Source organism: Chryseobacterium caseinilyticum, from assembly GCF_014837145.1.
GTDB lineage: Bacteria > Bacteroidota > Bacteroidia > Flavobacteriales > Weeksellaceae > Chryseobacterium > Chryseobacterium caseinilyticum.
In genome coordinates, this window is sequence record NZ_JACYFS010000001.1 from 1,095,332 (window position 1) to 1,153,002 (window position 57,671).

Below are 57,671 nucleotides of genomic sequence, written 5' to 3' on the forward strand. Positions count from 1 at the left end.
CTGAGCTTCATCCAGAATGACAAAGGCATCATCCAGTGTTCTCCCTCTCATAAAGGCAAGCGGTGCAACTTCTATAACTCTCTTTTCCATGAAACCTTCCAGCTTCTCGTGTGGAATCATATCACGGAGTGCGTCATAAAGTGGCTGCATGTATGGATCAAGCTTTTCTTTCAGGTCACCAGGCAAAAATCCAAGGCTTTCGCCAGCTTCCACTGCGGGTCTCGTTAAAATAATTCTTTTAACCTCCTTATTTCTCAACGCTCTAGCCGCCAATGCAACACTGGTGTAGGTTTTACCGGTTCCTGCAGGCCCGATAGCAAAAACCATATCTTTTTTATCAGTTTCCTTTACCAGTTTTTTTAGGTTGGTGGTTTTAGCCTTAATGATTTTACCATTGACGCCTTTTACAATGATATCCTGATCGAAAACAAGTTGTTTTTCGTTCTCATCTTTTAGATTAAGAATACTTTCAAGATCTTTCAGGCCGATAGAATTATTATTGGAAATAAATTTGACGATATCGTCCAGTTTTTGTTTAAATATATCTAAAGCTTCCTGATTTCCCATGGCAAAAACAGAATGGTCTCTGCCGGTAATTTTAAGAGTAGGAAAGCTTGATTTTATCAAATTGAAATATTGGTTATTCACCCCGTAGAAGATTTTCACATCGACATCTTCCAGATCATAGGTCAGTTCAAACATGCAAATAGTTTATTTTATAATTTTTAAAGTTAAATTATTTTTTCTAAAATTATCCAAATACTTTTCCACAATTTGGGCATCTGTTTTTTAATTTTTAAATATCTTTGCGTTTCGCATTTCTACACTTTTCTCATGTCTATTATTACGCTTACCTCAGATTTCGGAACTTTAGATTACAGGGTTGCAGCCATCAAAGGCAGCATTCTTTCGCTGAACCGTGAAGTAAATATTACAGACATTACGCACGGCATACAGGCATTTAATCTGGTGCAGACTTCGCATATTGTAAGAAATGCCTACAAATTTTTCCCGAAAGGCAGCATTCATATTATAGCTACTGACAGCTTTTATCACAAATCAAGAAGAAACATCCTTTATAAAGCTGATGGATCCTATTTTATCGCTGCAGACAACGGTGTTTTAAGCCTGATTTTTTTCGACATTAAACCGGAAGCGATCTACGAAATCACCCTCAACAACAGATTTGATGATGTGGTAAGCTTTACTTCCACTGATGTTTTCGTTCCTGTAGCTGTACATTTGGCGAACGGCGGACTTCCGGAAGTAATCGGCAGAAAAATAGATTCCGCAAAACAACTTTCATTTCCTAAGCCTGTTTATAATGAATCTGAAAAAATAATGGTCGGTGAAGTGACTTATATTGATAATTTCGGAAATATAATCTCAAATATCAACAGAGAATTTTTTGAAACAATAGGTCGCGGACAGGAGAATTTTACCATCAAATTCAGAAATCTGAGCCTCTCTAAAATATTTTCAACACATACCGAACTGGTTTCCGACTGGGAGCGCGAAACAGAGTACCACGGGCAGTCTGCAGCTATTTTCAATGACAGTGATCTGTTGGAACTTACCATTTACAAAGGCAGTAAAAAGAACGGTGCTAAAAGTCTCTTCGGATTGAATGTGGGAGAAAAAATATTCATTCAGTTTTCATAAAATTATACATTTCGTAAAAAAACCGATTTTTTTTATATATTTGTCAAAATCTAAAATTTAAAAATGGCAGAATACAAATTATTGCTTCCGTCGATGGGTGAAGGCGTTATGGAAGCTACAGTGATCACTTGGTTATTCAATGAAGGTGATCAGGTAAAGGAAGATGATTCGGTAGTAGAAATTGCAACAGATAAGGTAGATTCAGACGTTCCGACACCAGTTTCGGGGAAAATTGTAAAAATCCTGAAGCAGAAAGACGAAGTTGCAAAAGTAGGTGAAGCCATCGCTATTTTAGAAATTGAAGGAGAAGGCGGAAGTACCGCTTCTGAAGAAGCAAAAACCGAAACTCCTACTCCGGATGCAGAAACCATCAAAGCAATTGAAGAGCCGTTGAATCCTACAGCTACTTCTCACGTAGAATTCTCGGGAGATCTTTATCTTTCTCCGCTTGTAAAATCTATTGCTCAGGAAGAAAACATTTCTGAATCTGAACTGAAAACCATCAAAGGTAGCGGTCTGGAAGGAAGAATTACCAAAGAAGATATTTTAGCGCACGTTGCCAACAGAGGAAATCAGCCTGCTCAACAGGCAGCTCCACAACAGGCTGCTCCGGTTCAAGCTACATCTACCCCACCGGCAGCAACTTCAGCTCCGGCTTCAACAATTTCTGTGGGTGCAGGTGATGAAATCATTCCTATGGACAGAATGAGAAAGATCATCGCTGAAAACATGGTAAAAGCAAAACAGATTGCTCCTCACGTAACTTCTTTCATCGAAACCGACGTGACCAACGTTGTAAAATGGAGAGCGAAAAACAAAGATATGTTCGAGAAACGTGAAGGTGAAAAACTGACGTTCATGCCGATCTTCGTAAAAGCAATTGTAAAAGCGATTCAGGATTTCCCAATGATCAATGTTTCCATCAATGGTGACAACATTATCAAAAAGAAAAATATCAATATCGGTATGGCAACTGCTTTACCAGACGGAAATCTGATTGTTCCTGTCATCAAAAATGCAGATCAGTTATCGCTTTCAGGTTTGGCAAAAGCCATCAATGATTTGGCTTACAGAGCAAGAAATAAAAAATTAAGACCGGAAGATACTCAGGGTGCAACATATACGATTTCTAACGTAGGAAGCTTTGGAAATTTAATGGGAACACCTATTATTCCTCAGCCTCAGGTGGCGATTATGGCGATTGGAGCAATCGTTAAAAAACCTGCAGTTCTTGAAACTAAGGATGGTGATGTAATCGCAATCCGTCAGTTGATGTTCATGTCTCACTCTTACGATCACAGAGTGGTAGACGGTTCTTTGGGTGGAATGATGTTGAAGCACGTTCACGATTATCTTCAGAACTGGGATCTAAACACGGAAATATAAGTAATGAGTAATTGGTAATGAGTAATTCGCTCAGCACCGATTTCAGATACAAAACCTTCAGAATTTTTCCGGAGGTTTTTTTTATTATTCTGATTTTATTTGTGAATTTAAGTCATACTTTATCTCCGTATTTAGTTTGAATCGTTTATTCTCATCAATCAGATAAATACTTTTTAGACTATCATTTTTATCAATATCAATTACCATATCAAATTTATTTTTTTTGCTTGATTTTAAGATTTCATATAACTGATCCGGATCAAGATTGATTCTCATTTCTAAAATTCGATCATAAGCATAATCTACTGTTTCTTTTTTCGCTATATTCTTTTTGTGTAATGTAAGATTTAATTCATCCATCAGATTTGCTTCCAAAAGTTTACTTTTGTTTAAAAGATTTCCATTCACTAGTGAATCAGCATAATCATTTTTACGTCGGGAAAAATTATAGAAAGATACCGGTTCAGACGAAAGACCGGAAAATTCGGAATCACTTTTCAAATTTAAATAAGGAATTATTTTCTTATCACTACGGGCAAAAAACACCATTTTTTCTCTGGTGAAATAATTATTAAACCATGGTTTTAACACTTCTTTAGCTTTGAAATTTTGTATAATTTTTTCATTCATAATAAGCTGAAACATATTATGTTTTCCAAATTTTATTTCAATATTATTATCTTCACTTATGTTTTGTAGAAGAACCTCTGAAGGTAGATAACCATTAAATTCATAAAATTTATCATCTACATAATTAAACCATAGCAAATACAATTTTTCAGGAACAAATTCTTTTTTAATCGATTCATTATGTTGTATATCTGAAATAGATACAGAATCTTCTTTAATATAAAATCGATTCTCAAGTTTTGCAATTATAATATTATCACTTTGATTTAAACTTAGATCATAATCGAATTTTGAAATACGATTATAAGAAATCTCATTATAAATCATTCCTATAATCAGTCCAAAAGTGAAAAATGTTAATATACTGTTCCAAATTTTATTAACCATTGTTAAAAGCTTTAGCCATTCCTTTCAGCCACAATACAAAGAAAGTTAAGACGATCAAAAATATTATAAGAAAAATTAAAAATATTACATAAATAATTCTGACAATTTTATTGTCGGTAATCAGAACAGTCGTAAAAACCAAAGAAATGTTTGCTATAAGAAGAAACTTATAATCCTGAAAAGAAAGATCATCAAATAGTATAGAACGCTGTAAGAAGAATAAATGCGAGAATATAAAAACCATGGGAACCAGTATAGTGGTTGCAGATGTTTTTTGCAAAATTCCAAAAATCTTCTTATTGATTTCAGACATTTAAATAAAATTTTAAAATAGAAAACAAACATAAATAAAAAGCTGGATTAAACTTCATAATGATTTAAATTTTACTAAAAATTTAAGAAGTAGATTTTCTTTTTCATAATTTTTGACATAAATTTGAAGTATGCGTAAAATTTTCATTTATCTCCGCAGAAGCCTCAAAAAATCCTTTGACAACATCCGAAACGAACAACTGAAAAATAATCTTCTTCAGGCAATTCCGTTTTGGATAGGCTCGGTGATTACAGGTTTTTTTGCCGTGATGTATGCGAAAATATTTGCGTGGGGTGAAAATCTGCTGCATTTTATTCTCAACTGGCACGACTGGATGATTTTCCTCATCGCTCCGGTTGGTTTTGTGCTTTCGTGGTGGCTGGTAAAAGAATTTGCTCCCAATGCCAAAGGAAGTGGAATTCCGCAGGTGATGGCCGCTGTAGAACTGGCGAATCCGAAAGAGCATAAAAAAATACGAAGTCTTTTAAGTCTGAAAATTATTGTATTTAAAATTATCTCATCTGTCGTTTTGGTGATTGGAGGTGGTGCTGTAGGGCGTGAAGGTCCGACAATTCAGATTTCAGGGTCTGTCTTCAGGAAAGTAAACGAATATCTTCCGGAATGGTGGCCGAAAATTTCCAAGAAAAACATGATCATGACCGGAGCTGCAGCCGGACTGGCAGCGGCTTTTAATACACCTCTCGGCGGAATTGTATTTGCTGTTGAGGAACTTTCAAAAACACATATTAATTACTTTAAAACTGCTCTTTTTACGGCTGTTATTATAGCAGGTTTAACAGCGCAGACTTTGGCGGGTTCTTATTTATATTTAGGGTATCCCAAAACCGGTGATGTTTCATTGATGGTGATGTTTCCGATCATTTTAGTGGCTGGAACTGCAGGAATTCTGGCAAGTCAGCTTTCTGTCATCATGCTGAAAATGAGTGACTGGAAAAAAAGAAAACTCAAAACCGACAGAGCTAATGTGTTATTTCTTGTTGGCTGTGCTTTACTGATTGCCTGCATCTCATTTTTCATCAGCCGTGAGATTTTAGGTTCGGGTAAAGAAATCATGGAACGCGTACTTTTCACAAAAGATAAACACGAAGACTGGTACGTTCCCATCCTGAGAATGCTGGGTCCTGCCCTTTCTTTCACCTCGGGTGGCGCAGGCGGAATTTTTGCTCCGGCTTTAACAGCTGGTGCAAGTATCGGATCCGTGATTTCTGGTGTTATTCATTTAACTCCAAATGAAACCAACGTTGTCATTCTTGCCGGAATGGTTGCTTTTCTTACAGGAATTACAAGAGCTCCGTTTACCTCTGCTATTATTGTTCTGGAAATGACCGACAGACATTCTTTGATTTTCCACTTGATGCTTGCGGGAATGATTTCTTCCCTGTTCTCAATTTTGGTAAGCAGACATTCTTTATATGATGTTTTGAAAATGAATTTCCTGCATGAAATAAGAAGCGAAGATAAAAAGCAGGATTAATCTTTTTTTAGAATAATCTGCAGATCTTTCATAGCAACCAATACATCTTCCGCGGCCTGCCAGTCTGTGAATTTAATAACGAGTTTATCTACTTCTGAAGAAGATTTTTTAAATTTTTTGGTTACAATATTTAAATAAAAGACATCTTTTCGCGGAGAAAGTTCATGGAATTTTATCACGTTTTCAAAATCCCAGAAATCTCCTTCATCAACTGTTTTTCCTTTTTTGTTTACTGAGTTTATTTTTAAATTGTTGCCATCAAACTCAGCCTTTAGTTTTTGAAAATTATTGTAACGGTCAATTCCGAATTCATTAATTTTAGATACAATCAAAGCTTTCGCTTCATCGGCATTTGAAAATTTACCTAAAACATCGGATTTATCATTGCTGTAGACAATTTTATAGATATCTGATTTATCAATCGAATGCACGGGGCCATCAGGATTATCGCTCTTTTTGTAGGACACTTTCCATTTTGCAATCTCAATGATCTTGACTCCGATCTCATTCCCGTTTTTTTTGATGATTTTTTCCTGTGCAAAAGTGAATGTTGGTGAAAGAGTTAAACTGAAGAGTAATAAAATTTTCATTAGTTTTAGTTTTAATAATCACGAAAATACAAAAAACTGCAATTGAAAGGATAATATTTGCCTAACTGATAAATAATTTATATTTTTGCACCTCGAAATAATTAACAAATTCATTTAACATTATGAACAATTACGAAACTGTTTTCATTTTAACTCCCGTTCTATCTGAGTCTCAGGTGGAGGAAGCAGTGAACAAGTATGTAGATCTTTTGAAAGAAAAGAACTGTGAAATTGTCACTAGAGAAAATTGGGGATTAAAAAAATTAGCTTATCCGATTCAACTGAAGAAAAACGGATTCTACACTTTAATCGAATTTAAAGGTGAAGGTTCTGTAGTAGCTGATCTTGAATTGGCATTTAAGCGTGACGAGAGAGTAATCCGTTACCTTACTACTAAATTAGACAAGCACGCTGTAGAGTACGCTGTTACAAGAAGAGCAAAAGTAAAAGCAGCTAAAGCTTAATCATTAACCCAATTATTTAAAAAAGACAAGACATGGCAATAGACGATATGGCTAAACAAGCCTCAGCTGGTGGAGAATCTGAAGTAAAATTCCTTACACCACTTGATATCAATACTAAAACTGATAAAAAGTACTGTAGATTCAAAAAATTCGGAATTAAGCACGTTGATTACAAAGATGCTGATTTCTTATTACAGTTCGTAAACGAACAAGGTAAAATCTTACCAAGAAGATATACAGGTACTTCTTTGAAATACCAGAGAAAAGTTTCTTCTGCTATCAAAAGAGCAAGACACTTATCTTTACTACCTTACGTAGCTGACTTATTAAAATAAGACAAAAAAATTGCAATTAGCCATCAGCCCCGTGCTTTTGGCTTTTGTTGCTGAATTAATTTATAAATTCTAACGAAGTATAGAGAAATATGGAACATAAAGTTCTGCTCTAAACTCTAAAACGGACAACAACAATGGAAATTATCCTTAAAAAAGACGTAGAAAACTTAGGTCTTGAATTCGATACAGTAAATGTAAAACCAGGTTACGCAAGAAACTTCCTTTTACCTCAGGGTATCGCTCTTTTGGCTACGCCTAAAAACAAAGCTGCTTTGGAAGCTACTTTGGAATCTAGAAAAGAAGAAGAAGCTAAATTGATCGCTACTGCAAACGGTGTTGTAGATCAGTTGAAGAAAACTTCTGTTACAATCCCTGCAAAAGTAGGTTCTGGTGACAAATTATTCGGATCTATCAACAATGCAGATCTTGCTGCCGCCCTTGCTAAAGCAGGTGTACAGGTAGACAAGAAATACATCAAGATTCCTGGTAACACAATCAAGAGAACTGGTAAAGTAACTGCTAACATCAGACTACACAGAAACGTTGAATACAACTTCGAATTTGATATCGTATCAGACGCTCCGGTAGAAGCTCCTAAACCAGCTGCTCCTAAAGCTAAAGTTGAAGAAACTCCTTCTTCAGAAGAAGCATAAGCTCAAAGAGATTTTCTCAAATATACAAAACCACTTCGAAAGAGGTGGTTTTTTTGTGGATAACGGTTATTTAGATCATTCAGTTTAATGAGATGGTGAAAATAAAACATTAAATTGAGTACAAATAAAAAACCGGAAATGTATTCCGGTTTTGCGTTTATGATTTAGGTTTCCAGCTGTTGAAAAAATCCGTGACTTTTTTTAAACTGTAACCCTTCCCTTCTTCTAAAACTGCACTGTCCTGCGTATGAATCTGTTTCCCGTTCTTGTCTAAAACAATAAAAACAGGATAACCAAAATTCTCTCCCGGATTGCCATACTGTGCAAAAACCTTTTCATTTTTATTCTCCGGAGACCAGTTCAGGTGATAGTAAAGATAATTTTCATCAACCAGTTTCTTCAACTCTGGTGTAGTCTGAACGTACTGATTGAATCTAAGGCACCAAATACACCAGTTCCCACCAGCCTGAATCATGATATTCTTATTTTCTTTTTTAGCCTTCTCAATCAATGCCTGAATATCTTTTTCAGCATTTGCTTTAGCATAATAAGGTTTGGGAAGTTTTGCTTTTTCCTCAGCAGCAGCTTTCTTCTTCGCTTCCTCATCCAATCCTTTATGATCGGTTTTTACCAGTAATGATTTATCACTCTCACGGGTTTCTACCTTAACTTCCTTTTGGGCAAAAACAAGATTTCCTGCCAAAAGAAAAACTAGCGCCCCAATTATATTTACACTTCTTTTCATTTACATTAAATTAAAAAATATCAGCTAAGTTAAATATTTATGTTAATATTTTAATTTATTTAACATCGAATCTGATGAATTTTTCAAAACAAAATTCAGCAGGTACCATAAAAATTCAGATTAAATATCAGCAGTAAACTGCATTTCAAACGCCGAAAATCCATATTTTTCAGTTTACTTTCAGCAAATATAACGCCGTGATTTTTATAATCATTATATTTGTGTACGCTATGAATATTCTCATTAAAATACTCTATCTCATCTCAAGACTTCCACTGAAAGTACTATATGTTTTTTCAGATTTGTTTTTCTTCATCAACCATTATTTTATTGGCTACAGAAAAAAGGTAATCACAGAAAACCTTGTGAAATCTTTCCCTCAAAAAAGCATGCAGGAAATCGCGGCAATCAGAAAGAAATTTTACCGTAATTTCTTCGATTATCTTGCCGAGACAGTGAAATCTTTCACGATGTCTGAAACTGAAGCAAGAGTGAGAATGCAGCATATCAATCAACACCATTTTCACGATACCAAAGCCGAAGGTAAGAATGTAATTCTGATGGCAGGACACGTTTTCAACTGGGAATGGATGAACGCTCTGGCAAGTTTAACACCTCAAAGTCATACCCATCCTGTATACAGAAAAGTAAACAGCAACTTCTGGGAGAATGAGATGAAAAAAGTGAGAAACAATTTCGGAAACGAAGCCATTGAAGCCAAAGAAGTGATCATGAAAATCTTCAGAACACCAAACGATGGCGATTCTATATTTCTTTTTGTTGCAGATCAGACGCCGCATGTTGCTCATGTGAATTATGGATTGGAATTTCTGAACCAAAGAACGCCAGCTTTCATTGGTTATGATAAACTGGCTACACGTCTGGATATGGCAGTGATCTACTGCGAAATGAAGAAAGTAAAACGCGGATATTATCAGGTAAATTACTACAGAATTTATCCTGACGGAGAAAGATTTGTGGAAAATGAAGTAGTGAGAAAGTTCCATAAACATCTGGAAAATACCATCAATAAATACCCAGACAATTATCTCTGGTCCCACAGAAAATGGAAATATCAGTCCGCTATAAAAAATTTTGATGCTGTAAAAACCAATGTATGAAGTCGAAAATTGCAGTAATTATTCTCAACTGGAACGGAAAAAGCTGGCTTGAAAAATTTTTGCCGTCAGTTCTTAAATATTCAGATGATGCTGAAATCTACGTCATCGACAACGCTTCAACTGACGAATCTGTAGAGATTTTACAAAAGTATTTCCCATCAGTAAAGATTATTATTAACGATAAAAATTATGGCTTCGCTGGTGGTTATAATGAAGGATTAAAGCAGGTTGATGCTGAAATTTACTGTATTCTAAACTCTGATGTGGAAGTTACCGAAAACTGGATTCTTCCGGTTTTAAATTTATTTGAAACCAATCCCTCAATTGCCGCGATTCAGCCAAAAATTCTGTCTTACAACAATCGTGAATACTTTGAATTTGCCGGTGCTGCAGGTGGTTTAATCGACAATCTGGGCTATCCTTACTGCAGAGGCAGAATCTTCGATGATGTGGAAAAAGATCTGGGTCAGTACAACGACGAAACTGAGATTTTCTGGGCTTCAGGATGCTGTCTTTTTATACGCTCTGAAGATTTTTGGGAACAGAAAGGTTTTGATGAAAGATTCTTCGCCCACCAGGAAGAAATTGATTTGTGCTGGAGATTGATTAATACTGGAAAGAAGATTTATTATACCGGAAAATCTCACGTTTATCACGTTGGAGGAGGAACCTTAAATAAACAAAGTGCTCAAAAAACATTTTTAAATATCAGAAATAACCTTTCGATGATGCTTAAAAATTTACCTTTTCCAAAACTGATAGTGATTTTATTTTTGAGAATGTTGCTGGATGGAGTTGCATCATTTTATTTTGGAATAAAAAACGGATTTCCTCATTTTTGGGCTGTTGCAAGAGGTCATTATGGCTTTTATACTCAGATTCCGGGAACCCTGAAACGGCGGCAGAAATTTCAGAAGGAAAATTATTTTCAGACAAAATGGTTAATTTTTAAACATTTTTTAAAATAATGAATCTCGTTTTCGATACCTTTTACTTTGATGAAAATAGAGCCAATACGATTTGTTTAGCGTTTGAAAAATGGGATGCAAGTGCTCCAGATTTCGAATTTTCTGAGATCAAATCCGGTATTTCTGAATACATTCCAGGTGCATTTTACAAAAGAGAATTGCCCTGTATTCTGAGTCTTTTAGATCAAATTAAAACACAGATTAATGATATTTCCTGTATCATTATCGACGGTTTTGTGTTTTTAGATGATGAATATAAACCGGGTTTAGGTAAACATTTATTTGACAGCTTAAACAGAGAAATTCCTGTTATCGGAGTTGCTAAAACCAATTTTGCAACGGTTGGAAAACTCAAATCAGAATTATACAGAGGCAAAAGTAAAACTCCGTTATATATTTCAAGTGTAGGAATTGAGGTGGAAGACGCTTTAAATTTAATAAGAAACATGCACGGAAATTACAGAATCCCGACACTTCTTAAAAAAGTTGATACGATGACCAGACAATTTGAGATTTGAGATTTGAGATTTGAGCGTGAAGTGTGTTATACAAAAATTACAAACTGGAATCGTAATTTTGTAAACTTTAAACCTTAAACCCTTAATAAAAGAATGGATTTTTGTGCGATAGATTTTGAAACAGCAACCTTTGACCGAAGTTCAGCCTGTGAGGTTGGAATCTGTGTTGTTCAGAATTCTGAGGTTGTTGAAACAAAAACGTGGCTGATAAAACCGCCGAGTTACCCTTATTTCAGCCCTAGAAATATCGATGTACATGGAATTTATCCTGAAGATGTAAAAGATGCTCCTACGTTTGATGAAATCTGGTATGAGATGAATGATCTGATGTACGGAACGCTGATGATTGCTCATAATGCAGCTTTCGATGCCGGAGTTCTTCGCGGATGCCTCAATCATTACGGAATTTTTGCCCCAAATCTGAACTACCTTTGCAGCATACAGATCGCTAAAAAATCATGGAATTATCTTCCGAGATATGGCCTGAAACATTTGGCAGAGCATCACAATTTAAGTTTTAATCATCACAGAGCCGGCGATGACGCGGAAGTTTGTGCGAAAATATCTCTTCTGGCGTTTGAGAAGCTTTTCATTACAAGCAATGATGAAATTGCCGATGTAATGAAAGCTAAAATTAAAAAGCTGTAAACCGCTAATTCTTCAGAATTTCAGACAAAAGATTAAATTTCGGAATATCAATTTCAAAATTCTCTTCTGTATCAAGGTTTCTAACCAGGTATTTGCCACTCATATTTCCGACTCCTGATCTGAGCATAACATTTGAAAAATAAGTGAATGTTTCGCCTGACTGCAGCTCCGGAGTGAGACCAATGACCCCATCACCCACCACCTCAGTAAAACCAAATCCTACATCAAATATCAGCCATTTTCTTTTCATGATTTTCACCGGAAAATCGCTGCTGTTCTCAATCACGATGTTGTACTTAAAAACGTATCTGTTTTCAGACGGATACGAGTTTTTGCTATCGTATTCGGGGACGACGGAAACTTTTATGTTGGAAGTAATTTTAGAAAACATCGTAGTAATTTGATTTTTAAGATACAAAAACCCCGCCTTTTTTGAAGACGGGGTTCTGTAGATTTATTTAAATTTGATTTAATTAAAGCCCAAGACCTTTTCTTTCGTCTCCACCCAACAGAATTTCTACCGGATTGTCGATCCCTTCTTTTACCGCAACAAGGAAGCCTACAGACTCTTTACCGTCGATAATTCTGTGATCGTAAGACATCGCAACATACATCATTGGTCTGATTACTACCTGTCCGTCAACCGCAACCGGTCTCTGGATGATATTGTGCATTCCAAGGATAGCAGACTGAGGTGGGTTGATAATTGGTGTAGACAACATTGATCCGAAAGTACCGCCGTTTGTAATGGTGAAAGTACCGCCAGTCATTTCGTCAACAGTGATTTTACCGTCTCTTACTTTGATTGCCAAATCTTTGATGTTTCCTTCAACGTTCGCGAAAGACATATTCTCTGCATTTCTCAAAACAGGAACCATCAAACCTTTAGGACCTGAAACAGCGATTGAAATATCGCAGAAATCATAGTTTACTTTAAAATCTCCGTCGATTGACGCATTCACGTCAGGATACATCTGTAATGCTCTTGTAACCGCTTTCGTGAAGAAAGACATGAAACCAAGTCCTACTCCGTGCTTCTGCCCGAATTCTTCTTTATATTGTTTTCTTAATCTGAAAATTTCAGACATATCAACTTCGTTAAAAGTAGTCAACATCGCAGTTTCGTTCTTTACAGAAACCAGTCTCTGAGCGATTTTTCTTCTTAGAACTGAAAGTTTGGTCGTTGTAGTAGATCTTGCACCTGTAGCCGTTACAGAGCTTCCCCCCATTGCAGGTTTAGCAGCTAATTCAGCATCAGATTTAGAGATTCTTCCGTCTCTGCCAGATCCTGAAACCTGAGCAGCTTCAATTCCTTTTTCGTCAAGAATTTTCTTTGCAGCCGGAGATGGCGAACCCGTAGCGTAAGACTGTGCAGCAGGAGATGCTTTTGGAGCTTCCTGTTTTGGAGCTTCAGTCTTAGCAGGTTCAGCAGCTTTAGGCGCTTCTTCCTGTTTTGGTGCTTCGGCAGCAGGAGCAGCATCACCCACAGGTTTTGCAGCATCTCTATCAATTAAACAAACAACCTGACCAACCTGTACTACATCACCTTCCTCAGCTTTTAAAGTAATCACACCGCTCTCTTCTGCAGGTAATTCTAATGTTGCCTTGTCTGAATCTACTTCAGCGATTGGTTGATCTTTTTCTACATAATCACCATCTTTTACAAGCCAAGTTGCAATTTCAACTTCTGTAATTGATTCTCCCGGTGAAGGAACTTTCATTTCTAAAATTGACATATCGTATTTTTTATTTTTTTAATTGATATTAATTTAATTAAGCTGTAACAGGTCTTTTAACCGGAGCATCATCTCTGTCGAAAACCCTGTTGATTACAGCATTTTGGTTTTTCTCAAACATTTTGTGACTTCCCGGAGCCGGAGCACCACTCTGTACCGGAGAAACTACCTGAATTCCTGTATCTCTGAAATTTCTCAGGATGTAAGACCACGCACCCATGTTTTCTGGTTCTTCCTGTGCCCACACCAATGAAGTTCTGTTTGAATATTTTGCAAATACAGCTTCAATTGCATCAGTCTGAAGCGGATATAACTGCTCAAATCTTACCAAAGCAACATTTTCGCAATTCAATTCTTCTTTTTTAGCCAATAATTCGAAGTATAATTTACCTGAACAAAGAACTAATTTTTCGATTTTTGCCGGATCAGCAGTTGGATCATCAAGAATAGGCTGGAATCCTTTGTTTGAGAAATCTTCAAGCGGAGAAACCACTTTTGGATGTCTTAACAATGATTTTGGACTCATTACAATTAATGGTTTTCTGAATGACCATTTCAACTGTCTTCTTAACAAGTGGAAATAGTTTGCAGGAGAAGTAATATTCGCCACAACCATATTTTCGTTGGCACAAAGTGTCAAGAATCTCTCAAGTCTTGCTGAAGAGTGCTCTGCACCCTGACCTTCCGAACCGTGAGGCAGTAACATCACCAAACCGTCCTGAATTTTCCATTTCTCTTCTGCTGCAGCCAGATACTGGTCAACAATAATCTGAGCTCCGTTTACGAAGTCACCAAACTGTGCTTCCCAGATTGTTAAAGTATTTGGAGATGCCATTGCATAACCATAATCAAATCCTAAAACTCCGTACTCAGAAAGGTGAGAGTTGAATACATCAAATCTGCTCTCTGAAACTTCTTTTAAAGGAATGTATTCTTCTTCATTATCTTCAGTTTTTACTACAGCGTGTCTGTGAGAGAATGTTCCTCTTTCCACATCTTCACCGGAAATTCTGATGTTGTGACCTTCTACCAAAAGTGTAGCATAGGCCAGCCACTCTGCAAGCGCCCAGTCAAGATTGTTTCCTTCGATCGCTTTGATTCTGTTTTCGAAGAGTCTTGTAATTTTATTTAAAAACTTTTTATCAGCCGGAAGTGTTGACATTTTGATTGCCAATTCTTTCAGTTTTTCTAAATCATATTTTGTATCAACAGCTTCCTGAACAGCACCTCTTTTTCCGATTGGGAATTTAGTCCAGTCATCCGCCATGAAAATATCCATTACGTTTTTCTCGATCTCTTTGGACGCATCAAAATCTTTATCTAAAAGTTCTTTGAAATCTGCTTCCATTTTAGCAATCAAATCATTAGAAACCACATTTTCCTTCAGTAAAAGATCTTTATAGATTTCTCTAGGGTTTGGATGCTTTGAAATTTTCTTGTATAAATTAGGTTGTGTGAATCTTGGCTCATCCCCTTCGTTATGACCATATTTTCTATATCCTAATAAATCGATATAAACGTCTTTACCAAATTTAGCTCTGAAATCAGCAGCAAAATGAATCGCGTGAACCACCGCTTCTGCATCATCTGCATTCACGTGCATCACAGGAGATTCTGTTACTTTAGCAATATCTGTACAGTAAGTAGAAGATCTCGCATCCATGTAATTGGTAGTAAACGAAACCTGATTATTCACAACAATATGAACTGTACCACCCGTTCTGTAACCTTCCAAAGTCATCATCTGGGCAACTTCGTAAGCAATACCCTGACCTGCAAGAGCACCATCACCGTGAATGATGATTGGTAAAATTTTAGAATAATCCTTGTACTTGTCATCCACTTTTGCACGGCAGATACCTTCCACCAAAGCAGCAACAGTCTCAAGGTGAGACGGGTTTGGAGTTAAATTGATTGAAACTTCTTCTCCAGACGCAGTTTTAATTTTTTTAGAAGAACCTAAGTGATACTTCACGTCACCGGAAAATACATCTTCTTCAAACTCCTTTCCTTCAAATTCAGAGAAAATCTGCTTGTAAGATTTGCCGAAAATGTTCGTTAAAACATTCAGTCTTCCTCTGTGAGCCATACCCAAAACAACCTCATCAACTCCCAACTGCGAAGATCTTGAGATCAGCTGATCCAAAGCAGGAATTAAAGTTTCACCACCTTCCAGTGAGAATCTTTTTTGTCCTACGAATTTTGTGTGAAGATAATTTTCGAATGCAACAGCCTGATTTAATTTAAGTAAAATCTCAGTTTTTTCGTTGGCATTCAGAACAGGATGATTTTCGTTTACCTGAATCCACTGCTTGATAAAATCTTTTTCTTTCACATTATTGATGTGCATGTACTCGATTCCGATAGAATCACAGTAGATGTTTTCAAGGTGTGTGATGATTTCCTGTAGCGATGCAGGACCTTTCATTCCTGTTTCAACGGCACAGTTGAATTTTGTATTTAAATCTGACTTTTCAAGACCGAAATTTTCGATATCCAAAGTCGGAGAGTGATGTCTTCTTTCACGTACAGGATTGGTTTTTGTGAAAAGATGACCTCTCGTTCTGTACGCCTCGATAAGATTTACCACCTTAAATTCTTTCTTGATGTGCTCCGGAACTTCACCGTTTGAAGCTGCCTGTGAGATTTGCTGAACCGCAGGAGAAGAATTTCCTGAGTTTTTAATTTCGCGGATATCTTCCTCGTCAGAATAGTTCTCCAATGCAAAATCAAAGCCTTGAAAAAAGGCTTTCCATGATGGTTCTAAAGAGTCCGGGAATTTCAGGTATTGTTGGTATAAATCCTCAATTAACTGAGAATGAGCTGCGTTTAGGAATGAAAATCTGTCCATTAGTACAGTATATCTGTTATTAAAATTTATTTTTCGAATTAATCTTCAAATTTAACAAAAAAAAGTGAGGTAAAATGTTAGAAAAACATTAAAAAATGAAAAGAAGAATATGATTTTTGACATTTTATTTAAAAACTGTCAATGAAATCTTCACATTGATGTTCTGATTCTCAATCGGAGGTTCAATGAATGTATGAGAAACGTCACCATATCTGAATTCGTCTTTTTTAGCCTTCTGCATCAGCTGCTGAACAGCCTTTACAGAGCCTTCAAAACTTCCTCTGTAGTAGATGATGTATTTTTCTGCTGCATTTACGGTACGGAAGCTGAAATTATTGTCACTCACGCCTTCTTTTTTGCTCAATGGTATCCCGATGTAATACGAAATTTCTTTGTCTTTAAAATTATCAGGGTCGGCAATCATCATCGGGTAACCAAACTCGTCGTCTTTTTTACCCAAATCAATCGTCACAAAATTGTAAACTTTATTGTAGTTCATCAGTAAATTTCTGTACAGTGCATCTTTTTTGTTGGAAGCACTCACATTGATCCCTAAAAGCATCTGGCTGTCTTCTTTTTCAACCATGATGCTGTCATATTTTATGGCGGCAAGCTGATTGTCTTTTTCCACTTTGTTGCCTAAAACATTTTTAAGATTCACCATGCTTTTATTGATGTTCTCAGTAAAGCGGTCTTCGGTCCAGAAGTTTTGTACACGCGTCCACACGGGAAGTTTGGGAGTATGAACCACCCATTTTATCTGTGTTTTATTCTCTGAAACTTTTTTAAATTTAACTTCAATGACAGTCGGATTTTCATTGTCATCTTCAAAAAGCTGATACCTTAAACCCTTATCTTTACTCGCAAACCGAATAAACATTTCACCATCATTCTCTTTCACCGGATCTTTGTAACTGATGGAACTTCCCTCACCTTCATACGGCGAATAATAATCGATTTTAATGGTTTTTGAACTCGAAAAATAATTATTCCACCGGGTAAAACTCTGAAAGTTTTCAAATTGAGAATATACCTTTTCTAAAGGATAATCTATCTGCCTTTCGATGGTAAAATCTTTGTCTTCATCCACAAAAAAGTACATGGAAGCAGTGTAGGCTCCCAGCAAAAACAAAACTATAAGTGCTAAAAATTTCAGTAAACGCATTTCGCAAAAATAGGATAATTAAAAAGAGTGACCAATATGTTGATCACTCTGTTTTTTTGTCTTTGGGTGATGGATGTTGAGAGATCCATAGCAATTCAAAAATTAAATTTCTAAATCACTCATAACTCATTACCAATTACTCATCCTCCTACCCAATGTGCGTTCCGGAATGAAGCACAGCTCCTTTTTTTACCACTACAATTCCGTCCTGAACTGAGTGTGTGCCGTAGTCTCCATCAGGAATATGTCTTCCACCGATAATCCTTACATTGTCACCGATGTAACAGTTTTTATCAATAATAGTTCTTTCGATGTAGCAATACTTTCCGATTCCCATATTTGGGTAACCGTTTTTATCATTTTCTACGATTTCTGCTGTATTCTGATAAAAATCTGAACCCATTACATAAGAATTTACGATCGTACTTCCTTTATCGATTCTCGTACGGTTCCCGATAAGGGAATTCTCTATTTTATCTGCCATAATGATACATCCGTCACCAAAAACGGCTTTGCTTACGTAAGAACCATTTATTTTTGACGGTGGAAGCATTCTCGCTCTTGTAAAAATTGGCGAACTGGAAAAAAGATTGAACTGAGGGAAATCCTGACACAAATCTAAATTGGCCTCGTAGAAAGATTCGATGGTTCCGATATCTGTCCAGTAACCTTCGTACTGATAGCTTAATGTCGTATACTTTCCTATGGCGTTCGGGATAATATCTTTTCCGAAATCATCTCCTGCACCGTCTTCGAACATTTTTTTAAGCATCGATTTGGTGAAAATATAAATACCCATTGAGGCCAGATATTCTTTCCCTTTACTTTTATTGTCTTCAGAAACTTCAGACTGTAAACCATTGAGCATATCGTAGCTTGGTTTTTCAACGAAAGAAGTGATGTTTCCGTCATCATCAGAACTCAGAATTCCAAAGCCTGTAGCATCTTTCGCATTTACCGGAATCGTAGCAATGGTTACGTCACCACCTTTTTCAATATGAAAATCAAGCATTTCCTGAAAATCCATCTGATAAAGCTGATCTCCTGACAAAATGAGAATATATTCGTAATCATATTTCTCAAGGTGCTTCATAGACTGTCTTACTGCATCTGCAGTTCCCTGATACCAGTTTTCGTTTTCCACATTCTGTTCAGCAGCCAGAATATCTACAAAACCTTTGCTGAAGATATCAAAATGAAAAGAATTTTTAATGTGTGAGTTGAGCGATGCTGAATTAAACTGGGTTAAGACAAGAATCTTGTTCATCCCCGAATTCAGACAGTTTGAAATCGGAATATCTACCAATCTGTATTTCCCTGCGATAGGAACAGCCGGCTTTGATCTTGAATAAGTAAGTGGAAACAATCTTGTTCCTCTGCCACCTCCTAAAACAATCGATATTACATTTTGATTCATAAATTAGTTGTGATTTTTTATATTATATTATTTTTACAGTTCGTTTTCTGATATCGACTTCCGCTTTAAAGCATATCTTATCCTGATTTTGAGGATCAAAAATGTCTACGTTATAAATTTCTGAACTTCCTCTTTGTCTAACAGTTTTTACAATTTCATCAATCGGAAATTTACACTTTCCCAATTGTTGCCTGAAAACTTCAGATGAAATTAAGATATCCATTATATCAATTTCTTTCTGCTGAAAATTTCGTAAGTCTTCTTCATATCTGTTTTTCCAATCCTTACCATATTGTTGTTCAAGCGCAAGTTCAGTTTTATTATTTTCGGTTCTGACGCTATCTATCAATTCTTCTGTGACAACACATCCTGCGACAGCAATTCTTCTTATATTCCACTTTTCATCTACACTTTCTACAATATGCCTATTACTGATGTCAGGTAATCCATACGATAAAAATACGAACCCGCTATTTTTTGACGGACTTACCTTTTTATCTTTTTTACCGCAGGAAAACAGTATAAAGAACAACAGTAGGATTGAAAATATTTTCAAAGTTTATTGATTATATAAAGCTATGTATTTCTCAGCAGATTTTTCCCAGGCAAAATCGAAACTCATATTAGCCTTGATCAGACCCTGCATTATATCTTTTTTGTAGTACATGCTCACCGCTCTGTTTATCGCATGAAGTATATCATCAACTCCGGGATAAGTAAAATTAATCCCCGCACCTCCTGTAGAAATATCCTTTACAGTATCACGCAATCCACCTGTATAACTTACCACCGGAATTGTTCCGTAACGCATCGCATACATCTGATTAAGCCCGCAAGGCTCTACTCTGGATGGCATCAACAAAAAATCTGCCGAAGCATATATTTTATGGGAAAGATATTCCTTATAACCAAGATCCAGTGCGAAATTGCTGAACGAGTAGCTCAGTTCTGAAAGCCTGTCTTCAAGATATGTATTTCCTGAACCCAAAATAATAATGTTGAGACCGCCATAGTTTTGCTGAATGCTTCGCCAAACGGTATCTGGAAGCAGATCTGCTCCTTTTTCTGTGGCAAATCTTCCGATAAAGCCAAAAAGTGGCAAATCCGGATTCAAGCCATATTCTTTGCAGAGCTTTTCCTTGCTCATTTTTTTCTTTTTAAATACATCTTTTTTGGTGAAATTGAAATCCAACATCGGGTCAGTTGCCGGGTTCCAGACTTCTGTATCAATACCGTTGATGATGCCGTGGGCTTTGTAGTGTTCGTCTCTTACCAAAGTTTCAAGCCCTTTGAAACTTTCAAACAGCTCCTGCAGATAACCTTCTGAAACCGTTGTAAAAGCATGGGCACATTTAATCATTGATGCCAAAGGATTGATCATCCCATTCCAATCCAAAAGTCCCCATTTGTATTGATCAAAGGCAGGAAAGTAATTCGCCATTCCCCAACTCATCCAGCCTTGGTATTCTCCGTTGTGAATCGTTGCAATTGTTTTCACCCCTTTCAGAAATCCGAATTCCGGACAGTTTTCTATCATAAACGGAACCAACCCAGTATGATAATCATGACAGTGAAGCACATCCGGACGAATCTGCATCGCAGTCATCCAGTGAAGCAATCCATGTTGAAAAGCCAAAAACTGGAAGCTTTCATCCTGATAGCCATAAGGATTATCACGGTCTAAAAGCCCCGGAATTCTCACCATATATAATTCAAACCCCAAGACATCTGTTTTTTCTTTTAAAACCTGTACCTGAAGCATATTTCCGCCCTGATGAATCCAGCCGTCAAAAACAATTTCAAAATCGTGGTCAAAAACAAATGGCTTATTGTAAAAAGGCATCACCACTTTGGCGCTAATCCCCTTTATTTTATTCTGATATTTTGGCAATGCACCGACGACATCGGCAAGTCCGCCCACTTTGGCAACAGGATAACATTCTGTACTGAGGTGATAAATATTCATTTATTATTTTTTGTTTTTTAGTTTAGATTTAGCTTTTTTCGGAACAATTATTTTAGATTGTCTCAAAACCACTCCCGAAAGTGCTGGAAGATTGATGCTTATTGTGTTTGTTTTATTTTTCCATTCTTCCTGATCTTCACTGAAGATGTTGGCGATCACACCACTGCCTCCATATTTTTCATCGTCAGAATTAAAAATAACTTCCCATTTGGAATTTTCATCCACTCCGATTTTATAATCGATCACCCTTGGTGTAAGATTGAGAACCGTCATTAAAATGTCATCCTCATTTTTACCTTTCCTTAAATAAATAAGAACAGAATTATCAGTATCATCGGCTTCCACCCATTCAAAACCATAAGGATTAAATTGATTTTTATAAAGTGCCGTTTCATTTTTGTAAAGATGATTTAAATCTTTAACTGCTTCCTTCAAACCGGCATGTACAGGATATTGCAGAAGATGCCAGTCTAAACTCTGTTTAAAATTCCACTCGCTGGTTTGCCCGAATTCATCGCCCATGAAGAGTAATTTTGCTCCTGGATGTGTAAACATGTAAACATACAGGGCTCTGAGATTGGCAAATTTCTGCCATTCATCGCCAAACATTTTATAAATAAGACTGGCTTTTCCGTGCACCACCTCGTCGTGGGACAGAGGCATCATATAATTTTCGTTGTACATGTACATCGAAGCAAAAGTCAGTTTGTGATGTAAATGTTTCCGGTTGATAGGATCTTCTTTAAAATATTTCAGCGTGTCGTGCATCCAGCCCATCATCCATTTCATTCCAAAACCTACTCCACCATCGTGTACAGGCTTCGTCAGCATCGGAAAATCTGAACTTTCTTCAGCAATGGTTATGATTGAATCACCAAATTCTTTATAAACAGCAGTATTGAACTCCTGCAGGAAAGTTTTAGCTTCAAGATTTACATTGGTACCGAAAATATTGGGTTCCCACTCGCCTTCATTTCTTGAATAATCGAGATGAAGCATCGATGTTACGGCATCTACACGCAAACCGTCGGCGTGATAACGGTCGAGCCAAAACATGGCATTGGAAATCAGAAAAGATTTAACTTCATTTCGGCCGTAATTAAAAATATAGGATTTCCAGTCGGGATGAAAGCCCTTTCTCGGATCTTCGTGTTCATACAAGTAAGAGCCGTCGAATTTGTGCAAACCATTAGCATCGCCGGGAAAATGGGACGGAACCCAATCGAGGATGACACCAATATTATTTTTGTGAAGTTCATTGATTAAAAACATCAGATCCTGCGGAGAGCCAAAACGCGATGTCGCAGCAAAAAATCCTGTAATCTGATAGCCCCAGCTTGGATCATAAGGATATTCCATCACGGGCATAAATTCTACATGAGTAAAACCCATTTCAAGGATATATGGAACTAATTTTTGGGCAATATCCCTGTAGTTTAAAAACTGTTTTGGATTTTCTCCATCGCGAAACCACGAACCGATGTGCATTTCGTAGACGGAAAGAGGAGCATTAAGGCTGTTGTTTTTCCAGCGGTTCTGCATCCAGTCTGTATCATCCCAATCGTAATAGGTTGTAGAAATAAGCGATGCAGCCTGAAGATTCTGTTCCCAGCTGAGTGCGTAAGGATCACTTTTCTCCAAAATCTCTCCTTCTTTAGTTTCAATGGCATATTTATAAAGAGTACCCCACGGCAAATCAGGAATAAACCCTTCCCAAATACCGGATTCATCCCATCTTGGCGAAAGGACGGCCTGAGCGGGATTCCAGTTATTAAAATTACCAATTACTGAAACTTTGGCAGCAAAAGGAGCCCATACTGAAAAATAAACGCCTTCCACGCCATCTTTAGATACTGAATGAGCGCCGAATTTATCGTACAGTTTATAGTGTTTACCTTCTTTAAAAAGATAAATATCATGCTCGGTAAAAAGTGAATAGTTTTGTACAGACTTCATCGTTTATGTTTTTCTCCTGAACTGAGTTGTAAAACTCTATTGCAAGAGTTATACCCCATATCAACTAATTTTTGGGATTTACGTAAATATATAAAATTTTATTATGCAAAACACAGTTGTAACAAAATTTTAATATTGATTTTAATTAATTTTTAATTTAAATAAGGCTGAAAAATGTTTAATCTCCGTTAAAAGAAACGGTTGCGATTTTTAATATTGAAAATACGCTGAACATAATTTAGTTTAAAAAAAGTTTTTATAAATTTAAACAAACAAAAAATATTTCAGAACGTACATGATATTTAATTTAAAGACACAGGAAAATGATGACAGACCGATTTACATTACTGGTAACTTCAACAGCTGGAATCCTAAAGATCCAAAATTCAGGCTTTGGAAAAAAGAGCCACAGCATTCAACAATAGAGATTAACGACAGTCTTTTACCCGACATTATAGAATACAAATTTACAAAAGGCGGATGGGAAAATGTGGAATTGGACGAATACGCCAATATTACCCCAAACCGAAGAATTGAAAAAAGCAGACAAAACAGTGAAGACGTGGTAACCAAGTGGCGTTACAACTGGGGACCTTTTAAAAAAGAACTTTATCCCATTGCCGAAATCATCTCCGAAGAATTTTATATCCCACAGCTCGACAGACACCGAAAAGTCTGGGCTTTGCTCCCGCACGACTATTATTCTACAGAAAAAAGCTACCCTGTACTCTACCTTCAGGATGCCCAGAATCTTTTCAACGAAGGGAGTGCCTACGGAAACTGGGAAATCGACAAAAAACTTTCGGTACTCTCAGAATACGGCAGAGGCGATGTGATTGTTGTTGCCATTGAACATGGCAGTGAAGACCGCATCAAAGAATATATTTTTGATAATGACAGTGTTGCCAATGGCTCGGAAGGAAAAAAATACATCCGGTTTATAACCGATACCTTAAAACCTTACGTCGATGCTCATTACCGTACAAAAAAAGACCGTGACAATACAGGAATCGGCGGAAGTTCACTGGGCGGACTCATCAGTATTTATAGCGGATTTCTTTATCCTGAAGTTTACTCCAAACTTTTGATATTTTCTCCAAGTCTTTGGATTGAACCTAATAATAATTTTCCGATGATGAATTTCAGGGTTCCTTTTAAAACTAAAATTTATCTGTACGGCGGCGAAAAAGAAGGTTCAAAAATGGTCAACAGAATCAATGTTTTTGAACAGTATCTGAAACTTTGGGAAAAGAAAAATCTTTTTGATTTCGAATTTAAAACCAACATCAATCCGGACGGCGAGCACAAAGAATTTTACTGGTCGCAGGAATTTCCGCGTGCCATAGAATGGTTATTTTACAACAATACAGAAAATCCGGTGGAAGTAACTCCGCATCAGGATTAAAAATCTAATAAAATGAAACTGATTAACAAAAAAAATAAAAAATACGCACAGATTCTTCAGCTATTTAATGAAGACCAGTGGCAGGAAAGCTCAAAAAATTTTAATAAAAATATCAGTCTGCTGTTTTCAGGGAAAAAGAATGAAGTTCACATTCAGACTGATGATGAGAGCATTACTTTTTTTATCGGTTTGGGTAAGACGGATTCAGCCAATTTTGAATTCCAACAGGTCGGACAGAAATTTTCTCAGACTCAAAAAGAGAAAATACAGCCTGTTCCCACACAGATCATTTGCGAAAGTATCACTGAAAAACAATTTGAAGAATTTTTCAAAGGGCTTTACTTAGGTACGTACACCTATAATTTCGACAAATCTCACACGTTTTGGAATGAAAGCACTGAGATTCATTTTGAAAACTTCAGTCAGAAGAAACTCGATCATATCAAAAACAATACAAATGCCCTTTGCGAAGGCCAGTTCGCCTGTATGGAATGGCTGAATAAACCAGCCAATCATAAAAAAACAGATGTTTTAAGTACTTCTTTAAAAGATCTTTCTAAAAAATATGATTTTAAATACACCGTTTTTAACCGAAAAAAATGCGAAGAGCTTGGTCTGGGAGCATATCTGGCAGTCAACCAAGGAAGTGAGCAGGATGCAGCATTTACCATTTTAGAATATAAAACTAAGGTAAAAAATGCCAAAACCATCGGTCTTGTCGGCAAATGTGTAACCTTTGATACGGGCGGAATTTCAATCAAAGCTTCAGATAACATGCATTATATGAAATCTGATATGGGCGGCGCTACAGCCGTTATCGGAGCATTGATTTACGCCGCAGAAAAAGAAATTCCTGTCAACATCATTGCTGTTTTGCCAATCACGGATAACGCTGTATCTAAAAATGCTTATTTACCAAGTGACGTCATCAAAGCCTACAACGGAAAAACAATCGAAGTTCTCAATACAGATGCGGAAGGAAGGATGATTCTGGCAGATGCACTCTCCTACCTCGCAAAAAATTATAAAACTGATGTGATGATTGACCTTGCGACGCTTACCGGAAGCAGCGTGAGAATGTTTGGAGATACCTGTGGAGCGATGTTTTCAAACAATGACAGATTAAAGGATTTACTTCTGAAAACCGGTGATCAGACCAACCAAAGGCTTTGGAATTTACCACTTTGGGACGTCTGGAAAGATGATTTCAAATCTGATGTTGCTGATGTGAAAAACATTTCAATGAAACCCATCGGAGACTGTATAGTTGCCGCAAAATTTCTGGAAGAATTTATTGAAGGTCATCCCAATTGGGCTCATCTCGATATTGCCGGCGTAGCATTTGGAAATACGGGATATTCAAAAGAAAAGGCAGCAACTGGATATGGCGTTCAGTTATTAGCCCAATTAATTGAAAATTATCACTAAAAATTAGTTTTTTAAAAAATTTATCCCTATACTTGATAAGAAATTTACAAAATCATATCAGTTGGGGATTTTTATTAAAACATCCTGAATAATTATTTGGTTTTGCTTTTAATAATTAACCTAAAACTCAAAAACACTATATGGAGCAGAAAACTATTGTTTGTATTTCCTGTTATTACAAAGGCTATGATTTTATGGAGGAGATGCAGAATCTTGGCAACAGGGTCATTCTCATTACCTCAGAAAATCTCAAAGAAAAAAACTGGCCCTGGCATGCGATAAACGAAGTTTTCTATATGCCCGAAATTAAGCCTTCGGTCTGGGATCTCGAGCATTTGGTACAGGGATTTTCTCATCTCATGAAAACCCGAAAAGTAGACGCAGTAATTGCTCTCGATGATTACGATGTTGAAAAAGCTGCCTTGGTACGTGAAACCTTCAGAATTCCCGGAATGGGACAGACCACGCACCGCTATTTTCGAGATAAACTTGCGATGAGACAGAAGGCAAAAAATTCAGGGATCAATGTTCCCGAGTTCACTGCTGTTTTCAATGATGCTGAAGTCGCTGAATTTGCCAAAAATGTTCCCGCACCCTGGGTTTTAAAACCAAGATCTGAAGCTTCAGCAAGTGGAATAAAAAAATTGAAATCTGAAGAAGAACTTTGGCAGGCTCTCGAAAATTTAGGTGACGAGAGACATCTTTTCCTTTTGGAAAGCTTCAAGCCTGGCGACGTTTATCACGTAGACAGTCTTACCTTCAATGCTAAAACGATTTTTACATCATCATCCAAATATCTGGCTCCACCAATGCAGGTTTCTCACGAAGGCGGAGTCTTCAGAACGCGTACTTTAGGACGGTCTACCGCAGAGTTTAAAGCTCTGGAGAAAGCCAATGTACAGGTTCTTTCCAATTTCGGACTTCAAAACGGGGCGACCCATACAGAATTTATCCGTGGAAAAGAGGATGGAAAGTGGTATTTTCTTGAAACCTCATCACGCGTTGGCGGAGCACACATTCCTGATCTAGTGGAAGCTTCCAGCGGAATCAATATCTGGAGAGAATGGGCAAAGATTGAAGATGCACTTTTGAAAGATTTAGATTATTCCATTTCAAAACCTACGGGTTATTACGCCGGCCTCATCATCGCATTAATTAAAGAAAAACATCCGGATTACCAATATTTCGAGTCGGAAGAAACCGTGAAATTTTTACCAATAGATTATCACATCGGTATCGTTTACAAGTCTTCAAAATCTGATCTTGTACAGACGAGGCTGGACGAAACGGCAGTGAAGATTCACGAAGATATGCTGAGTATTATTCCGCCAAAAGACAAACCGACTTCTTAGATTTTATTTAATTTTCAAACATTAAAACTTATGCCGCAAATCACGCATACAGATTACTATTCACATATATTAGGAACAAGCCTTAAAGTAGAAATTACAGGACATTTTGGTTACCCAATTATTATGTTTCCCACTTCACAGGGGCAATACACTCAAAACCATGATTTCCATCTTAACGGAAGTATCAACTGGTTTTTAGAACAGGGTAAAGTAAAACTTTATAACATTCAGACTATAGACGGGTGGAGTTTTTATGACAACAACATTTCGCCACGCCAGAGAATCAAAAATTACGAATTGTATGTACAGTTTCTTTTAAAAGAATTTGTGCCTTATGTTCAGAAAATTCATCAGACACACCGTGTCGCCGTTGCAGGAGCAAGTTTTGGAGGTTATCACGCCGCTAATTTTGCTTTCAGATTCCCGGATTTGGTTTCGCATCTTTTCTGTTTGTCAGGAGCGTTCAGCATCAGAAACTTTATGGACGGATACAGTGATGACCTCGTTTTCTACAACTGTCCGAGAGAATTTGTCCGCACCGATGAAGCATGGAAATACAAACACATGCACATTGTTTTAAGCACTTCAGACGAAGACATCTGCAAAGACAAAAACATCGAAATGGCAGAAATACTAAGTTCAAAAGGCATTGATTTCTGGTATGATGAAAGAAAATGGATCAATCACGACTGGCCGCTTTGGCGAATGGTTTTCCCGACATTTATAGGGCGTTTTTTTTCTTAAAATTTAATTTAAATCTAAACAATAAACACTCATTAAAACTATTATTATGGCAAAAAAAGTAGGAATTCTTTTTGGTATGGAAGACACATTTCCGTGGGCATTCATCGATAAGGTAAACGAATTGGGAAAAGGAGACATCGTTGCAGAACCCGTAATGATCGATAAGCTTGAGCAGGGCGTCGATTACGGATACGCTGTTATCATCGACAGAATTTCTCAGGATGTTCCCTTCTACAGAGCTTATCTGAAAAACGCAGCTTTAAACGGAACGTATGTAATGAACAATCCTTTCTGGTGGAGCGCTGACGAAAAGTTTTTCAACAATGCACTGATGTCAAAATTGGGTATTCCGCTACCTAAAACGGTTTTGCTTCCTTCTCATCAGAGACCGAGCAACACTTCCGAAACTTCATTCAGAAACCTGAAATTCCCCCATGACTGGGATTATATTTTCGACTATGTAGGATTTCCTGCCTATATGAAACCTCACGACGGTGGCGGTTGGAAAAGCGTGTACAGAGTTGAAAGTCCGGAAGATCTTTGGGATAAATTATCAGAAACTGAGCAGTTGGTGATGATGGTACAGGAAGAAATTGTATTTGATGATTACTACAGAGTATACTGTCTTGGTAAAAAGCACGTACACATCATGCCTTACGAGCCAAGAAATGAGCATCATTTAAGATATGCGACCACACATAAGACTTCAGGGGCAAAACTTAAAAAGCTTTTAAAAACGATTCACGATTATACTATTAAAATGAATGAAGCTTTAGGTTACGATTTCAATACTGTAGAATTTGCAGTGAGAGACGGAATTCCTTACGCTATTGATTTCTGTAATCCTGCGCCGGATGCTGATAAAAATTCTGTTGGAGAAGAAAACTTCAAATGGATTGTGGAGAATGCAGCAAAATTTGCGATTGAAAAAGCCAAAGAATATGTTCCTGGAAAAGCAAATATTTCATGGGGAACTTTTGTGAAGGACTCTGCGAAATAACTAACCTGAAAAAACACAAAGTATGCACACATTCACCATAGGAATTGAAGAGGAATATCAAATCATAGACGTAGAAAGCAGAGATCTTATTTCTCACGTTTCCAAAATTATTGAGGGCGGCAAGGCAGTTTTAAGTGAAAATTTAAAACATGAAATGCACGAATCCATGATTGAAATGGAGACGGGAATCTGCCAGAATATACAGCAGGCGAGAGAAGAGCTCACGAGCCTCCGTAAACACCTTATTGCAACAGCCCACGAGCAGGGACTCCGTGTCTCAGGAGGAGGAACACATCCTTTTTCAAACTGGGAGCACAACACCATCACCAATGGCGAGCGTTACAATAAGATCGTTGACGATATGGGCGACGTGGCAAGAGGAAACCTCATCTTTGGTCTGCACGTACACATCGGCATTCCCAACCGTGAGGAAGGCGTAAGAATACAGAATGTAATGCGTTATTTTCTGCCCCACGTTTATGCTTTATCCACCAATTCACCTTTCTGGATTGGGAGAAATACCGGATTTAAATCTTACAGACAGGAAATTTTCGTGAAGTTTCCGAGAACTGGAATTCCAAGTTATTTTAATTCACTTTCTGAATTTGACAGCTACGTTGATCTTCTGGTAAAAACCGGAACGATTGACAATGCCAAAAAAATATGGTGGGATCTCCGTGTGCATCCTTTTTATCCGACTATTGAGTTCAGAATCTGCGATATGCCGATGAGAATAGACGAAACAGTCTGTCTTGCTGCAATTATGCAGTGTCTGGTAGCAAAAATCTACAAACTTCATCAGCAGAATTTAAGTTTCAGAAGCTACAGAAGATTACTTTTAAATGAAAACAAATGGCGTGCTTCCAAAGACGGAATCGATGCCCATTTAATTGATTTTGGAAAAGAGGAATCTGTTCCTTACCGTGATCTTTTGAAAGAACTTCTGGAGTTTATCGACGATGTTGTGGATGAATTAGGCTGCAGAAAAGAAGTAGAATATGCATGGCAGATTATTGAAAACGGAACCGGTGCAGACCGCCAATTGAAAGTACTTCAGGAAACGGGAGATTTGAAGAAAGTAGTTGATTATATGATCTCTGAAACAGAATTTGGTATTACCCACAGCGAGGCTGCTTTATAAAAATTTTATAACTTTGTTCAAATTATGAAGTTATGAAAGAGATAAGAATTGCGCTGTTGGATATGAATAACAACAAGAAAAATCAGGGTTTTAAGAACATCCGTGAGATTTCTGAAAGTTTTAAAGCAAATTCTGAAGAACAAATAAGCATTACCACTTTTGATATAAGACATCTGAACGAGATGCCAAAACTGGAAGATTTCGATATTTTCATTTCTTCCGGAGGTCCCGGAAATCCGCACAGAGAAGGTCATGAATGGGAAGGAAAATTCGCTGATCTTTTAGATGGGGTTTTTAATCACAATCAAAATTCAGCAGATAAAAAGTATATGTTTTTAATCTGTCATTCGTTTCAGATTGCCAGCATTCATTGGGAACTCGGGAATATTTGTGAGAGAAAATCATATTCATTTGGTGTAATGCCAGTTCACAAATCTGAGGAAGGAGAGCATGATTTTTTACTTAAAAATCTACCGGATCCTTTCTATGCCGTGGACTCCAGAGCATATCAGTTTATTGAACCGAATCAACAGCGGTTTGATGAACTTGGAATGAAAATCATGGCACTGGAAAAGTTCCGTCCGCACATCAATCTGGAAAGAGCTGTAATGGCAATTCGTTTTTCAGAGGAGATTTTCGGGACGCAGTTTCATCCTGAAGCCAATCCTGAAGGAATGCTTGAAAATCTGAAAGATGAAGAGAACAAACTGGCGATGATTGAAAATTACGGCATCGAAAAGTATCTTGAAACGCTGGACAGAATGGACGATGAGGATAAAATAAAACTGACTCAGGCACAAATTCTACCAAGGTTTCTGGAAGATGCAAAACAAAAAATTCTACAGCCGGAAACTGTTTAGAAATACAGCATAAATCGGGCAAAACGCCCGATTTTTTAATTTAAAAAAACATCAGGGATGATTCCAAAATACAGACAAAAATTTAATTCAGAATTCTCTGAGGAGAAGTATTTAAAAATAAATTCCATCTTAGCAGAAAAAAGCGGAATTAAAACAGGATTTAAACTTTCTGAAAGTCCGATTTTTCTGACTGCAGACTTCAAAACAAAACTTACAGACGCCAGCGAAAGCATTTTAGACCAAATCATCGCCATGTCTCCGGAAGCTCTGCAAAAAGCTATTCCGGAAAACTGTAAAGTTCCGAACGATACTTTAAAACCTCATTTTTTCACCATCGATTTCGGAATCTGTAAAAATTCAGATGGTGAAGTTGAACCTCAGCTGATCGAGCTTCAGGCATTTCCCTCTTTGTATGCTTTTCAAAAGGTGTACGAGGAAGCATTCTGTGAAGTCTACCCTTTTCTCAATGATCTGAAAAGTAAGATGAGCGATGAAGAATTTTTGTCGCAGATGAAAAATCTGATTGTAGGAAACGAAAATCCTGAAAATGTAATTTTGCTCGAAATTTATCCCGAAAGACAGAAAACAGAAGTTGATTTTAGGCTGACAGAAAATTTTCTGGGAATAAAAACAGTTTGTCTGACCAAAATTAAAAAGGAAGGCAAAAAACTTTTTTATGATAACGACGGTCAGTTGACAGAAATCAAAAGAATTTACAACCGCGTCATTTTTGACGAACTCGACAGAATTCCGGATCTGAAAACTGAATTTGATTTCAGAGAAGAGGTTGATGTAACCTGGGTCACGCATCCCAACTGGTTTTTTAAGATTTCAAAATATCTTTTGCCTTTATTAAAACATGAATTTGTTCCTAAAAGTTATTTTTTAAATGATTTTCCTGAGGATGAAAATCTGAATGATTTTGTTTTGAAACCACTTTTCTCCTTTGCAGGAAGCGGTGTCAATCTTTATCCAACACCAGAAATTACAGATAAAATCGAAGATAAGGAAAATTATATTTTACAGAGAAAAGTAGAATATGCTCCGGTTTTTGAAGATATCAACGGAGATTTTTCACGTGCTGAAATACGGCTTTTGTACGTATGGCAGGAAGATGATGAGCGTCCGGTTTTGGTTCAGTATCTTGTAAGAATGACCAAAGCAGAAATGGTGAATGTAGATTTCAATAAAAAAGACGCCATCTGGATTGGCAGTTCACATGCCTTTTTTGGCGAGGAATAAATAAAAATCGGGTGAACCACTGGCTCACCCGATTTTTTTATAAACTTTAATCTAAATTAAAGTCCTTTATTTTCTTCAAGCAATTCTCTCGCCTGATATTCCTGTACAAGATCAATTGCATTAGAAATAACGTCGCTCAAAGCTGTGATGAATGTGCCGTCTTCAGCCATTCCCATCGCATGTTTCAACGCTTCAATCTCTTTCGGGATTGTTTCATAACTCACATCTCTGCCTGATTCCTGCATTCCTTCGATGATTAAATTGTTGATTTCCTCTTCAGTTCGGCCTCGCAGATGTTTTTCGTTGCGGATGATGATGTGGTCAAACATTCTGCCGGCAATTTTCCCGCAAAGCTTGATGTCTGCATCTCTCCTGTCGCCAACTCCCGAAATAATTCCTATTTTCTTGGTAGCTTCCACATTTTTAAGGTAATCTTCAATCGCTTCGTAACCCGCAGGATTGTGTGCAAAGTCGATTAAGACCTTAAAGTTTTTAAAATTAAATACATTCAGTCTTCCTGGCGTAAGCTGAGCACTTGGAATAAAAGTTCTGAGTGAATTGGAAATATCTTCGATCGCAAATCCGTAGAGATAGCACGCCAAACTCGCAGCCAAAACGTTTTCAATCATAAATTTAGCTTTACCTTCCATCGTAATCGGGAAATCTTTGGCTTTACCAATTCTGATTTTCCAGTCGCCTTTTTTGATGGTTACAAAACCTTCTTCATAGACACAGGTCGTTTTTCCTTCCTTCGCATATTTTTTAATGAACGGATTGTTTTCGTCCATACTGAAAAGCGCAATATTACTGTCAAGATCGTTGATGATTCTCATAGAATATTCGTCGTCGGCATTCATTACGCTCCAACCATTCTTCTTTACACTGTCGAGAATCACACGTTTTACTTTCGTAAGATCTTTAAGATTATGAATATCGTTGATGCCTAAATGATCTTCCTTAATGTTGGTTAAAACCCCGATATCACAGTTGGAGAAGCCTAAACCTGATCTTAAAATTCCTCCTCTGGCAGTTTCCAGAACGGCAAATTCTACCGTTGGATCTTTTAAGATAAATTCTGCGGAAATCGGACCCGTTGTATCGCCTTTCGTCAGCATCGTATTTTGAATATAAATACCGTCCGATGTGGTAAATCCTACTCTGTAACCGTTGTTTTTTACAATATGAGAAATTAATCTGGTAGTTGTAGTTTTCCCGTTGGTTCCTGTTACGGCAATAATTGGAATGGTAAATGGTTTTCCTGGAGGATAAAGCATATCAACCACTGGCGCAGCAACGTTTCTAGGCAATCCCTCGCTCGGTGCAAGGTGCATTCTGAAGCCCGGAGCAGCGTTTACTTCAATGATAGCAGCACCACTTTCCTTTAAAGGTTGGGTCAGGTTTTCAGCCATAATATCAATTCCGCAAACATCAAGACCTATGATTTTCGAAATTCTTTCAGCCATGGTAATATTTTCCGGATGCACCATATCGGTAACATCAATAGAGGTTCCGCCGGTTGAAAGATTGGCAGTTGATTTAAGGTAAACCACTTCACCTTTTTGAGGAACTGTATCTAAAGTATAATTGAGTTTATCTAAAAGCTCGGTCGTATCTTTGTCTATCGTAATTTCAGTCAGTACATTTTCGTGACCGTAGCCTCTTCTCGGATCCTCATTTTCCTTATCTATCAGTTGCTGAAGATTTAACTCTCCGTCACCAATCACGTGAGCGGGAACTCTTCTTGCCGCGGCAATCATTTTATTATTGATTACCAAAACTCTGAAATCATATCCGGTAATATATTTTTCAACAATTACTTTTTTTGAATAGGTCTGGGCGTGTTCCAAACCGATTTTGGCAGCTTCCCAATCATTGACATTGATTGAAGAGCCTTTACCGTGATTTCCGTCTAAAGGTTTGATTACGATAGGATAACCTATCTTTCTTACGACCTCATCCAATCCTTCTTCATCAACGATCAGTTCGCCGATCGGCACCGGAATTGCGGCGTCGTGAAGCATTCGCTTGGTTAGATCTTTATTACAGGCAATGTCTACACCAATACAGCTTGTATTTCCGGTAATCGTTGCCTGAAATCGCTGCTGATTAACACCATAACCCAACTGAACCAAAGAATTGGTACCAAGTCTGATCCATGGAATTTTTCTTGAAACAGCTTCTTCTACAATACTTCCTGTTGAAGGACCTAGACGCACCTTTTCACGGATTTCCTTCAGTTTCTGAATGCATCCGGCAATATCATACTCTCTTCCTTCAACGAGTGCTTCCACGATTTTTACAGACTCTTCTGCTGCAAAAATTCCTGCGTTCTCTTCGAGATAATTAAAAACTACATTGTAAACTCCGGGCGTTCTGGTTTCTCTGGTTCTTCCAAAGCCAACATCCATACCTGCTAAAGTTTGAATTTCGAGTGCGATATGTTCGATAACGTGGCCAAGCCAGGTTCCTTCCTGTACTCTGTGAAAAAAACCGCCTTCTACGCCTTCAGAACACCGGTGAGATAAAAGTGAAGGCAGCAATTTCTCAATACGCTCTCTGAATCCATCAATCTTGTTGGTAGGATAATTTTCCATTTCCTGAAGATCCAATCTCATCTGGATAAGCTTTTTTCTTCTTATGCTCCAAATGTTTGGACCTCTTAGCGCCTGTATTTTTTCAATGTTCATATAATGATGTAGAATTAATTGTCAATTTTTCGTTTTACACTCAAAGATAATGCAAAACATTAAAAGAATGCAAAATCAAATTAAATATTTCTTAATGTCTTTTTAAAATCGGTGAGCAATCTCCAATGGAAATCAATTCGTTAAATGTAGGTTTACATTTTATTAACCCACCAAATTTTTTTAATTTTGCAAACTATGAAACCTGTGGGAAAACTAATTATTATCGGAGGAGCTGTAAATAAAGGCAGTTTCGCAGAAACGGAGTACGACCAGAATGTTGAAAAAAACCTTAATTTTTTTGAAAGAGGAATTTTAAGAAAAATCATTACAGAATCCAAACACAAGGAAAACTCTGTGATCGAAGTCATTACGACCGCTTCACAGATTCCAAAAATCGTAGGTGCAGAATACAAAAAAGCCTTCGAATATCTTGGTGCAAAAAATGTAAATATTTTAGACATTCATAACCGTGAAGAAGCAAATTCGGATGCATTGGTAGCCAGAGCAAACGCCGCCGACGTGGTAATGTTTACAGGTGGAGATCAGCTGAGACTGACTTCTATTCTTGGCGGAACAAGATTTCATGATACTATTTTACTGAAATATCAGGAGCAGGATTTTATCTATTCCGGAACTTCAGCAGGTGCTGCGGCGGCTTCTGAAAACATGATTTATCAGGGAAGCAGTTCTGAAGCTTTGCTGAAAGGTGAAATTAAAACAACTCAAGGCTTAGGGTTAATCGACAACGTAATTGTTGACACTCATTTTGTTCAGAGAGGCAGGATCGGGCGGCTTTTTCAGGCCGTAGTGAACAATCCGAGAACTTTGGGGATCGGTTTGGGTGAAGATACTGGACTTTTTATTCACAACGACGTGATGACAGCTGTGGGATCCGGACTTGTTATTTTGGTAGACGGAAGATTTATAAAAGACACCAATCTAACCAACATCAACCTTGGCGAACCTATTTCAATCGAAAATCTGACGGTTCACGTAATGTCGATGAATGATCATTATAATCTTACCACAAAGGAAATGACGATTGAGAATTCTCAGTTTAATCCTATTCCGCAAACGTAAGTTATAATTGATAATTGATCATAGACGAATGATTTTTACTTTAGTAATTTTCACAGACAATTTTATCAATGAAATTTTCAGATTATAACCGTACAAAAGCTTAATTAAGTTTAAGCCAAATTATTACTATTTAATAAATATCTTTTGCAAAACTTCTAATAATATCTTTAATGAAACTTACAGAAGACGAAACAATAATTTTGTTAATGAATTTCTTAATAGAAAATAATTGGGAAATAGAAAGTCATTGTTTAGGTCAAAATAGAGGCTGTGATATCATTGCTTGTAAAGAAAATGAAAAACTATTTATTGAGGTAAAAGGTGCGCGCGCAGGAGAAAATTCACCAACAAAAAGGAGAGACTTTTTTGACAGTGGACAAATCAAAACTCATTTTGGAAAAGCTATTGTTAAAATTTTAGATGACAAATTTAAAAATCCCACTTCTACTTTTGCAATAGCACATCCTAATGATATTGGAATTAAAAAAGCAATTGGAAATTTAACGCCTTACTTAAAAAGTTTAGAAATAAGACACTTTTGGGTTTCAGAGAATGGAAATGTTGAAGAAGATTAAAATAAAAACATCACGAATACAAATAAAAAATTATGAAAATCATCATTCACGGAGGTTTTTTCTCTGAAAGCGACCAAAGTAACGAAGTAAAAGCTGCAAAACAGAATTCCTTAAAAAGCATTGCTGAAAAGGCTTATCAATATTTACTTACAAATTCGGCGGTGGACACTGTGGCTTACGCAGTTTCTCTTCTCGAAGATGACGAACTTTTTAACGCCGGAATTGGCTCTCAAATTCAGAGTGACGGAATCATCAGAATGAGTGCTGCCCTGATGGATGGCGAAACTCAGAAAATGAGCGGTGTCATCAATATTCAGGATGTGAAAAACCCGATTTTCGTTGCGAAAGAACTGATGAAAGAAGACGACAGAGTTTTAGGCGGAAGTGGTGCGAAAAACTATGCCAATGAACATGGATTTGAAGATTTTTCGACTGAAATTCCACAAAGAATAAGGGAATACGAGGCTAAACTTGCAAACGGAGGAAAAGGAACTGTAGGCTGCGTTGCCATAGACAAAAATGGAAAACTCGCTGTGGCCACTTCAACCGGAGGAAAAGGCTTTGAAATCCCGGGAAGAATTTCAGATTCTGCCACTGTTGCCGGAAATTATGCCAATGAATTTTGCGCTGTCAGCTGTACCGGAGTGGGCGAGGATATTGTAAGCAATGCCACATCCGCGAAGATTGTGACTAGAGTTACAGACGGGATGACATTGCAGGAAGCTTTCAACAAAACCTTTACTGAACTGAAAACAATTGACGGTTTTGCCGGAGCCATTGCAATTGATAGAGACGGAAATATTTTTCATCAGGATTCTTATCCTAAAATGGTTTTTGCGAGTTTTGACGGAGAAAGTTTTGAGGTTTTTGAATAGTATGTACCATAACTTTTTTTTGATTGTCTGCAATTTTTAATAATTTAAGACAAAGAGTATAAAAGATCTGCGTTTTAAAATCTGTGCAAATCTGCGGGAAATACAGCTGCCGGCAATCCGATGCGCTTCAACATAATAAAATCATAGAAAAATTTTAACAAAACTTTAATTGTCTTAAAAATTCTTTGGCATAGATTTTACATATTTCATCATATCAATTAATTACAAATTAAAAAATAGAAATTATGGGAAATAAGACAAAAGGATTATTGGCATTGGTAGGTTTAGGTGCATTGGCATATTGGAGATACAATAAAGCAACACCTGAAGAAAAACAGGCAGTAAAAGATAAGATCAACAACGCCAAAGATAATATCAACAAATGGGGAAATGATCTGAAGGATAAAGCAAATGATCTTAAAGAAAAAGCAAACGATGTTGCATCGCAGGCTCAGGGTAAATTTGACGAAGCAAAGTCAACAGTTGAGCAGAAAGTAACTCAAAACTAGTAATTAGTTAACATTCATATATACGGGAGAAAAGGTAAGTTTTTAACAGCTTACCTTTTCTTTGCTTTTATGGCATAGACTAACGGAATTTTATTCCCAAACTTTGTGATCCGCCACTTCCCTTTTTCAAATTCTTCCACGTGTCTGAAACACGCGTACGGCGACCAGTCAAATTCCCTGAAATTTTCCAGGATTAAATCTTTATCCATCAAATCTTGTAGCACATCAGACAAAGGATGATTCCATGAAACATAATCCTGAACGATGTTGGCGGACTGATCGGCGTATGTTCCCTCCGAAGTTTCAACAATCGGTTTTTCATTAAAATAATTGTAGGCTACACCTTCAAAATCATCATCGTACATCCAGACTATAGGATGAAATTCTGCCATAACAAAATCTCCGTCCGGTTTCAAAAAATGACTGACTACATTTGCCCATTTATTTAAATCCGGCAGCCAGCCAATGGTTCCGTAACTAGTAAAAACGATGTCGAATTTTTCATTTAAAACATTGGGTAAATTGTAAACGTCGGTACAGATAAACTTTGTATCAGTTCCGCATTTTCCAGCTAATTCTCTCGCGGCATCAATGGCTTTATCCGATAAATCAATTCCGGTAACTTGTGCACCCATTCTGGATAGCGAAATAGAATCCTGCCCAAAATGACACTGCAAATGCAGAATACTTTTCCCTATTACATCTCCCAGCAAATCCAATTCAATTGAATTAAGAGAATTTCTTCCTTTTAAAAACTCATCTACGAAATAAAAATCTGATTCTAAGTGTGGCTCTACCCTTGCGTTCCACGAGTTTTTGTTGATGTCTAAATAATTTTCCATCGTTTATATTTTCTGTAAATATAATTTTTTTGAGGAATTTGTGTGATTTGCTGAACGAAAAATTTCGACTTTATTAAAGTAAGTTTATCGAAATATTAATTTCAGGAATAATTAAATAATTCTTTCGCATTTTTCCCTCTCATTTGATAAAAAAAATTATATTTATAAATATTTAATTCTCAAAAATATCTGATGAAATTAAATTTAAAATGATACTTAATACTTACAGATAAATATGATTAATTTACAGAAAGGTCAGAAAATTGACATTGGACTCAGCAAAATGACAATCGGTTTAGGATGGGATCCGAGTGAAGGAACAGCTCATGATTTCGATCTGGATGCTTCAGCTTTTATGATTGATGAGAGAAGACAGATCCCGAGCGAACCGTTTTTTATTTTTTATGGAAATACAGATTCTCCAGACGGTGCTCTGAGACATACAGGCGACGACCCAACCGGTGGAAACAGTGCCGATGGAGACGATGAAAGCATCGAAGTTGATTTATCTAAAGTAGACCCCAGAATCAATGAAATTCTGATCGTTGTAACCATTCATGATGCCATCGACCGCAAACAGAATTACGGACAGGTAAGAAATTCATACATCAGAATCGTAGATGACAGCAACGGTCAGGAAGTGGCAAAATATGAGTTGGGAGAAGATTTCTCTATTGAAACTGCGGTAGAATTCGGAAGACTTTACAAAAGAAACGATCAGTGGAAATTTGAGGCATCTGGAATCGGTTATCGTGAAGATTTAGCGTTTTTCCTTTCAAAATATTACAGCGGACAAATTATCAAATAATAAATATGGCAATCAATTTACAAAAAGGTCAAACCATCGATTTAAGAAAAAATGACCGTGGAGAAAGTGTTTACGATTTATCACAGGTTACCATTGGTTTGGGATGGGACGTCCGTCAGAAACAAAGTGGCTTTTTCGGAAAAATATTTGGCGGAAAAGAAGAAGAATATGATCTGGATGCTGTAGCTTTTCTTCTCGACAGTAACGGAAAAGTGGCTGACCTCGGGAGAACAGCAGCTGTTGGCGGCAGAAATGTAGCTTTGTATGGAGGCGACGTTATTTATTTCAACTCCATGAGACATCCAAGCGGAAACATTTGGTTGACAGGTGATAACAGAACCGGTGCAGGAGACGGAGATGACGAACAGATCATTGTACAGCTGGATAAACTGGATCAGAAATATCAGAAAATATTATTTGTAGTCACCATTTATCAGGGAAGACAGAACAACCAGCACTTTGGAATGGTAGATAATGCCTTCATCAGAGCTGTTGATGCCCGTGGAAAGGAAATTACAAAATACAGTCTTTCTGGTGATGCCTCAATGAACGGAATGTGTTCCATGGTTTTCGCTGAAGCGTACAGACATAACGGCGACTGGAAATTCCGAGCTCTTGGTGAGCCTGGACAAACCGATAATTTCGTAGATATATTAGCAAAATACGCCTACAAATAATTTATAATGAGAAGATTACCCGTTTATTTATTATTAGACACTTCAGGTTCAATGACCGGGGAACCGATTGAAGCTGTAAAAAATGGAGTTCAGATGATGCTGCATTCACTTCGTCAGAACCCTCAGGCTATTGAAACTGCCTATGTCAGCATCATTACATTTGACAGCGAGGCCAAGCAAATTGTACCTCTTACCGATTTGGCTTCATTCCAAATGGTGGACATCAAAGCTTCCGGTACCACTTCACTGGGTGCAGCTTTAGGACTTTTAGCCGATAAATTAAGCACTGAAATTACCAAAACCACCCTCGAACAAAAAGGTGACTGGAAACCGATGACTTTCATCATGACCGACGGCATCCCAACAGATGATTGGCAGAGTGGATTTTCTAAATTAAAAGCTGTAAACAAAGGTTTAATCGTAGGTTGCGCAGTAGGAAGCGGTGCGGATGATAAAATTGTGAAACAAATTACCGAGTCTGTCATCAGACTGGACAATGCGGATTCTGCAAGTATCAGCAAATTTTTCCAGTGGGTGACAGATTCTATTTCTACAACTTCTACCAAAGTGGAAGAATCCGGAAAAGAAGTTACAGGATTAGATCAGCTTCCTCCTCCACCGTCTGAGTTGGTAATTGTTGCATAATTATGAACAGACGATTATTAGCCTATTTTTTATTAGACACTTCCGGATCGATGCGGGGTGAGCCCATCGCTGCTTTAAACAACGGTTTCAATGGTTTGGTGAGCATGCTCAGGTCAGATCCGCAGGCTATGGATTCTTTGCACATCAGCGTGATTACGTATGATCGCGAGGTAACCAATCTGATTCCGCTTGTTGATCTGGCAAGTTTTCATCCTGTAGAAATTACCTGTCCGGAAAGCGGGCCTACCCACACTGGACAGGCTTTGGAAATGGTATATCACCTGGTGAAAAAAGAAGTTATAAAAGGATCAGCTGACCGAAAGGGCGACTGGAAACCTCTGCTTTTTATTTTTACAGATGGTAAACCTTCAGATTTGCAGAAATATAAAGAGATGACGCCGTTGATCAAAAGTCTTGATTTTGGAGTCATTGTAGGCTGTGCAGCAGGCCCAAAAGCAGAAGTTAGCTTTCTTCAGGAACTTACAGATAACGTTGTGAAGCTGGATACCACAGATTCCAGCACGCTAACCAACTTTTTCCAATGGGTAAGTTCATCGATTGAAATGGGAAGCAAAACGCAGGGAACCGGAGAAAGCATGACTTTGCCACCACCACCAAGTGAATTGAATATTATAGTTTAAAGACCAAATTATGAGAAGATTACCAATTTATTTCCTGATCGATGTATCAGAATCGATGGTGGGAGAACCTATTGAGCAAGTTCAGGAAGGAATTGCATCCATCATCAAAGAATTAAAAACAGATCCTTACGCACTGGAAACCGTTTGGGTTTCGATTATTGGTTTTGCAGGGAAAAGCAAGGTCATCACACCTTTGCAGGACGTCATCACATTTTATCCTCCGAAAATACCTATCGGAAGCGGAACTTCTCTTTCAAAAGGGCTGGAAGAACTGATGAATTCCATCGACAGAGACGTTGTAAAAACCACTTACGAACGAAAAGGAGACTGGAAACCTGTCATATTCTTATTCACCGACGGAATTCCAACTGATGATACTTCAAGAGCGATTGAAAAATGGAATACCGATTACCGCACGAAATCAAATTTAATTATCGTTTCGATTGGCGATAATACGAATGTAAATCTGTTAGGAAAATTATCTGAACAGGTTTTGATGTTTAACAATACAGACAGCAATTCCTATAAAGAATTTTTCAAATGGGTGACTGCGTCAATCAGAGCAACGAGTGAAAATATCAACAACAATAATTCGGATGGAATTAATTTAAGCAAATCCAATCCTGAGATTATTGAGAAGATAGATTTAAGTAAAAACTATTCTGTACCCGACAATAATTTTGTTGTTTTGAATGGAAAATGTTCCACAAATGACAGAATTTATTTATTAAAATTTAAAAAATCACTTCAGGAATCACGCGTTCCAGGCTTTGATACTCGTTTTTATAAAATTGAAGGTGCTTACAAAATTGATGAAAATTCTTACAGAGAATACTCGGAAGGAGGTTCCAACACCAACAAAATTTCAAGTGAGGAAATCTATGGAAATCCGAGTTGCCCGTCTTGTGGAAACAGTTTTGCACTGGCAACCTGTGTTTGTGGAGGTATTCACTGCATCGAAGGTGACGGTGTTGCAAAATGCCCATGGTGCGGAAACGCCGGTCAGTACGGTGCTGCAGAAGGAGGATTTGATATCAACAGAACTTTAGGTTAAAATGAAGAGTTTACTGCAGGAAGTCCTAAAGGAGAATCAGATTGAAAGCAATAAAATAGTGAACAGCACTGTTGAAAAGCTTACCGATAACGCAAAAATTTATGAATTATCAAAATCAATCAAAAACCTGAAGTCACAAATATTACAAATTTTCACGATGCACAGAGACAGAGAAGAATTTAGGGAAAGCTATATTACAATTCCGAATGCAAATGTAAAAAAGGAATACAATTTCACATTTGACCTTTCAAAATATCCTTCTATTTTTATTAAAGAAATTAAAAATATTGAAACTGTAGGTTTGCAGTTTGATACAGAAAAAAGCTGTATTCACGGTATTCCGACACAGGCAAATACAATTCAAATTGAAATTGTTTTCTTTAATAAAAATGATGAAAATTTACAGGAAGATATTAAAATAATTCCCTTTATTGTAAACGCCGATCCAAAGGATTTATGGCTTAACAAGCCCAGCCCTAAAGACAGCAGATTTGCGAAAGAAGATCAAGCGACTTTCAAATCTACATTTTTAGACAAAAAAATTGTGGTGGCTTCTAAAAGAGGAAGATCACATGCACACGAGGGGACTTTCAGAGATGATGATTTTTTGGTTAAAAATTTACCCGGTGATTGGGCGGTTGTTGCTGTGGCAGACGGCGCAGGCTCGGCAAGATTTGCGCGTGCAGGATCTCAGTTTGCAACAGAATTTATTGTTAAAAGTTTTGACGATGAATCTCTTTTAAATAAATTATCAGATGCTGTTGCTGTTTATTTTTCTAAAGAAAAAGAAAAAAATCTGGTTCAGGAATCTGACATAATTATCGAAGATCCAAATGATTCTGAGAATTCATCAACTTCAAATTCGTCAAGCGATGAGAAAATAAAAAGCAAAAGTCTTATCATCAATTCTCTTTATCACAATGTAAAAAACCTTCACAGTGGGCTTTCCCAACTGGCAACTGAAGAGGGTGCATTGATAAAAGATTTTCATACCACTTTGATTTTCACTTTGGTGAAAAAGTTCAATTTTGGATATGTTATTTTAAGTTTTGGAGTTGGTGACTGCCCTATCAATGTTTTGGACAAGGAAAATTCCAGTGTAAAACTTCTGAATTTTCTGGATGTCGGAGAAAGCAGCGGTGCAACGCGATTTATTACAATGCCCGATATTTTCAGCAAACCTGATATGGTTGAACGATTTAAAATCAACTGTTTTAATGATTTTTCTAAATTATTTCTGATGACAGACGGTATTTACGATCCAAAATTTGTAGTTGAAAGTAAACTGGAAAATCTGGAGACGTGGAAGAACTTTTTAAGAGATTTAAATGGCGAAAATGAAGACCAGACACAAGTTGATTTCGTGGATGATTCGGATATTGAAAACCAGCTGTCAGCCTGGATGGATTTTTGGAGTAAAGGCAATCACGACGACAGGACTTTAGCCGTAATTTATTAAGAATATGAGTGTAGTAAAGGTAAAATCAATTATAGATTCCTCAAAAACATATGAATATGTTGACGATGGAAATCCGAAAAAAGGCGGCGTAAAAGATGTTTATTTTTCACCAGACAGAAAGTATGTGGTGGCATTTTTCAGAGATCCTCTGGACTTTAATCAGAAAGACAGAATCAAAAGAATCGTTTCTCTTTACCTCGAAAATATAAAGAAAGGCAACAGTGCAGAGTATTTTTTAGATGAAATTTTCAGGTGGCCTTACGATGCGGTAGAGCTCAACGGCAAAACCGGCGTGATTGTCCCCATTTACAATGCTAAGTTTTTCTTTAAAAAAGGATATAAATCTAACGAACTGATAAAAGGTGGCGAAAAAGTTGGGAAATGGTTTACCACACCATCTTTCCGAGACAGTCAATATCCTTTATCCTTAGACAAAACCGAACTTGGGGATTGGCTCAGTTATTTTCAGATTGCCATTAATATTTCCAGGGGTGTGAAAAAAATGCATCAGATGGGTTTGGCTCATTCTGATTTATCCTACAACAATGTTCTGGTAGATCCGGTGACAAAATCTGCTGCAATTATAGACATCGACGGCTTGGTTGTGCCAGGTTTATTTCCTCCTGAAGTGATTGGTACTGCCGATTTTATCGCTCCTGAAGTTTTAAAAACAAAACATCTAAAATTACAGGATCCCGGCAGAATTCTGCCTAACCAAAAAACAGATTTACATGCTTTAGCCATTCTTATTTACATGTATTTGCTGAGAAGACATCCCCTTCGTGGCGGAAAAATCTGGGATTTGGAATCTGAAAAAGACGAAGTTTTGTCAATGGGTGAAAAAGCCTTGTTTGTGGAACATCCCACAGATCCTACCAACCGGGTGAAAGCAGATCATCTGAAAGTCTGGAATAAGTTTTGGGGTGATCCATCCAAAATTCCCTACACTGTAACCGGTCCGTACCTGAGTGAATTGTTTAAAAAAGCCTTTATTGACGGTCTGCACAATCCTATACTCCGACCGATTGCCAATGAGTGGGAAACGGCTCTGCTGAAAACAGTTGATTTAATTCAGCCGTGCAGCAACCCGAACTGTGATGAAAAATGGTACGTTTTCGACAATACTTCCAAACCAAAATGCCCTTTCTGCGGAACACCTCACAAAGGAACTTTGCCCGTCGTTGATCTGTACTATAAATTTAAAGATAATGTCTGGAAACCTGAAAATCACAGATTAATGGTGTATCATAACCAATATCTATTCAAATGGCATGTGTCGAAAAAAGTGATGAGAAACGAAAGTCTGACTGCAATTGATAAAAAACCGGTTGGATATTTTACTTTTTACCAAAATAAATGGGTGCTTGTAAACCAAAGTCTTCAGGCAATGAAGGATATCACTGAAGATAAAATAATTCCCGTGAACACAATGGTAGAGCTTACTGACGGTAAGAAAATCATGCTTTCTGATGAGGAAGGTGGGAGGTTGATGTACGTCACTTTGACTAACAAATAAATTTAAAGCACGCTTCAATGTTTTATAATAATGTTTATCTTAAATGGTAAGCATTTTTTGTCCTAAACCATAAATGATATCAACTAAAACATCAATTATTTTCTAAAACTTCCCACTTGATTCTATATTTTATAAAGAAATTTCAAAAAAAACTCAAAATATGGTATCACGTAAAAATCTTTCACTTAATTTAATTAATTTGCAGCACGAACATAATTCAATTATCAAATGATTATAAACAGTAATAATGTAAATATTTAACTTACAATTAAGATTTATAGATTTATTTTTACTTATTTTTGAAAAACCAAAATTACTTAGTATTAATATAAATATTTAAAAAAAACAAACACCATTATCAGATTGAAAGAGTGTATAAATTGATTTGATAACCCTGATAACCACAACTCTATGACTCCACTTTTACTTAAAAATGAGACCGTTGATCTGTCTCAGCATTTTGAAACTCCGTTGAAACAATTTTCAATCGCAGTAGACTGGGCATCTATTAGTATGTTTGGACGGAATTTTTTAGGCTTTAAAACAAAGAGAGAAACGGATCAAATTGATCTAGGCCTTACCTGTGTAATGTTTGACAAACAAAATCAAATGATAGATTTGGTCTGTTCATCAAAGTTTAACAGCTGGCTTATCAAAAACAGTTTTCCTTTGGGAAAAAGCATCTCCAAGGATAAGGCATTTCGCCACTTTGACCACGGGTCTATTGTAGACAGTCTTTACAAACAAATGACGACAGTAGATCTGCAAAAAGTCGACAGTGAAATTGATCACGTATTTTTTTATCTGTGTTTTGATCACAGGAAAATAAAATCTCCTGATTTTTCATCTGTAGAATTATTAAAAATGATGTCATTCGGTTCCACTTCTCCCGACCAGCTGATCTCCGAATATACCATACCCACACAAAACTGCTGTAAAAAAAACGAAGGCATTCTGATTCTTGCCAAGCTTTACCGCGAAGATGAAAAATGGAAATTTACATCCCTGGGAAAAGCCATTACAGAAAGTACTTTCATCGGATTTACCAAAGGAATTCAGTAAAAAGGTTACCAAAATTTGTACAAATCTTAAAGTCTTCAATATGGAATGATTATATTTTCCTAAAGAAAACTACAATAACTTTAAGAAAAATATCCAAACTACGTCATCACGTAAAATATTTTCAAAAAGCCTTCATACCTTTGCAAGCGACGATTACCATGGGAATCTGAAAACACAATAACACATATATCTTTTAGGTGTAAAAACACAGATGATGAAAAAAAAATTCCGACTCACCTAGTCGGAATTTTTATGTTTTAATGATATGAAAAATATACTTTTAGTATCCTTTGCAGTAATCTTAAATCTTACTGGTTCAACAATTAAAAAATCTGATGTTTACCTTTGCGACAGTCCTGGCGGAAAGAAATACCATTATGACAAGAGCTGCCGTGGATTATCCAACTGCAAACATGAGATTATTAAGGTGAGTCTCAAAAAAGCGCAGACTTTAGGGAAAACGCTTTGTGGATTTGAAGATTAATTTATCCTAAAAACTCCTCCATAGAAACTGTTTTCTGTTCACCAGCTTCCAGATTTTTAAAGGTCACCGTTCCATTCTTAATTTCTTCTTCGCCCAAAAAGACAAGATTCCTGATTCCTTTCTTTTCCGCGTAAGTAAACTGTTTGTTGATTTTTGCACTTTCAGGATACAGTTCGGCAGAAATTCCCTTTTCTGTTAACTGAATAATTAATTTTAAAGCTTCGATGGTTTCTTCACCTCCAAAATTAGCGAAGAGATATTCTACGTTGGACGTAGCATCTTCAGGGAAAATATTCAACTCTTCCATCACTAAATATATTCTGTCCAGACCAAAAGAAATTCCGATTCCTGGGATATTTTTCACGCCAAAAACTTCGGTTAGGTTATCATAGCGACCGCCTCCGCCGATAGAACCCATTTGTGCTTCATCAGCTTTCACTTCGAAAATTGCTCCGGTATAATAATCTAGACCACGGGCTAAGGTAATATCAAAAACCAAATTCTGAATGTCAACTCCTAAATTTAAGGATTGAGTAATGACAAATTCCAGTTCTTCAACACCTTTTAAACCGATTTCGTTTCCTGCAAATTTTTCTTTTAACTGACGTAGATTTTCCAAGGGATCATTCGATTGTGTGAAAAGAAAATCCAGTTTATCAATCGATTCCTGAGCGATATTTCTTTCTAAAAGTTCCTTCACTACTCCATCCTTCCCGATTTTATCCAACTTGTCTAAAGCAACGGTAAAATCAATTAACTTGTCTGTAATTCCGGCATATTCTGCCAAACCAGAAAGAATTTTGCGGTTGTTGATATGAATGGTAACTGAAACTTTTAATTCAGCAAAAGATTTTAAATACAGCTGCACCAATTCAACTTCCTGCCAAAGACTTTCGCTACCAACAACATCGGCATCACACTGATAAAACTCTCTGAATCTCCCTTTCTGTGGACGGTCAGCCCTCCAAACCGGTTGAATCTGATAACGTTTGTATGGAAAAGTCAGCTTTCCGTGGTTCATGGCAACAAATCTTGCGAAAGGAACTGTTAAGTCATAACGAAGAGCTTTGTCTGTAAGACTTTCGGCACTGAATGGTTTGTCTAAAGCTTTCTGAAAATCAGTCATCATCTGAGTTTTTTTCTCGTCTTTCGCTTCGTTGATGCTTGAATTTAAGATCTTAAAAATCAAACGGTCACCTTCTTCCCCATATTTCCCTGTCAGGGTTGAAAGATTCTCAAAACTTGGCGTTTCCAAAGGCTGAAAACCAAAAAGTTCGAAATTTTTCTGTAATATATTGATGATGTATTTTCTTCTTGAAACTTCCAGTGAGGTAAAATCTCTCGTTCCTTTTGCTAAGCTTGGCTTCATTATGATGAATGATAATTGATGGTTGATTAATGATATTCTCTGCAAAAATAAGGAATTGAAAGGACTTTTAAATCAATAAAAAAGCCACAGAACATTTCCGTGGCTTCCTAACAATTTATTTTCATCATTTAATTTTCAGAATCACACACTTTCCAGAATTTCTATGATTTCTTCACCATAGTTTTCTATTTTATGCTTTCCGAAGCCTTTGATATCAAGGAGTTCCTGCTTTTTTGAAGGCTTATATTTGGCTACAGAAGTCAGTTCTTTATTGGTTGCAATAAAGTAAGTGGGCAGATTCTGCTCTCTGGCTTTTTCTGACCTCCACATTTTCAGAGCCTCAAAAATTTTGATTTCACTGTCTGTTAAGACATCATCTTCAGCAGAATATTTCTGGGATTTTGTTTCTTTCACAAAATTTGCGGTTTCCGGAAACCTTCTGTAGTACAAAATTACTGACCAGGACTGATCTTCCGTTACGAAAGCCGTTTCAAATTTCACTACTTCATTTTCGACAAGAAAATGATCTACTTTTTGCTGATCGCCCATGAGAAATTCTTCTGCAATTCTCACTTTAAAAACTTTAATATGCATGGCTGAAATATTTTAAGTTTAACCCTGTCTGTTGCCTAAAAGTACCAGCTCATCAATACGTATTTCTGTGATGAATCTTTTGTTTCCGTCTTTATCGTCATACGATTTGTACACAATTTTCCCTTCCACCGAAATCTCTTTTCCTTTCTGTACATATTTTTCCATAATATCAGCCAGCTTACCGTTGGCAACGAGATTGTGCCATTGTGTTTCTTCTACTTTCTCACCTTTTGCGTTGGTGTAGTAATCATTAGTTGCTAAAGATACCTTTGCGATTTTTCCTTTTTCGAAGTTTACGATTTCAACTTCTTTACCTGTGTAACCGATCAATGTTACTCGATTTCTTAGTGACATAATTTTGTATTTTATTTGGTTAAATTATTCAGATAAGAGAGCTTCACTTTGTTTCTCAAATCTCTGTTGCAAAGATTCATCAGGTTTGGAAATTTATTCGGTATAAAACTGTTTAAATTCGTTTGTAGTCGTTTGAAAACGGGTATGCAGTATTTATTAAACTCAATTTTAGACCTATTTTTTTTTGAATGAAATAGATAATTTTGTAGATTTAAGGGTTAAGTAACATTATATCAAAATGACTGTGAAATTCAAAATTTTTGTATTATTTCAAATAATCACGCTAAATCTTTATGGTCAATTCAATAACTCTTTTGACTTAACAAAGGATAGTGATACTTTACATTATTTCAAATACGAGAAACCAATAAGGGAAAAACTAAATCTTATTAAACCAGAAGAAAGCAAAAATTTCTTCCGATTTAGTTCTAGCAAATATTATTTAGAATTATCCGAAGATTCAAATAGATATATTTTTTATGCTGATGAAATTTGGGAAGGAAAAAAAACCGGAGAAGTTTTTATCAGTGAAAAAATTTTAGTTGAGAGTCAAGTTAAGGAGATATTGCAATTAGCTGATTCATTAAAGATAAATAACATTCCAAGCGATAATCAAATTGAAAAATGGCGTTCAGGCTTTGATGGTATTACTTACAAATTTGAAATTAAAAATAAAAACTCATATTCATTTAAATATTATTGGACGCCTACATCACAGGAGAAATTTGAAGAATCTGATAAAATCAATTTCTTCATAACGAAAATAGATAAAATTATTAAGTATCGGGAAAACAGCGAAAAATTCAGAAAAGAAATACCATACTTCAGCTGGACAAAAGATGGTGTTGGCTGGACTGCAGTGACTGTTTTGAACAAAGAAAATTATTCTGAATACAAAAAATATAAAAAACTAAAAAAGAAACAATCGAAACGAAAATTATGACGTCGCCTAAAAACAGTTCGGCAACAGCGAACGGAAAGTGGTCAACTTCCGTTCTTCGCTTTAATAGAATTTTGTATTTCAGTTGATAGTTTCAGCCTTGATTTACCTACCATCACAAACTCCAAAACTTTATCCACAATAAAATGAAAACCCTTTTAACACCAATGCTTTGTCTTTTTTTATTGACTTCCTGTAAGTATAATACGGAACAAAAAGCTCTGTTGAGTAAAATAGAGGACTCAAAAAGTGAAATATTTGAAAAAAAATTTAAAAATGTTATTACTGAGAATTTTGCTAAAGATGATTTAGCAGAATTGTCATCAAATCAAAATGCCAAAATTGCTATATATTTTTTTGAAATTTTGGTTAAAAAATATCCAACAGAAGCCTTTCCTATTTTTCTTAAAAACATCAACAATACTGAAAAGATTGTAATATCAACAAGCTACGATACCCTTCAAGAAATGACTGTTTCAGAGGCAATGCTCTATTATGCCACATTAAAGAACAATGTTTTCTCACAGAAGCAGCTGGATGTCATTTCAGATAAAATCATTTTAGACTTAGACAGCAAGAAACATTTAAGCGGATACTTAACTTTGTACCTTGATAAAAACAAGGATAATCCAAAACCAAAATATTATTCGATTCTCAAAGCTGAAATTCAAAAAAAAATACCAGGCAATTATTACAATAATATTACTCTTTTAACCTATCTTTCAAATTACAATAAGCCAGAAGATGTAAAATTAATTACTGAATGCTTAGAGAATTCAATTAATAGGGAACCAACTTATTTTAATTCCGCAATTGAATTTATTAATTATTCACCGAAACCCGAATATTTTAAAGTTCTGGAAAACTATTTTAATAGAAAGATTGATGGTAAAAAATTCAGAGCCGACGATATTTTTTTTGAATTGGAATTGTTTACAAAAGCAGTAAGTAAATATAAAAATACAGAAGGAAAAAAATTATTAGATAAATTGATTAAAAAAACTTCTTATTTTTCGGAAGGCAGCTTTCTTGCACCAAACGAACAGATTTTTTTGATTTTGGAAAATGAAGATAAAACAAATTTCTTTTCTGATGAAAAAATAGCTTTATCAAAACAAATCAACAAAGCAGTGATGGACACGATTAAAAATTACAGTAAAAGATGGAACTGAAATACTGCAGATAATTTGGCAATAGTGAGCGGAAAATGATCATATCACGTTTTGAGATTGTGTGGCAATTTGTTTTTTAGTCAAAAGTTCGTCTTCAATCGATCCACCTATTCCAAGCCCCAAAATATTGTATACAATAAATCCACAAAACTTAAACCTATGAAATCAATCTTTACATTTCTTCTATTATTGGTTTTAACTCTAAATTTCGGATGTAAAGAAACAGATACTAATCCAATAAAGGTCAAACTTAATCTTAAAAAGGAGTATACTAAAACCTTGAGCACAAATGATCCTTGGGTAAGAGATCAAATAGAACAACAAAGTCTAAATGTTTCTACAGATTCTGTTGTTGTACATTATTATGACATAAAAATCGAAATTGAAAATACAGGACAAAGTGATATATATGTATGGTTGATGACTTGCTCATGGCATGACAACTTTCGGATCAACAATAACTATATTTATTTTTATCATTGGGGATGTGACAGCAATTTTCCTGGACGTAAAAAAATTGCTCCAAAATCAAAAATAACTTTGAATGGAACAGTTCGAAAAAATTTAAAATTTGATTATCCGGACGAAAACAGCATATATGGTGAACAGGTAGAGCTTACTAAGGTAGGTTTAATAACTATAGATGATATTAACAAACCTAACAATGTAACACTAGACTATATACCCAACATTGAAGATAAAAGTAAGTATAAACTAATTTGGAGTAATGGAATAAAACTTTTAAGTGAAAACGAACAGAATCAGGAAGATTTTAATTAAATTAATTTCGGCATATAAGCTCTTGATAAAAGCGAGGCAAAAGTCTTGAATTGATATTTCAGCAAATTAAAAATTTGTGTTTGAATCCCGTTAAATTGCGATACTTAAAATGCTGCTTAAATATCGAAAAAACCTGTAATGAAGAAATTTTTTAAATATCTGCTTTTAGTATTTACCATCCTGTTTATACTTTCCTGTATTTTTTGGATTACAAAATTCAATTCAATAACAGTTGATTCTAAGATATCGAATTCCCAACAAATAAAAAGTCTTGATAGAAAAATATTTTGGAATTTTGGATTCAATAAACCTGAAAAAAACTCCACTGACTTCGCAATTGGTCAAAAATATGGAGATACAATACTGTTTAACTGTTACGCATTAAAAAGTCCGAAAATAAAAAATCTGGATATAATCACATTTGGTTTTTCAACAGGATACAATGGTACAAACGTAGTAATTTTTAAATATGGCAACGCTTTTACCGTTGATGTAGATGATTTTAGTGACGTTGAAAGAACTGATGATTTTTTTAAGCAAAATCAATACAAAATAATAAAACAGAAATTAACTTTGAATAAAGAAAATTACAAAACTGGTGACAGTATTTACGGAAAACTCGAACTGAAAATAAAAAACAAGGAAACAGAGCAAATAGAAATGGCAAGCGGTTATTTTAGAACAGAAATGAAATAAATCAAAACTAAAGTTGAAATTGAGTGAGTAAAATTTTGGACCCATTATTAAAGAAATACAAGAATATCAGAATGTGATGTTTGTGAAAGAGTAAATGATAAAATCTCTTAAACTACTCGTTAAAACATTCTTCCCCAAACTCCCTCCTAAAATTAGAATGTTGCGTTGCCGTAAAATAATCACAGAAAATCTGATACATTGCAGAATCTGTATGCGTTGCCCGAAGTCCCAGCTGAAAATAATTTTCTAAAATCTGATGCGACAGTTTCTCAACTAAATCGGTTCCGAAACTGTGAATTTCTGCTTGTTTTTCAGAACTTATTAACTCAAAATTATTCAATAAAACTTCAATCTCATCGGCGAACTGAAATAATTTTTCCAGATGCTCACTGATCATTTTATTAAACAGTTTCAAATCGAGATTAGGCCGTATTTTAACCGCTTCCTCAGAAAAATGTGTCGCCATCCCAAGATAATTGACCAATAAAGTTAAATCCGCAAAAATTCTGAACGGAATTTTATCTAAAACATCATCAGTAAAAAATTCGTCGTACACAAAACTGTATTCTTCCGAAACTTCAACATCTTCTACTTTAAATGAAAACGTTCCGGTAGCCTTCATCCCCATCGATTTCCAGTTCGGAATGATTTCAACTTCATTTTTAGAAATAACAAATGACCGGATGATCTCAGAACCCAATTTATCCAGCAGAGGAATTCCTTTTTCAGTCAGTTTTGCATTCAAGGTAAAATGACTTAAATGTGGCGTTCCCGTTGCAAAATGCCAAAGTCCGTTGATGATGAAGGTTCCGTCATTCTGTTTTTCTGCAGTCCCGCCAATCATACCACTTCCTCCGAAACAGGTTTTTGAGTTTGAAAAAAGTGCTGTTGCAATTTCTGGTTTTAAATTTCTTGAGAAAAAATTAGCTCCCGAACATAATGTGAGCATCCAGCCCAGACTTCCATCTATTTTAGACCAATCGAAAAGAATTTGTAAACCCTGATTTAAACGAAAACCCAATCCGCCGTATTTCTTGGGAACCCAAATCTGAAGCAACCGTTGATCATGAATGAGATTCATAATTTTTGACGAAACTTCAGATGCTCCCAACATTTCATTTTTAATTTCTTCAGGCGTAATCATGACTCTGTTTTCGTTTTGAATTGATGTCTTTGTCATTTGGATTTATGGCTTTTTATTTTTTTAATCTCCCGCTGATTAAGCAGATTCTGCAAATAATAAATCTGCGACATCTTTTAAAACTTCGTGAAGATTTAAAATTAAGCGACTTTTAAAGATTTTGATTTAATAATTTTTCTCCATTCTATATAACCTGAAATCGCTACGATGAACAGGAAAGCTGTCAAACCCGCATACAGATACAATTCTTTATGAATCAACAAAGGAATTGCGATGATGTTGCTCACATTCAGTAAAATCCAGTTTTCAATTTTCCGACGGGCCATCAGCCACATTCCTGCCCATGCAAAAGCACTGACCAGTGAATCTAACACCGGAACGTCGGAATCGGTAAAATGTGTAAGAAAAATGTAAAAAAGACTGAATGTTCCGACCACAATTCCTGCGGTGATCAGTTTTTCCTGATTAGTTGTTTCAGAAATCTTTGTTTCAGACTGCTGCTTTCCGAATTTCCAGTAAAGCCAACCGTAAATGCTCATCACCAGATAGTAAAGATTGAGCGTAAACTCCGCATAAAGTTTAGACTGCATCATTACATACAGCGTGAGTGAAATTCCGGCAATACCGAAAAGATAATTGTTTGAATTGTTTTTTCGGGCCAGTAAAACCTGAAAAATTGAAAAGAAGACCCCGAACCATTCCGGCCAGGTTGTCTTAAGTAAAATTTCCTGCATCAAATTAACTTGTATAAATTAAATGATGAGATGATAAATCAAAAAAGTCCCTACGTCGGCATTATCCGAATCAGGTGTGGAAAAATTTCCCGGGTATCATCTCAGCCGCAATCGTGCAGCACCCCATTGATGGCGCAAATGTGAGGATTTTTTTTGAAAAATGAAAGGTTTCTATGAGCGATATTTGCATTTCACGCAAATCTTAACAGTCCGTTTGTAATTCTGAAAGAATCTAAGTAACGATGTCGGGATGCTTTCAGCATGACAAAAAGCTGTGTTTACATTCCTCTACTTTCTGAAAGAATTTCCTGTAGATTTACAGCAAAAGATTCTCGCAGTCGTTTACAAACGGATAATTTTTGTATATTTAAATCATAATATCAGAAACTGTGAAGAAAACGTTGCGAAGAACTTACCGCGTATCAAAATATGTAATTTACAGGGAAACGCTCGTCGATTACAAAGAACATTTCTGGTCTTTTCTCGGCGCATTTTTCGGTATTGGAATCATCGCTTTTCTGCAGTCGCAATATCTTTTGGAACAGGAAAATATCTTTCTCATCGGTTCGTTTGGTGCCTCCAGTGTTTTGATTTACGGAGCTATACAAAGTCCATTGGCGCAACCGAGAAATCTTGTCGGAGGCCATGTGATTTCGGCTTTGGCAGGTGTGACGATTTACCAGATTGTTCCTGATATTTTATGGCTTTCCGCACCTTTGGCAGTTGCGTTTTCAATAATTTTAATGCAATACACCAAAACGCTTCATCCACCAGGTGGAGCGACAGCATTAATTGCAGTTACTTCTCCAGGGAAAATTGCTGATTTAGGCTACTGGTATGTGCTTTCCCCGGTTCTTTCGGGTTGCATTATTTTACTTATTGTCGCCTTGATTTTTAATAATCTTACCAAAAACAGAGCTTATCCAACAAGTACAAAGTGGAAACGCTTTTTACATAAAAAACACAAACACAATCTGAAAAATTAATTATTATGGAATGCCTTGAATGTGGCGAAAAAATCATTGGACGGTCCGACAAAAAATTCTGTAACGACGCCTGCAGAAACGCCTTCAATAACAAGCAGAATAAAGATTCCAGTAATCTGATGCGGAATGTAAACAACAAACTGCGTCGCAATTACAGGATCTTGAGCGAGACCAATATTGAAGGAAAAACCAAAATCGCCAAAACCAAATTGACTGGCTTAGGATTTGATTTTAATTATTTTACACAAATTAAAGTTTATAAAAACGGTTCTGAATACAAATTTGTTTACGACCAGGGATATAAACTTTTGGATGATGATTATATTTTGATCGTTAAGAATTAAAAAAATCCAAAATCAATACATGAAAGAAGTCGTAGTAATCACCGGAGCCGGCGGATCGGTCGCAAAAGTTTTAGCAAAAAAACTTGAAAACGAATATAGTGTTCGGTTTTTAACACGCAGCAAAAAACATGAAAACGATTTTGAATGGAATATTGAAAAAGGAACGGTCGATGAGCGGGCATTTGAGAATGTAAGCCACATTATTCATCTTGCCGGAGCCAATATTTCAGAAAAAAGATGGACAGACGAGCGCAAAAAAGAAATCATTTCCAGCCGTGTGGATTCTGCCCAATTGATCCTTCAAACTTTACAGGAAAAAAATATAAAACTTAAATCGTTTATTTCAGCTTCTGCCGTTGGAATTTACGGAGCGATTACTTCCGAAAAAATTTTTAAAGAAGAAGACGATAAAGGTAAAGACTTTCTCAGCGAAGTTGTCATTCTGTGGGAAAAAGCCGCTGATGAATTTTTAGAAAAAAAAGCCGCTGAACGAGTGGTAAAAGTTCGGATTTCCATTGTTCTTTCTGAAAAAGAAGGTGCTCTGAAAAAAATGGCTGTTCCTTTTAAATTCGGAATTGGCTCTCCGCTTGGAACGGGAAGACAGTACATTCCGTGGATTCACATCGACGACCTCAGCTCAGTATTTGAATTTGCATTGAAGAACGAAAACGTAAAAGGTGCTTACAACGCATCTGCGCCACAACATACCGATAATGAAAATTTCACAAAGGAAATTGCGGAAGTTTTAAATAAACCGATGTTTATGCCCAATGTTCCGGGATTTGTAATGAAACTGATCTTTGGAGAACTCTCTGTGGCGTTACTTGAAGGTTCGCGGACATCATCAGAAAAATTGCAGAATGAAGGTTTTCAGTTTAAATTTCCTGGTTTAAAAAATGCTTTGGAAGACCTATTAAAACGAAATTAATTTCAATAGAAAGATTAAAAAATTTATGCAAAATACAACTGTGAAAGTTGAGAAAACTGAGATCCTTTCGGATAACTGGTACACTTTAAAAAAGATCACTTTTACCGTTCAGAAAAAGGACGGAAACACCGAAACCCAAAGCAGAGAAGCCTACGACAGAGGAAATGGAGCCGTGATTTTATTGTATAATACCAGTACAAAAAACGTAATTTTGACCAGACAATTCCGAATGCCCACTTTTATCAACGGAAATGCCGACGGAATGATGATCGAAGCCTGTGCAGGATTGCTGGATGATGACCATCCTGAAGAATGCATTATCCGTGAAACTGAGGAAGAAACAGGTTACAGAATCACGAAGGCAGAAAAAGTTTTTGAAGCGTATATGTCGCCCGGATCTGTAACAGAAATTCTTCATTTTTTCATCGCCGAATATGCTGAAAATATGAAGATCAATAAAGGAGGCGGACTAGAAGATGAAGGTGAAGATATTGAAGTTTTGGAAATCGGAATCGACAAAGCGCTGCAGATGATTGAATCG

59 protein-coding genes (2 of these 59 running past the window's edge) are annotated in these 57,671 nt (G+C 36.5%); 39 read left to right on the forward strand and 20 right to left on the reverse strand.

Going from position 1 to position 57,671, the window contains the following annotated elements:
* A protein-coding gene (locus tag IC610_RS05280; protein ID WP_191735542.1) for a PhoH family protein crosses the window boundary here: on the reverse strand, nucleotides 1–702 show its 5' portion. 255 nt of this gene lie to the left of the window's left edge; only the first 702 of its 957 coding nucleotides appear in the window; its start codon is at nucleotides 700–702; its stop codon lies beyond the left edge, outside the window.
* A gap of 132 nt (nucleotides 703–834) precedes the next feature.
* On the opposite strand from IC610_RS05280, the gene IC610_RS05285 reads away from it, so the two are divergent.
* Nucleotides 835–1,662, forward strand: coding sequence for an SAM hydrolase/SAM-dependent halogenase family protein (locus IC610_RS05285; RefSeq protein ID WP_056080588.1), 828 nt, complete (start codon nucleotides 835–837; stop codon nucleotides 1,660–1,662).
* A gap of 63 nt (nucleotides 1,663–1,725) precedes the next feature.
* A complete protein-coding gene (locus tag IC610_RS05290; RefSeq protein WP_191735543.1) occupies nucleotides 1,726–3,048 on the forward strand; it encodes a dihydrolipoamide acetyltransferase family protein in 1,323 nt (440 codons plus the stop codon).
* An 84-nt stretch (nucleotides 3,049–3,132) separates the two neighbouring features.
* Here IC610_RS05290 and IC610_RS05295 read toward each other — a convergent pair whose 3' ends face one another.
* Both IC610_RS05295 and IC610_RS05300 read right to left on the reverse strand, forming a co-directional pair.
* The gene (locus tag IC610_RS05295; protein ID WP_191735544.1) at nucleotides 3,133–4,065 is read right to left on the reverse strand and encodes a hypothetical protein; all 933 of its coding nucleotides are present in this window, start codon (nucleotides 4,063–4,065) and stop codon (nucleotides 3,133–3,135) included.
* Nucleotides 4,058–4,378 (reverse strand): hypothetical protein, encoded by a 321-nt coding sequence (locus IC610_RS05300; protein ID WP_056080597.1) that lies wholly within the window; start codon nucleotides 4,376–4,378, stop codon nucleotides 4,058–4,060. The genes IC610_RS05295 and IC610_RS05300 overlap by 8 nt, the downstream gene beginning before the upstream one ends.
* A 130-nt stretch (nucleotides 4,379–4,508) precedes the next feature.
* On the opposite strand from IC610_RS05300, the gene IC610_RS05305 reads away from it, so the two are divergent.
* Complete coding sequence (locus IC610_RS05305) at nucleotides 4,509–5,873, forward strand: chloride channel protein (protein ID WP_191735545.1); 1,365 nt, start codon at nucleotides 4,509–4,511, stop codon at nucleotides 5,871–5,873.
* On the opposite strand, the gene IC610_RS05310 is transcribed toward IC610_RS05305, so the two are convergent.
* Entirely contained in the window at nucleotides 5,870–6,463 is a 594-nt protein-coding gene (locus IC610_RS05310) for a hypothetical protein (RefSeq protein ID WP_191735546.1), read from the reverse strand. The two genes, IC610_RS05305 and IC610_RS05310, sit on opposite strands and share 4 nt — an antisense overlap.
* Nucleotides 6,464–6,585: 122 nt before the next feature.
* Between IC610_RS05310 and rpsF the strand changes: the two genes are divergently transcribed.
* The 3 genes from rpsF to rplI all read left to right on the forward strand — a co-directional run bounded on the left by rpsF (nucleotide 6,586) and on the right by rplI (nucleotide 7,915).
* The gene (gene rpsF, locus IC610_RS05315; RefSeq protein ID WP_056080605.1) at nucleotides 6,586–6,927 is read left to right on the forward strand and encodes a 30S ribosomal protein S6; all 342 of its coding nucleotides are present in this window, start codon (nucleotides 6,586–6,588) and stop codon (nucleotides 6,925–6,927) included.
* 32 nt (nucleotides 6,928–6,959) lie between these two features.
* Nucleotides 6,960–7,262 (forward strand): 30S ribosomal protein S18, encoded by a 303-nt coding sequence (gene rpsR / locus IC610_RS05320; protein WP_056031600.1) that lies wholly within the window; start codon nucleotides 6,960–6,962, stop codon nucleotides 7,260–7,262.
* Between the two features lie 134 nt (nucleotides 7,263–7,396).
* Nucleotides 7,397–7,915 (forward strand): 50S ribosomal protein L9, encoded by a 519-nt coding sequence (gene rplI / locus IC610_RS05325; RefSeq protein WP_191735547.1) that lies wholly within the window; start codon nucleotides 7,397–7,399, stop codon nucleotides 7,913–7,915.
* Between the two features lie 157 nt (nucleotides 7,916–8,072).
* Here the strand turns inward: rplI and IC610_RS05330 are convergent, their stop codons facing one another.
* Nucleotides 8,073–8,660: a thioredoxin family protein gene (locus tag IC610_RS05330; RefSeq protein ID WP_191735548.1), complete on the reverse strand. Its 588-nt coding sequence runs from the start codon at nucleotides 8,658–8,660 to the stop codon at nucleotides 8,073–8,075.
* A 230-nt stretch (nucleotides 8,661–8,890) separates the two neighbouring features.
* On the opposite strand from IC610_RS05330, the gene IC610_RS05335 reads away from it, so the two are divergent.
* The 4 genes from IC610_RS05335 to IC610_RS05350 all read left to right on the forward strand — a co-directional run bounded on the left by IC610_RS05335 (nucleotide 8,891) and on the right by IC610_RS05350 (nucleotide 11,915).
* Complete coding sequence (locus IC610_RS05335) at nucleotides 8,891–9,781, forward strand: lysophospholipid acyltransferase family protein (RefSeq protein ID WP_191735549.1); 891 nt, start codon at nucleotides 8,891–8,893, stop codon at nucleotides 9,779–9,781.
* Complete coding sequence (locus IC610_RS05340; RefSeq protein WP_191735550.1) at nucleotides 9,778–10,749, forward strand: glycosyltransferase family 2 protein; 972 nt, start codon at nucleotides 9,778–9,780, stop codon at nucleotides 10,747–10,749. Before IC610_RS05335 ends, IC610_RS05340 begins: the two co-directional genes overlap by 4 nt.
* A complete protein-coding gene (locus IC610_RS05345) occupies nucleotides 10,749–11,267 on the forward strand; it encodes an endonuclease V (RefSeq protein ID WP_191735551.1) in 519 nt (172 codons plus the stop codon). Before IC610_RS05340 ends, IC610_RS05345 begins: the two co-directional genes overlap by 1 nt.
* Before the next feature lie 93 nt (nucleotides 11,268–11,360).
* Nucleotides 11,361–11,915, forward strand: a complete 555-nt coding sequence (locus IC610_RS05350) for a 3'-5' exonuclease (RefSeq protein ID WP_191735552.1) — start codon at nucleotides 11,361–11,363, stop codon at nucleotides 11,913–11,915.
* Between the two features lie 4 nt (nucleotides 11,916–11,919).
* On the opposite strand, the gene apaG is transcribed toward IC610_RS05350, so the two are convergent.
* The 8 genes from apaG to glgB all read right to left on the reverse strand — a co-directional run bounded on the left by apaG (nucleotide 11,920) and on the right by glgB (nucleotide 23,006).
* On the reverse strand, nucleotides 11,920–12,306 hold the full coding sequence (gene apaG, locus IC610_RS05355; RefSeq protein WP_056080626.1) for a Co2+/Mg2+ efflux protein ApaG: 387 nt from the start codon (nucleotides 12,304–12,306) through the stop codon (nucleotides 11,920–11,922).
* Between the two features lie 82 nt (nucleotides 12,307–12,388).
* Entirely contained in the window at nucleotides 12,389–13,651 is a 1,263-nt protein-coding gene (gene odhB, locus IC610_RS05360) for a 2-oxoglutarate dehydrogenase complex dihydrolipoyllysine-residue succinyltransferase (protein ID WP_191735553.1), read from the reverse strand.
* 37 nt (nucleotides 13,652–13,688) lie between these two features.
* Nucleotides 13,689–16,502 (reverse strand): 2-oxoglutarate dehydrogenase E1 component, encoded by a 2,814-nt coding sequence (locus IC610_RS05365; protein WP_191735554.1) that lies wholly within the window; start codon nucleotides 16,500–16,502, stop codon nucleotides 13,689–13,691.
* 124 nt (nucleotides 16,503–16,626) lie between these two features.
* A complete protein-coding gene (locus tag IC610_RS05370) occupies nucleotides 16,627–17,667 on the reverse strand; it encodes an SRPBCC family protein (RefSeq protein ID WP_191735555.1) in 1,041 nt (346 codons plus the stop codon).
* 148 nt (nucleotides 17,668–17,815) lie between these two features.
* Nucleotides 17,816–19,084, reverse strand: a complete 1,269-nt coding sequence (locus IC610_RS05375; protein ID WP_056080636.1) for a glucose-1-phosphate adenylyltransferase — start codon at nucleotides 19,082–19,084, stop codon at nucleotides 17,816–17,818.
* A gap of 22 nt (nucleotides 19,085–19,106) precedes the next feature.
* Nucleotides 19,107–19,640: an FEKKY domain-containing protein gene (locus IC610_RS05380; protein WP_191735556.1), complete on the reverse strand. Its 534-nt coding sequence runs from the start codon at nucleotides 19,638–19,640 to the stop codon at nucleotides 19,107–19,109.
* 3 nt (nucleotides 19,641–19,643) lie between these two features.
* Complete coding sequence (locus IC610_RS05385) at nucleotides 19,644–21,050, reverse strand: glycogen synthase (protein ID WP_191735557.1); 1,407 nt, start codon at nucleotides 21,048–21,050, stop codon at nucleotides 19,644–19,646.
* A gap of 3 nt (nucleotides 21,051–21,053) precedes the next feature.
* A complete protein-coding gene (glgB, locus tag IC610_RS05390) occupies nucleotides 21,054–23,006 on the reverse strand; it encodes a 1,4-alpha-glucan branching protein GlgB (RefSeq protein ID WP_191735558.1) in 1,953 nt (650 codons plus the stop codon).
* 295 nt (nucleotides 23,007–23,301) lie between these two features.
* Here glgB and IC610_RS05395 point away from each other — a divergent pair, with 295 nt between their 5' ends.
* The 8 genes from IC610_RS05395 (at nucleotide 23,302) to IC610_RS05430 (ending at nucleotide 32,178) form a co-directional block, all read left to right on the forward strand.
* Nucleotides 23,302–24,411, forward strand: a complete 1,110-nt coding sequence (locus IC610_RS05395) for an alpha/beta hydrolase (protein WP_191735559.1) — start codon at nucleotides 23,302–23,304, stop codon at nucleotides 24,409–24,411.
* Between the two features lie 12 nt (nucleotides 24,412–24,423).
* Nucleotides 24,424–25,839, forward strand: a complete 1,416-nt coding sequence (locus tag IC610_RS05400) for a leucyl aminopeptidase family protein (RefSeq protein WP_191735560.1) — start codon at nucleotides 24,424–24,426, stop codon at nucleotides 25,837–25,839.
* A 140-nt stretch (nucleotides 25,840–25,979) separates the two neighbouring features.
* On the forward strand, nucleotides 25,980–27,191 hold the full coding sequence (locus tag IC610_RS05405) for an ATP-grasp domain-containing protein (protein ID WP_191735561.1): 1,212 nt from the start codon (nucleotides 25,980–25,982) through the stop codon (nucleotides 27,189–27,191).
* Between the two features lie 30 nt (nucleotides 27,192–27,221).
* Nucleotides 27,222–27,935, forward strand: coding sequence for an alpha/beta hydrolase (locus IC610_RS05410; protein WP_191735562.1), 714 nt, complete (start codon nucleotides 27,222–27,224; stop codon nucleotides 27,933–27,935).
* A gap of 46 nt (nucleotides 27,936–27,981) precedes the next feature.
* The gene (locus tag IC610_RS05415) at nucleotides 27,982–28,935 is read left to right on the forward strand and encodes an ATP-grasp domain-containing protein (protein ID WP_191735563.1); all 954 of its coding nucleotides are present in this window, start codon (nucleotides 27,982–27,984) and stop codon (nucleotides 28,933–28,935) included.
* A 22-nt stretch (nucleotides 28,936–28,957) separates the two neighbouring features.
* Entirely contained in the window at nucleotides 28,958–30,076 is a 1,119-nt protein-coding gene (locus tag IC610_RS05420) for a carboxylate-amine ligase (protein WP_191735564.1), read from the forward strand.
* A gap of 32 nt (nucleotides 30,077–30,108) precedes the next feature.
* Nucleotides 30,109–30,936: a type 1 glutamine amidotransferase gene (locus tag IC610_RS05425; protein ID WP_191735565.1), complete on the forward strand. Its 828-nt coding sequence runs from the start codon at nucleotides 30,109–30,111 to the stop codon at nucleotides 30,934–30,936.
* 57 nt (nucleotides 30,937–30,993) lie between these two features.
* Nucleotides 30,994–32,178 (forward strand): ATP-grasp domain-containing protein, encoded by a 1,185-nt coding sequence (locus IC610_RS05430; protein WP_191735566.1) that lies wholly within the window; start codon nucleotides 30,994–30,996, stop codon nucleotides 32,176–32,178.
* Between the two features lie 56 nt (nucleotides 32,179–32,234).
* Here the strand turns inward: IC610_RS05430 and cphA are convergent, their stop codons facing one another.
* Nucleotides 32,235–34,865, reverse strand: a complete 2,631-nt coding sequence (gene cphA, locus IC610_RS05435; RefSeq protein WP_191735567.1) for a cyanophycin synthetase — start codon at nucleotides 34,863–34,865, stop codon at nucleotides 32,235–32,237.
* A 195-nt stretch (nucleotides 34,866–35,060) separates the two neighbouring features.
* On the opposite strand from cphA, the gene IC610_RS05440 reads away from it, so the two are divergent.
* The 4 genes from IC610_RS05440 (at nucleotide 35,061) to IC610_RS05455 (ending at nucleotide 37,904) form a co-directional block, all read left to right on the forward strand.
* Nucleotides 35,061–35,945, forward strand: a complete 885-nt coding sequence (locus IC610_RS05440; RefSeq protein ID WP_056080671.1) for a cyanophycinase — start codon at nucleotides 35,061–35,063, stop codon at nucleotides 35,943–35,945.
* A 170-nt stretch (nucleotides 35,946–36,115) separates the two neighbouring features.
* Nucleotides 36,116–36,520 carry a PDDEXK family nuclease gene (locus tag IC610_RS05445; RefSeq protein WP_194698885.1) on the forward strand — a complete coding sequence of 135 codons (405 nt, stop codon included), beginning with the start codon at nucleotides 36,116–36,118 and terminating at the stop codon, nucleotides 36,518–36,520.
* Nucleotides 36,521–36,552: 32 nt separating this feature from the next.
* Nucleotides 36,553–37,395 (forward strand): isoaspartyl peptidase/L-asparaginase, encoded by an 843-nt coding sequence (locus IC610_RS05450; protein ID WP_191735568.1) that lies wholly within the window; start codon nucleotides 36,553–36,555, stop codon nucleotides 37,393–37,395.
* A 245-nt stretch (nucleotides 37,396–37,640) separates the two neighbouring features.
* A complete protein-coding gene (locus IC610_RS05455) occupies nucleotides 37,641–37,904 on the forward strand; it encodes a YtxH domain-containing protein (protein ID WP_056080674.1) in 264 nt (87 codons plus the stop codon).
* A 50-nt stretch (nucleotides 37,905–37,954) separates the two neighbouring features.
* Here IC610_RS05455 and IC610_RS05460 read toward each other — a convergent pair whose 3' ends face one another.
* On the reverse strand, nucleotides 37,955–38,746 hold the full coding sequence (locus tag IC610_RS05460; RefSeq protein ID WP_191735569.1) for a class I SAM-dependent methyltransferase: 792 nt from the start codon (nucleotides 38,744–38,746) through the stop codon (nucleotides 37,955–37,957).
* Nucleotides 38,747–38,981: 235 nt separating this feature from the next.
* Here IC610_RS05460 and IC610_RS05465 point away from each other — a divergent pair, with 235 nt between their 5' ends.
* From IC610_RS05465 to IC610_RS05505, 9 genes are all read left to right on the forward strand, one after another.
* Complete coding sequence (locus IC610_RS05465) at nucleotides 38,982–39,554, forward strand: TerD family protein (RefSeq protein ID WP_056080682.1); 573 nt, start codon at nucleotides 38,982–38,984, stop codon at nucleotides 39,552–39,554.
* Between the two features lie 5 nt (nucleotides 39,555–39,559).
* Nucleotides 39,560–40,231: a TerD family protein gene (locus tag IC610_RS05470; RefSeq protein WP_056080685.1), complete on the forward strand. Its 672-nt coding sequence runs from the start codon at nucleotides 39,560–39,562 to the stop codon at nucleotides 40,229–40,231.
* Nucleotides 40,232–40,237: 6 nt separating this feature from the next.
* A complete protein-coding gene (locus IC610_RS05475; protein ID WP_191735570.1) occupies nucleotides 40,238–40,876 on the forward strand; it encodes a vWA domain-containing protein in 639 nt (212 codons plus the stop codon).
* Nucleotides 40,877–40,878: 2 nt separating this feature from the next.
* Nucleotides 40,879–41,517, forward strand: coding sequence for a vWA domain-containing protein (locus IC610_RS05480; protein ID WP_056080691.1), 639 nt, complete (start codon nucleotides 40,879–40,881; stop codon nucleotides 41,515–41,517).
* 10 nt (nucleotides 41,518–41,527) lie between these two features.
* Nucleotides 41,528–42,571, forward strand: a complete 1,044-nt coding sequence (locus IC610_RS05485; RefSeq protein ID WP_191735571.1) for a TerY-C metal binding domain-containing protein — start codon at nucleotides 41,528–41,530, stop codon at nucleotides 42,569–42,571.
* A 1-nt stretch (nucleotide 42,572) separates the two neighbouring features.
* Nucleotides 42,573–44,030 (forward strand): PP2C family serine/threonine-protein phosphatase, encoded by a 1,458-nt coding sequence (locus IC610_RS05490; protein WP_191735572.1) that lies wholly within the window; start codon nucleotides 42,573–42,575, stop codon nucleotides 44,028–44,030.
* Nucleotides 44,031–44,034: 4 nt separating this feature from the next.
* Nucleotides 44,035–45,546: a helix-hairpin-helix domain-containing protein gene (locus tag IC610_RS05495; RefSeq protein WP_191735573.1), complete on the forward strand. Its 1,512-nt coding sequence runs from the start codon at nucleotides 44,035–44,037 to the stop codon at nucleotides 45,544–45,546.
* A 411-nt stretch (nucleotides 45,547–45,957) separates the two neighbouring features.
* Complete coding sequence (locus IC610_RS05500; protein ID WP_191735574.1) at nucleotides 45,958–46,608, forward strand: TerD family protein; 651 nt, start codon at nucleotides 45,958–45,960, stop codon at nucleotides 46,606–46,608.
* A gap of 265 nt (nucleotides 46,609–46,873) precedes the next feature.
* Nucleotides 46,874–47,092 carry a hypothetical protein gene (locus tag IC610_RS05505; protein ID WP_194698886.1) on the forward strand — a complete coding sequence of 73 codons (219 nt, stop codon included), beginning with the start codon at nucleotides 46,874–46,876 and terminating at the stop codon, nucleotides 47,090–47,092.
* Nucleotide 47,093: 1 nt separating this feature from the next.
* Here the strand turns inward: IC610_RS05505 and hisS are convergent, their stop codons facing one another.
* From hisS to IC610_RS05520, 3 genes are all read right to left on the reverse strand, one after another.
* Nucleotides 47,094–48,461 carry a histidine--tRNA ligase gene (gene hisS, locus IC610_RS05510; RefSeq protein ID WP_191735575.1) on the reverse strand — a complete coding sequence of 456 codons (1,368 nt, stop codon included), beginning with the start codon at nucleotides 48,459–48,461 and terminating at the stop codon, nucleotides 47,094–47,096.
* A gap of 141 nt (nucleotides 48,462–48,602) precedes the next feature.
* Nucleotides 48,603–49,055 (reverse strand): HRDC domain-containing protein, encoded by a 453-nt coding sequence (locus IC610_RS05515; RefSeq protein WP_056080709.1) that lies wholly within the window; start codon nucleotides 49,053–49,055, stop codon nucleotides 48,603–48,605.
* Between the two features lie 18 nt (nucleotides 49,056–49,073).
* Nucleotides 49,074–49,409, reverse strand: coding sequence for a single-stranded DNA-binding protein (locus IC610_RS05520; RefSeq protein ID WP_191735576.1), 336 nt, complete (start codon nucleotides 49,407–49,409; stop codon nucleotides 49,074–49,076).
* A 244-nt stretch (nucleotides 49,410–49,653) separates the two neighbouring features.
* Here IC610_RS05520 and IC610_RS05525 point away from each other — a divergent pair, with 244 nt between their 5' ends.
* The 4 genes from IC610_RS05525 (at nucleotide 49,654) to IC610_RS05540 (ending at nucleotide 52,997) form a co-directional block, all read left to right on the forward strand.
* Nucleotides 49,654–50,352 carry a hypothetical protein gene (locus IC610_RS05525; protein WP_191735577.1) on the forward strand — a complete coding sequence of 233 codons (699 nt, stop codon included), beginning with the start codon at nucleotides 49,654–49,656 and terminating at the stop codon, nucleotides 50,350–50,352.
* Nucleotides 50,353–50,573: 221 nt separating this feature from the next.
* Nucleotides 50,574–51,521, forward strand: a complete 948-nt coding sequence (locus IC610_RS05530) for a hypothetical protein (protein ID WP_191735578.1) — start codon at nucleotides 50,574–50,576, stop codon at nucleotides 51,519–51,521.
* Nucleotides 51,522–51,680: 159 nt separating this feature from the next.
* Complete coding sequence (locus IC610_RS05535) at nucleotides 51,681–52,301, forward strand: hypothetical protein (RefSeq protein ID WP_191735579.1); 621 nt, start codon at nucleotides 51,681–51,683, stop codon at nucleotides 52,299–52,301.
* Between the two features lie 138 nt (nucleotides 52,302–52,439).
* Nucleotides 52,440–52,997, forward strand: a complete 558-nt coding sequence (locus IC610_RS05540) for a hypothetical protein (RefSeq protein ID WP_191735580.1) — start codon at nucleotides 52,440–52,442, stop codon at nucleotides 52,995–52,997.
* Nucleotides 52,998–53,109: 112 nt separating this feature from the next.
* Here the strand turns inward: IC610_RS05540 and IC610_RS05545 are convergent, their stop codons facing one another.
* Together IC610_RS05545 and pnuC are read right to left on the reverse strand one after the other, a co-directional pair.
* Nucleotides 53,110–54,177, reverse strand: coding sequence for an acyl-CoA dehydrogenase family protein (locus IC610_RS05545; protein WP_228462853.1), 1,068 nt, complete (start codon nucleotides 54,175–54,177; stop codon nucleotides 53,110–53,112).
* Nucleotides 54,178–54,278: 101 nt separating this feature from the next.
* Nucleotides 54,279–54,875: a nicotinamide riboside transporter PnuC gene (pnuC, locus tag IC610_RS05550; protein ID WP_191735581.1), complete on the reverse strand. Its 597-nt coding sequence runs from the start codon at nucleotides 54,873–54,875 to the stop codon at nucleotides 54,279–54,281.
* A 386-nt stretch (nucleotides 54,876–55,261) separates the two neighbouring features.
* On the opposite strand from pnuC, the gene IC610_RS05555 reads away from it, so the two are divergent.
* The 4 genes in view from IC610_RS05555 to nudK are tightly spaced (at most 25 nt apart) and all read left to right on the forward strand, a layout consistent with a single transcriptional unit that may run on beyond the window.
* Nucleotides 55,262–55,858: an HPP family protein gene (locus tag IC610_RS05555; protein ID WP_191735582.1), complete on the forward strand. Its 597-nt coding sequence runs from the start codon at nucleotides 55,262–55,264 to the stop codon at nucleotides 55,856–55,858.
* Between the two features lie 5 nt (nucleotides 55,859–55,863).
* Nucleotides 55,864–56,202, forward strand: coding sequence for a hypothetical protein (locus IC610_RS05560; protein WP_194698887.1), 339 nt, complete (start codon nucleotides 55,864–55,866; stop codon nucleotides 56,200–56,202).
* 19 nt (nucleotides 56,203–56,221) lie between these two features.
* Entirely contained in the window at nucleotides 56,222–57,130 is a 909-nt protein-coding gene (locus IC610_RS05565; RefSeq protein ID WP_191735583.1) for a TIGR01777 family oxidoreductase, read from the forward strand.
* Nucleotides 57,131–57,155: 25 nt separating this feature from the next.
* Nucleotides 57,156–57,671, forward strand: partial view of a GDP-mannose pyrophosphatase NudK gene (gene nudK / locus IC610_RS05570; protein WP_191735584.1) — the 5' portion only. Its footprint extends 66 nt past the window's final position; 516 of the gene's 582 nt are visible here — the first part of the coding sequence; its start codon is at nucleotides 57,156–57,158; its stop codon lies beyond the right edge, outside the window.

Coding starts and splice junctions, on each gene's coding strand:
- rplI (WP_191735547.1), top strand. CDS start 7,397: ATGGAAATTATCCTTAAAAAAGACGTAGAAAACTTAGGTCTTGAATTC.
- IC610_RS05460 (WP_191735569.1), bottom strand. CDS start 38,746: ATGGAAAATTATTTAGACATCAACAAAAACTCGTGGAACGCAAGGGTA.
- IC610_RS05330 (WP_191735548.1), bottom strand. CDS start 8,660: ATGAAAAGAAGTGTAAATATAATTGGGGCGCTAGTTTTTCTTTTGGCA.
- IC610_RS05350 (WP_191735552.1), top strand. CDS start 11,361: ATGGATTTTTGTGCGATAGATTTTGAAACAGCAACCTTTGACCGAAGT.
- IC610_RS05430 (WP_191735566.1), top strand. CDS start 30,994: ATGATTCCAAAATACAGACAAAAATTTAATTCAGAATTCTCTGAGGAG.
- IC610_RS05375 (WP_056080636.1), bottom strand. CDS start 19,084: ATGAATCAAAATGTAATATCGATTGTTTTAGGAGGTGGCAGAGGAACA.
- IC610_RS05480 (WP_056080691.1), top strand. CDS start 40,879: ATGAACAGACGATTATTAGCCTATTTTTTATTAGACACTTCCGGATCG.
- IC610_RS05440 (WP_056080671.1), top strand. CDS start 35,061: ATGAAACCTGTGGGAAAACTAATTATTATCGGAGGAGCTGTAAATAAA.
- IC610_RS05310 (WP_191735546.1), bottom strand. CDS start 6,463: ATGAAAATTTTATTACTCTTCAGTTTAACTCTTTCACCAACATTCACT.
- IC610_RS05385 (WP_191735557.1), bottom strand. CDS start 21,050: ATGAATATTTATCACCTCAGTACAGAATGTTATCCTGTTGCCAAAGTG.
- IC610_RS05300 (WP_056080597.1), bottom strand. CDS start 4,378: ATGTCTGAAATCAATAAGAAGATTTTTGGAATTTTGCAAAAAACATCT.
- IC610_RS05305 (WP_191735545.1), top strand. CDS start 4,509: ATGCGTAAAATTTTCATTTATCTCCGCAGAAGCCTCAAAAAATCCTTT.
- IC610_RS05410 (WP_191735562.1), top strand. CDS start 27,222: ATGCCGCAAATCACGCATACAGATTACTATTCACATATATTAGGAACA.
- glgB (WP_191735558.1), bottom strand. CDS start 23,006: ATGAAGTCTGTACAAAACTATTCACTTTTTACCGAGCATGATATTTAT.
- IC610_RS05290 (WP_191735543.1), top strand. CDS start 1,726: ATGGCAGAATACAAATTATTGCTTCCGTCGATGGGTGAAGGCGTTATG.
- IC610_RS05490 (WP_191735572.1), top strand. CDS start 42,573: ATGAAGAGTTTACTGCAGGAAGTCCTAAAGGAGAATCAGATTGAAAGC.
- IC610_RS05515 (WP_056080709.1), bottom strand. CDS start 49,055: ATGCATATTAAAGTTTTTAAAGTGAGAATTGCAGAAGAATTTCTCATG.
- IC610_RS05470 (WP_056080685.1), top strand. CDS start 39,560: ATGGCAATCAATTTACAAAAAGGTCAAACCATCGATTTAAGAAAAAAT.
- IC610_RS05340 (WP_191735550.1), top strand. CDS start 9,778: ATGAAGTCGAAAATTGCAGTAATTATTCTCAACTGGAACGGAAAAAGC.
- IC610_RS05335 (WP_191735549.1), top strand. CDS start 8,891: ATGAATATTCTCATTAAAATACTCTATCTCATCTCAAGACTTCCACTG.
- IC610_RS05285 (WP_056080588.1), top strand. CDS start 835: ATGTCTATTATTACGCTTACCTCAGATTTCGGAACTTTAGATTACAGG.
- odhB (WP_191735553.1), bottom strand. CDS start 13,651: ATGTCAATTTTAGAAATGAAAGTTCCTTCACCGGGAGAATCAATTACA.
- apaG (WP_056080626.1), bottom strand. CDS start 12,306: ATGTTTTCTAAAATTACTTCCAACATAAAAGTTTCCGTCGTCCCCGAA.
- IC610_RS05445 (WP_194698885.1), top strand. CDS start 36,116: ATGAAACTTACAGAAGACGAAACAATAATTTTGTTAATGAATTTCTTA.
- IC610_RS05405 (WP_191735561.1), top strand. CDS start 25,980: ATGGAGCAGAAAACTATTGTTTGTATTTCCTGTTATTACAAAGGCTAT.
- IC610_RS05345 (WP_191735551.1), top strand. CDS start 10,749: ATGAATCTCGTTTTCGATACCTTTTACTTTGATGAAAATAGAGCCAAT.
- IC610_RS05475 (WP_191735570.1), top strand. CDS start 40,238: ATGAGAAGATTACCCGTTTATTTATTATTAGACACTTCAGGTTCAATG.
- IC610_RS05295 (WP_191735544.1), bottom strand. CDS start 4,065: ATGGTTAATAAAATTTGGAACAGTATATTAACATTTTTCACTTTTGGA.
- IC610_RS05560 (WP_194698887.1), top strand. CDS start 55,864: ATGGAATGCCTTGAATGTGGCGAAAAAATCATTGGACGGTCCGACAAA.
- IC610_RS05485 (WP_191735571.1), top strand. CDS start 41,528: ATGAGAAGATTACCAATTTATTTCCTGATCGATGTATCAGAATCGATG.
- IC610_RS05420 (WP_191735564.1), top strand. CDS start 28,958: ATGCACACATTCACCATAGGAATTGAAGAGGAATATCAAATCATAGAC.
- rpsR (WP_056031600.1), top strand. CDS start 6,960: ATGGCAATAGACGATATGGCTAAACAAGCCTCAGCTGGTGGAGAATCT.
- IC610_RS05415 (WP_191735563.1), top strand. CDS start 27,982: ATGGCAAAAAAAGTAGGAATTCTTTTTGGTATGGAAGACACATTTCCG.
- IC610_RS05505 (WP_194698886.1), top strand. CDS start 46,874: ATGAAAAATATACTTTTAGTATCCTTTGCAGTAATCTTAAATCTTACT.
- IC610_RS05565 (WP_191735583.1), top strand. CDS start 56,222: ATGAAAGAAGTCGTAGTAATCACCGGAGCCGGCGGATCGGTCGCAAAA.
- IC610_RS05545 (WP_228462853.1), bottom strand. CDS start 54,177: ATGACAAAGACATCAATTCAAAACGAAAACAGAGTCATGATTACGCCT.
- hisS (WP_191735575.1), bottom strand. CDS start 48,461: ATGAAGCCAAGCTTAGCAAAAGGAACGAGAGATTTTACCTCACTGGAA.
- IC610_RS05465 (WP_056080682.1), top strand. CDS start 38,982: ATGATTAATTTACAGAAAGGTCAGAAAATTGACATTGGACTCAGCAAA.
- IC610_RS05370 (WP_191735555.1), bottom strand. CDS start 17,667: ATGCGTTTACTGAAATTTTTAGCACTTATAGTTTTGTTTTTGCTGGGA.
- rpsF (WP_056080605.1), top strand. CDS start 6,586: ATGAACAATTACGAAACTGTTTTCATTTTAACTCCCGTTCTATCTGAG.
- IC610_RS05500 (WP_191735574.1), top strand. CDS start 45,958: ATGACTCCACTTTTACTTAAAAATGAGACCGTTGATCTGTCTCAGCAT.
- IC610_RS05540 (WP_191735580.1), top strand. CDS start 52,440: ATGAAGAAATTTTTTAAATATCTGCTTTTAGTATTTACCATCCTGTTT.
- cphA (WP_191735567.1), bottom strand. CDS start 34,865: ATGAACATTGAAAAAATACAGGCGCTAAGAGGTCCAAACATTTGGAGC.
- IC610_RS05450 (WP_191735568.1), top strand. CDS start 36,553: ATGAAAATCATCATTCACGGAGGTTTTTTCTCTGAAAGCGACCAAAGT.
- IC610_RS05365 (WP_191735554.1), bottom strand. CDS start 16,502: ATGGACAGATTTTCATTCCTAAACGCAGCTCATTCTCAGTTAATTGAG.
- IC610_RS05535 (WP_191735579.1), top strand. CDS start 51,681: ATGAAATCAATCTTTACATTTCTTCTATTATTGGTTTTAACTCTAAAT.
- IC610_RS05495 (WP_191735573.1), top strand. CDS start 44,035: ATGAGTGTAGTAAAGGTAAAATCAATTATAGATTCCTCAAAAACATAT.
- IC610_RS05395 (WP_191735559.1), top strand. CDS start 23,302: ATGATATTTAATTTAAAGACACAGGAAAATGATGACAGACCGATTTAC.
- IC610_RS05520 (WP_191735576.1), bottom strand. CDS start 49,409: ATGTCACTAAGAAATCGAGTAACATTGATCGGTTACACAGGTAAAGAA.
- IC610_RS05455 (WP_056080674.1), top strand. CDS start 37,641: ATGGGAAATAAGACAAAAGGATTATTGGCATTGGTAGGTTTAGGTGCA.
- IC610_RS05425 (WP_191735565.1), top strand. CDS start 30,109: ATGAAAGAGATAAGAATTGCGCTGTTGGATATGAATAACAACAAGAAA.
- IC610_RS05400 (WP_191735560.1), top strand. CDS start 24,424: ATGAAACTGATTAACAAAAAAAATAAAAAATACGCACAGATTCTTCAG.